The sequence below is a fragment of the Microcoleus sp. B9-D4 genome, from assembly GCF_036705105.1.
Taxonomy (GTDB): Bacteria; Cyanobacteriota; Cyanobacteriia; order Cyanobacteriales; family Microcoleaceae; genus Microcoleus.
In genome coordinates this window covers 115,343-156,168 of sequence record NZ_JAUBTS010000010.1, presented here as the reverse complement: position 1 = coordinate 156,168, position 40,826 = coordinate 115,343, and the positions used below count along the sequence as shown (strand labels likewise).

Below are 40,826 nucleotides of genomic sequence, written 5' to 3'. Positions count from 1 at the left end.
AGTACCGGGCGCTAAATCTGCCAGTGGATTAATGGTGACGTTACTACCGCTAACGGTGACATTGGGGGAAGTGACATCAATGGTTTCAACCACCGTGCCGTCGGTTTTCTTGATGACAATATTGCCAGTGCCTTTTTGGACGGCTTCACTCAAGGTGACGACTAAATCAGCAGTAACTGCAACACTGGTGGCGTTATCTGCGGGGGTGAAAGTGGCAGTAGGCGCTGTGGTGTCGGCCGTGCGCGTCAAAGCAGTGGCCGCTGTATTGTTGTTGCCGGCGGCATCCGTAGCTATATTGGCGGGGATGTTAACTGTAACTGTGCCGCTCCCTGTGGGGGTGACGGTGAAGTTGTAGGTGGTGCCGGTGCCACTAAAGCCGCTGACGGTGCCGTTGGTGACGGTGATATCACTGTCGAGAAAGTTGGTTGTGCTTTCACTGAAGGTGGCGGTGACGGGAAACGCTGCGGTGACGGTGGCGGCGGCGGCCGAAGTCAGGGCTACTGTGGGAGGAATTGTATCTGTGACCCAAGTCGCTCCGCTTTGGAGAGTCCCAGAGTTATCCGTGCCACTGATATCACTCGCTGTAACGCCGGCTCCTTCATCAAATTTCCAATATCCCAGCAACCCCGCTGTGTTGGGGTCTATGTTTTGATTCATACTGCCCTGAATCTGGGCTTGAGTGCGGGCGGTATTCCAGACGCGCACTTCATCAATTTGTCCGTTAAAATTGCGTCCTGTGACCTGGGCGTTGGCACCGATTAAGACATCGAAAGCATTGGTGGGAATGCCACCAGCATAATTGAGTGTTCCCTCAAGAACGCCGTCGATGTACAGGCTCATGGTCGAGCCGTTATAGACAGCAGCCACATGGTGCCACTGCCCGTCATTGACGTTGGTGGTGCCGACGACCACTTGTGTGCCTGCATCAGTGCCAATGGCAAATTCTAGGCTGTTGCCGGTTCCAGTTTGTCCGCCCCGCGCAATTCGCCAGGAGCTATCACCTTTACCGATAATGCTTTCCCACGCTTTGCTGAAGCCGTTTGATTTAAACGACGCTTCTACGGTGATGGCACTGGTGAGGTTAAATGTGGATGAGTTGGCAATGCTGACGGAACCCGTGCCAGTTAAATTAATGGCAGTGTTTTTAGGCGTAAGGACGCTTTGATAAGTGGCGAGCGCTTCGTCTGAAAAAGCGAGGTCAGCTTCGATCGCCCCTGTTGTTTTTTCCAGTTCCCAGTCGCCCCCTAGTGCTGCATTACCGGTCTTGTTCGTGGATGCTGCCACATCTGCCCCTGTTATTTCACTGAGGCGCTTTACGAAGTTTGCTCCAACTTCTCCCGCTGCTACATCGCATCCATAAAGTAGAATATCCCCATTTGCTGTCAGCGCACTTCCCCACTGTTTTAGCCGATCGCTGAAAGTTTCTAGGTTATTGTCATTGAGTACGTCAGCACCGAGTTTTAAACTGCCTTCGCTGCCGTGAGAAACTATATGAACTGCTTCAATATCTTTTTGATCTGCCAAGGCGTTAGTAATTTGGTCGATCGCGCTGAAATTTTCATTTAAAATCACAATTTGAGCAGGATCGATGCCTTGGATCAGGCTTTGATAATCCTGTACAGAAGAGTCTACGAAAATAATTTGCTTGTTCATAGTTGATAAGTTCATAATTGCTGAAATCCTTTAGATGTATCGTTTACATCCAAGTCTGGCCGGGGTTGAAACCCCCGCCTCAAAGCTTAAGTCCTCTTGCATAGGACTGAATAATTTATTAGTCTTATTGCTCAAATCGATTGATCGGTACAATTGTTAGCCCGTTCGCCTTTTTCACGGGAAATAAACGTGGAAAACTGATTGTCTTCGCTCACGGCTGACAACATTCGATCGGCTGGCCCCCCCAACAGGGGAAGTCATAGCAGCGTGAAACCGGGGATTTTGTCGTAGTAGTGCAGCCAGTAAAGTAGAGCCCGATCGGGCTAGTCCTGATACGAAGTGGGCTTTCACTTGCCTCGTGGCGCAATGGGTTTCTATAACATTAGATGCAACCTAAATGTATCATACCACAGACATATCTTTTATAACATATTTTTATTTAACACTTCCCAACACAACACTTCTGGTTTACGATATCTTTACAATCTAGACATCGTGGGTTCACTTTCCCTGTCTCTATCATTGCTTCGCGCCCCTGCCTCTGTAAAGTCGGAAAAGTCGGATCTTAAAGTCGGAAAAGTCGGATCTTTGCCATGAGGACATAATAAGGTTTACGCTATCTTTACAATCTAGATATCGCCCTTGTTAATTACTTAGGTATTTTAACTGCATATCTAAGGGAATCTACGCGGATATACGCAGATGAAGAGATGTTATTTGATGAGTTCTTCGAGGGATGGAAAAAGCAATTTTTCTGCGCTCACTTTTTCGCAATCACAAGGCTGTTGACTGGCGGATATTGCTGATACTTTTCCCAGCAGCAATTGGATGCTTTCTATTAGCAGCGGTAGAGTTAATAAAATAATTGATGCAGAGACTAGCAAGCTAATCAAGCCGTCAGCCCAATTCCAGTGCAGCCACGCGACGGCGATCGCAGCTAAAATTACTCCAACCGACGAAAAAATGTCGGCGACTGCGTGCAGAAAGGCGCTTTTGAGATTTAAGTCGCCGTGACAGCAGGAATGCAAGCAACAAGCATTAATCGAGTTGATGCTTAAACCGACTATGGCGGTAATTAACATCGGCAGCCCTTCTACTTCGGGTGTTGGGGACTGCAAACGGGCGATCGACTCTGCGGCAATCCAAAGGGCGATCGCTACTAAACTGATACTATTAATTAAAGCAGCAATGATTTCTCCTCGTTCAGGGATTGACGATTGTGCGATCGTACAATCTACGGATTTACTTTGGCGTTTGACTGAGGAGTACCAAGTCGCTGTCAAAGTTATTGCTAAAGCTGCTACATCTGAAAAGACGTGACCCGCATCTGCTAATAGGGACAAACTATGAGAATTAAGTGCGGCGATTAACTCTGCTACAAAAAAGCTGCTAAGCAGTACCAATGCTGTTTGTAAAAGTCGCACTTTGCCAATTCTGGGATTTGTATTCTCGCATTGTGCGATATCCTTGGCGTTTTCCGAGTCAAAATTGTCCCTAACTAGAAATGTCATGCAGCAGTCCTTAAGGTTAAACTCGATTTAAAATTAAACATTAAATTAACTATCAATGACCGATTATATACCAAATCCCCACCAAGATCCGGAAAATTCGATCGCAAATTCCCCAAATTGTCAAATAAACGATCTCCCAATTAGCGACAATCACGCAAATACTTTGACAGGCGAATCTTTAGTTGATTTGCGGAAGTACGATCAATCAAAGTTCGATCGAGGAAAGCCTAGTTGGCTAATTTTGCTTTGGTGGTTCGTCCAGGCGATCGCATTTCCTCTCACTCCACACCCTTTTAACGGCATCAGAAGCGGCTTGCTGCGGTTATTTGGAGCGAAAATAGGTCGGGGTGCGATCATTCGCCCCACGGCTCGTTTTACCTATCCTTGGAAAATTGCAATCGGAGACTACAGTTGGATCGGAGATGATGTTGTATTGTACAGTCTCGATCGAATTGCGATCGGCAAACACTGCGTCATTTCTCAAAAAAGCTACCTCTGCACCGGCACTCATGACCCTCAAGACCCCGCCTTTGGCTTAATCACAGCAGCTGTGATCATTAATAACGGCGTTTGGATTGCCGCCGACTGCTTCATTGGCCCTGGTGTAGAAATCGGTGCTAACGCTTTAATCGGAGCTCGCAGCAGCGTCTTTAAAAATATGCCAGCTAGCTTTATTTGCACAGGAACACCTTGTCGTCCCCGCTGTCAGCGAGAAATTAACCAAAGTTCGTAAGCTGTTGCGGCCTTTAAATTGTATGTCAAAAAAAATCAAAGTCTTGTGGGGAGTAGGGGTTGGGCGTCTCGCCCGCCCTGAATATACAATTTAAATGCGCGACAGCTTAAGAGACATTCTACCAGGAAACTAAGCAGCTTTACAAGCTTGCTGCCGAATAGGAATTTCAATGACGAATTCTATTCCCTTTCCTAATCCAGGCTGGCAGTATAATCTGCCCCCATGCTTTTCAACGATAATTTGGTAACTGATAGATAACCCCAACCCAGTTCCTTTACCGATAGGTTTGGTGGTAAAAAAAGGGTCAAATAGTTTCGGTTGTAAAGTTTCGCAAACTCCCCGACCGTTGTCACTAATATGAATAGCAACCCAATTCTCGTCAATTACTTTTGTAGAAATTTGAATGCGGTTCTTGTGTTGTTTAATTTCTGCAAAGGAACGCTGCTGATTCGATTCCTCTAAAGCATCAATGGCATTGGAAATAATATTCATGAACACTTGATTTAATTGTCCGGCATGGCATTCTACTGGTGGAAGCTGACCGTACTTTTTTATTAGTTCAATCTCAGGATGCTCTGGTCTTGCTTTTAAACGATGATGCAGAATGGTGAGTGTACTATCAATCCCTTCATGAATATTTACAGCTTTCACCTCTGCCTCATCTAGGCGAGAAAAGATTCGCATAGACTTGACAATCTCCTGGATGCGCTGCGTTCCTAAGTTGATTGAGTTAAGAACTTTGATAAAATCTTCCTCCACGAATTCGAGTTCTATTTCATCCATTGCTGCTTGAATCCGAGGGGTGGGATTTACATAATCTTCTTGATAGAGATGTATAATTTTTAGTAAGTTATGAGCGTACTCTTGGGCATAACCCAAATTGCCAGAGATAAAATTTATAGGGTTGTTTATTTCATGAGCAATCCCAGCCGCCATTTGCCCTAATCCGGACATCTTTTCGCTTTGAATTAACTTAAGTTGCAGTTGTTTTAAATCTTCATAGGCTTGGCTAACTTCTAAAATTTTTTGCTCCAATAATGTATTTTTTTCTTCTAATTTCTCAGCTAGAACATGAAGCTTTAAATGCAGCTTGACGCGAGCTAATACTTCCTCCTGTTGGAAGGGTTTGGTAATATAATCTACAGCCCCAAGCTTAAACCCCTCAACTTTATTAGCCGTATCCGAGAGCGCAGTCATAAATATAATGGGAATCTGTTTAGTTTCTGGATTAGCCTGTAATCGACGACAGGTTTCAAATCCATCAATCTCTGGCATCATGACATCTAGCAAGATTAGATCTGGGAGAGCATATTTGACTCGCTCTAGTGCCATCTTTCCAGATTTCGCGACCCGAACTTCAAATCCTTCCTGACTTAAGGCATCAGATAAGACACCCAAGTTGGCTGAATTGTCATCAACTATAAGGATTGTACCATTTGCTTGAATTTCTGAATTCATAAACCTTACTTGTAGGACTGAATAAACGTTAAAATCTCTTCGTCTTGAAAGTCCTTTGCCATCTGATGCAATCTTTTAGCAAAGGGAATGTATTTGGGATCTATTTCTTCAAGTAATACCGCCTGCTTAACTATTTCTAGGAAATTTCCTTTCATAGCCAGCTCGTATAGCATTTCCATTTCTTTAGCTGGCGGGGCAATTAGCTCATCGCTGTCTGAGGATCTCGCCAGTGGCTCTTCATTAGCTTCATAAACCCATTCCAAATCCAGATACTGTTGTATTTTTTGCAGGAGCTCTGTTGCCTGAATCGGTTTGGGAATAAAGGTGTTGCCTCCGGCTTCTAAACTTCTGTATTGATCGGTTTCAAATACGCTGGCAGAAGACACAATAATGATGATGTCTTTGAAATTTTCCGATTCTCGAACCCGCTTAATTACCTCGAAGCCATCTAGTTCGGGCATTAATAAATCGGTAACAATTAAATCTGGCTGCACCTCTAGAATTTTTTCCCAGCCTTCCAGCCCATCGTTCGCTTCAAACACCTCAAAGCCGATCGGACTGAGTAAATTGCTAATTACCGAACGGTTAGCCCATTTGTCATCAATAACCACAATCTTAGGTTGACGGTCTTTGATGCCGATAATCTGCCCGCGATGGTCGATTTGAGATGTTTTCACCCATTCATCGGCTTGAGGCAGATTGACATCAAACCAAAAAATACTGCCCACATTAATCTCACTTTGAACCTGAATGGTACTGCCCATTAGTTCTACAATTCTTTGGCTAATTGCCAATCCCAGCCCGGTGCCCTCCGTCTGCCGTCTGCGATCTCCAACCTGCTCGAAGGGCTGAAAGATAGCTTCGAGTTGCTCTTGGGCAATGCCGGTACCTGTATCGCGTACTTCAAAGCGAATTTTTCCTTCTGTTGCAAAACTGACTATAAAAGTAACACTGCCCTCATCCGTAAATTTAATAGCGTTGCTCAAAAGATTAAATAACACTTGTCGCAAGCGTTTTTCATCCGCACGAATACCGATCGGCAGTTCGGGGCTTGAAGGAAAATGAAAGTGAATTCCCTTAATTTCAGCTCGGATGCGACACATTTCTGCTACACCTTGTAGGAACGCCGGGAAATGAAAATCTGTGGGCATTAGTTCCACTTTCTGTGCTTCAATCTTCGACAAATCGAGAATATCATTGATTAAGGTTAGTAAATGCGAACCACACTGATAAATAACATCAATGCGCGATCGCTCTTCTTCATTCAAGACTTTGGAACGCTGAAGAATCTGCGCGTATCCCATGATGCCATTAAGCGGAGTCCGCAATTCATGGCTCATGTTAGCAAGGAATTCACTTTTAGCCCGACTAGCTGCTTCTGCGGCTTCCCTGGCTTTTGCCTGTACGATTTCTGTTTGTTTGCGATCCTGGATATCGATGCAAGTGCCAACCCACTCCCGGATGCTGCCATCTTCATTTAGAATTGGCACCCCTCTAGCTTGGAAATAACGATAGTTTCCATCCGTTCCGCGCATTCGATATTCCATCTCAAACAGGCTTCTCGTTTGCACTGCTTCCATCCACACCTGAACTGTTCGTTCGCGATCGTCCGGGTGGATTGTATCTAACCAGCCAAAACCAACCCCCTCAGCTTCCGTTTGTCCGGTGTAAGCTCTCATACTCGGTGAATCCTGGCATCTTCCTTCAGGATCGGTTGTCCAGACAATTTGGGAGATGGCAAGGGTTAGCGATCGATAGCGTTCTTCGCTTTGTTTTATAGCATCTTCCGCTTGTTTGCGATCGTGGATATCGGTACAAGTGCCAATCCACTCCCGGAGGCTGCCATCTTCATTCAGAATTGGCACCGCCCTACCTTGAAAATAACGATAGTTTCCATCCGCTCCGCGGATTTGATATTCTATGTCATACATGGTTTTCGTTTGCACTGCTTCCATCCAGACCTGATTCGTTCGTTCCCGATCGTCCGGGTGCATGGCATTTAACCAGCCAAAACCAACCACCTCCTCTACGGTTTGTCCGGTGTAAGCTCTCAGAGTCGGCATATCCGGGCATCGCCCCTCAGAATCGCCTGTCCAGACAATTTGGGACGTAGCAAGGATTAGCGATCGATAGCGTTCTTCGCTTTGTTTTAAAGCATCTTCGGCTTGTTTGCGATCGCTAATATCTCGTGATATGGCGATAATGCCGAGGATATTGCCCTTAGCATCCCGCCAAGGAGTCTTGGTAGTGAAAAAGGTCGCGGTGGTCTCACCCTGAGAGACCTCTTCCTCGTAAGTCTCAGCGATTCCTGTTGTCATCACTTGGCGATCTTTTGCCATAATTGCACGGACACTCTCACTCTGATGCGGTAGGAATTCCAAATCATCTTTGCCGATGATTTCCTCAATTGGCTGGCCCATGAAGTTTGCCACATTGGAGTTAACGGCAACATAACGCCCTTCCCGATCTTTAACGACAATGAAGTCTGGTGTACTTTCCAAAATTGACTTTAGCAGTGCATTACGATCGCGCAACTCTGCTTCCATTTGTTTGCGATCGTTAATGTTTCGTGCTATGGCGATCAGGCCGATAATATTGCCCTGAGCGTCCCGCCAAGGGGCTTTTGTGGTTAAAAAAGAAGTGATGCACTTACCATTAGAAACATCTTCTTCGTAGGTTTCAGTAATGCCTGCTTCCATGAGCTCGCGGTCTTTTGCCATTATTGCAACGGCGGCCTCCGGGGGAAGGAGTTCCGAATCATCTTTACCGATAATTTCCTCAATGGATCTACCGTAAAAGGATTTTGCCACCTCGGAATTAAGGGCAACATATCGGCCTTCCCGGTCTTTAACCACAATTATGTCTGGCGTACTTTCCAAAATAGAGCTCAGCAAGGCGTTGCGATCGCGCAGCACAGCTTGCTGTTCGCGGAGAGCTTCTTCAGCTTGGAAGCGATCGGTAATATCTGTATTAGCTCCAATCCATTCCCGAATTGAACCATCCGCGTTCAGAATTGGTACACCACGACAACTCATGTACCGATATACCCCGTCATGACGGCGCATACGAAATTCAACTTCATAGAGCGATCGATTAGCAATAGCAGTTGACCAGGCAGTAACCATAGACGAGCGATCGTCTGGATGGATAGCCTTGATCCCACCCCCTCCTTTGTAATCATCAAATGTCTGTCCTGTAAATGCACTCCAAGTAGGTTGCTCGATCGCCATTTCGCCGTCGGCATTGCAGTTCCAAATAATCTGAGCGCTGGCTTCCATCAAAGAACGAAATCTTTCTTCACTTTGTTTCAGGACATCTTCTGCGGTTTTGCGATCGCGAATATCCCGCGTAATAGTGGCAATTCCTACCGGTTCATTAGTCTCTGGATGTTTAATCAGAAATAGGGTGTAATCTACCAGGATGGGTTGACCTGTCTGGAAATGTCTGAAGCGGAAATCACTCCGCCAACTTCCCTCTTTCATCATTGCAGGCATAATAGACTGCTGTACAAAGTCCAAATCTTCTGCCATGAAAAAGTCGTTCATGTGTTTGGTTCTGGCTTCCTCCAAACTACTGAGTCCCACCAAATCCAGACCAGCCTGATTCACGAGTATAGGGCGACCATCCATTGAGGCCACGCCAATAAAGTCACGGCTGTTCTCGATCGTGGTAACAAGCAATTGCCGTTCTTCCTCTGCTTTTTTGCGATCGCGAATATCCCGCACAATAGTGGAAATAAATTCCACTTCACCCGCTTCGGTTTTGTGGACGATCAAAACCTGGGAGACTGGAATTTCTTCCCCATAGCGTGACAAAAATAGGATTTCACCAGCCCACCTACCATCTCGCAAGGCGGTGGGAATTATATCGTTGTGGAATTTTGCTTTTGCCGAGGGAGCTAATACAGAATCTATAGTAAACGGCGATCGTGCTTCCTCTGGGGACATCCCCAGCATTTCCTGTCCGGCTTTGTTGAGATAGACGCTATGCCCAGTCGTATCAGAAACTCCTACTAAGTCGGAAGTTGCTTCCAAAATGGCCGTCAGTCTTGCCTGCTTTTGTTCTGCCCGCTTGCGATCGGTAATTTCAATCACAAGGGCACCAACACCAAAAACCAGGTCATTTTCATCCCGCAAAGGATAGTAAGATGCTTGCCAGTAGCGCAGGATGCCCGGTTCTCTCGGAGTTTCACCCACTACTTCATAGTCGAGAATTGGCTTGCCCGTATCCAGAATTTCTTGCAAAATTGGTCCCAGAGTCGCAGCCAATTCTGGCAGCACTTCACACAGCGACCTACCAATATGATCTGCCACACAAATGCCATTGAGCTCTGCCATAGCTTCGTTAATTTGGACGTACCGGAGTTGGCGGTCTAAAATCATCAGTCCGGCATTCGCAGCAGCAAAAAAAGCCTCGAAGTGAGCCTGTCGCAATACCTGTGCTGTTGTGCTCTCTTGCTGTGGCGGTTGGTTTTTATGTGGTGGGAATTTGGTCATGTTGGCTCGTGCATTTCAGCTTTTATTCTAGAACTTCTGTCCCATTGCGCGATCGCAAGGTTTTCCTTGCCTCCTATTTTGGTACTGAAGAAAACGTTCAGTAGGGCGACCATTCGGTTTTCAATCGGCGATATATGTATCCCTTGCGACACTATTTCCCTTAATTATTCGGATGTATCCCCAAGCATTTCTATTTCTCATCAATTCTATTGCTAATCAATCCTATCGGTAGAACATTGCTGACAACTTAACCTAGGGAAGCATTTGTCTATCAGCAATTATGCTCAGCATTTACTTAGATTTTGCGTGGCAAACTTAGATGTGGGCGATCGAGGAATAATGGCGATCGCCATATTTATGCCCACCCACCCCCAAATCGCCAATTTTCTACTCCTAAACAAGCAGTCTTTTAAGTAATATTACGGATTGACAAATGCGATTAAGTTATATTTCGTCCCCCATATCGGTAGAATGCCAAGTATTCTGGGAACGTTATCAATTTTAGCTAGATCGGTTAAATTTTCACTTAGAAATACACAATACGGACGCAACTGGCAGAGTAATAGCAATATCTCTCCCACCAGTTAAACTCATTGTAATACTTGGATATTTGACTTGTCCACTTAAATAGTCATTGAATAATCCCCGCTTAAGTTGATAACGGGAATTCCAAAAAAAATAGGAAAGAGTATGATAAACTCGAATCGAGTTAATGTTGACTAAAGTTACTAGAGCGATCGCTTTAATAATAGATGAGTCGGCTCTCGGATCGCGAAAAAATGGCACACTAACCGCAGGTCTGTGAAGACAAGGTATCCTAAAAATTGGCCAGAGGGATAACTGCGTATTATGAGCAACCCCATATCTATGTAAAAAATTCATTTTTTTTACCCTAAAAACAGGTTAAAATTTATGATAACGAGTTCAGTATTTGATTTTTAAATTGGGTACTGAGGACTTTCTTTTTTACTACCTTCCTTAAAAGATGACTACACAAAAAACCTTATTCCCGGAATTTAAATTAAATACAATACCAGAAGAAGTATTGACACAGATATCGCAAATATTTACAGCTACCCTATTTAAAATAGGTGACAATCCAGTATCCTTGCAGTCACTGGTAGAACTAATATTCTTGTTTATGGCTATCCTCGTCATAGCACGCTCTTTTACAAACTTCCTGAAGGAACGCTTGCTAGTTAGACTGGGAATTGACGAGGGAAACCGGGAAGCCATCGCAGTAATTATTGGGTATTTAATAGTAGCATTAGGAGTAATAGTCGCCATCCAAAGCATCGGCTTCAACCTCGCTTCTTTTGCAGTAGTTGCGGGTGGATTGGGAGTCGGAATTGGCTTCGGAATCCAGGATTTAACAACTAATTTTGTCAGTGGCTTAACGCTGCTTTTAGACAGACCTGTGAAAGTCGGAGACTTTGTGGAATTAGAAGGATTAATGGGAATCGTCAAAAAAATCTCGATTCGATCGACCATCATCCAAACCACTGAGGACTCTAGCGTCATAGTTCCCAACAGCAAAATGATTAGCAACAAAATTGTTAACTGGAGTTATGAAAACTCCCTACTCTGTCTGCGAGTTCCCGTAGAAGTAGCCGAGAATAGTAACCCGCTGTTAGTGACAGAAACTCTGTTAAATATTGCTTACGCGGAAGCAGGAGTTTTGTACGAACCGACTCCGAAAGTATTGTTTGTCGAGTTTGGTGATGATAGTTTTAAATTTGAACTTTTAGTTTGGACGGACAAGCCGACTGAAAGAGAATTAATTAAAAGTTCTTTGAATTTTGCAATTGAATACAATTTCCGCCAGCAGGAAATCGAATTTCCGTTCAATGACCGAGAAATTTATTTGCAAAACCCCGAAGTTCTGTTGTCAATGTTCAACAAAAAAGAAACTGCAATTGACCTCCCGAACAGTTACTCAGAAAATGAGCAAAAACCGCCTATTTTTGCAGAAAAAATGAAAAAGCCATCGTCGCTTAGCTGTTTGCTGCGAGAGGTGGAATACTTTGAAAACCTGACTGATCTTGAATTGCGGCAATTGATTGAAGTTGGATACCGCAAACGGCTGCGATCGCAAGAATTTTTATTTCACGAAAACGACCCCGGAGATGCTTTTTACATGATTCTTTCAGGTTCAGTCGAAGTTTTTGTAGAAGCTATTGACAAACATCTGAATAACCTCGGTACAGGTAAGTTTTTCGGGGAACTTTCTTTGATGTTGGGAATTCCCAGAACTGCTTCGGTAAGAGCTTTGGAAGAAACAATTTTATTTGCCATCAATAAAGAAGGGTTCCAGAAAGTTTTAACTGAACGACCGGATTTATCTGAACAGATTATTAAAGAAATAGTCAAACACAAAGAAGAACTCCGCGAGAGACAGCAATTATTGCGAGAAATGGAATTGGTAGATGCAGCAGAAGAGGATGAAAATCCTGTAGAATGGGTGAGAAAACGGCTAAAAAATCTATTTAGCGTTTGAAATAATTTCTATGACGCGATTTATTCACGATCTCTTTGCCAAAGAATACCTGGAGGAATTGCTCTCACCGCTCGGAACGGTTAATATCGGCCGCGATGTGACTTCGGAAGTGCGAGAAATCGATGTTTACTTCACTCCCAGCACCGCCGCAATTCCCGAATACTCAGAAACCTTGGGATTGTTGGGAAAAATGGCAAGCACAACTGCAATTTTTGAACCGTTTCGCAATCCGGCAAACGTCAGCGAAATTTGTAGCTGTCTGGGCAAGTTATTGGACGTGCGAGGTGAATTGGAGCGAAAATTTAGGAGAGAAAATACTCGCTATGATGACGCTCAGTTACCCAAACTGTGGATTTTGATGCCCACAGCATCGAAAGCATTGGTAGATAGCTTTAATGCGATACCAGACACAGAGAATTGGATGCAGGGAATTTATTTTTTGGGGGAATCTTTGCGAACTGCAATTGTGGCAATTCACCAGTTGCCAGAAACTCCAGAAACCCTGTGGTTGAGGATTTTGGGCAAAGGGGGAGTGCAGCAAAGGGCTATTTCCCAATTAAGCGCTTTAGCAGCAGACGATCCGTTGCGGATTATCGCGCTAGAATTGCTGTATCGGTTACAATCAAATTTAGTAACCGATGCGCCACAACAATTAGAGCCAGAAGAGCGGGAGTTAATTATGGCCATTGCACCACTTTTTCAACAACAAATACAAGCCGCACAGCAACAAGCTAGAGAAGAAGGACTAGAACAGGGACTAGAAGAAGGACTAGAACGAGGACTAGAACGAGGGCTAGAACAAGGACTAGAACAAGGGCTAGAACGAGGCCGACAAGAACAACAGCGCTTAATCTTAGAAAACTTTCTGCGAGTTAGATTTGGAGAATTAAGCCCGAAAATGACTGCTTTTCTATCTCCAATATCCACGTTGGCGGCGGCGGAATTTACAGTGCTGTTGCTGGCAATATCGATGCTGACAGTGGATGAATCAGGGCGGGAAGCAGCGGTTAAATTGTTAGCTGAAAGTGCGTTGCAAATACGATCGCCTGAATTGGGCGATCTTCTGCCTACAGGCGTTACTAATTTATTGGCATTGCCTGTGGCAGAATTGACATTGTTTGTAGAACAACTGCCACAGTTATCGGCTGAGGAATTGAGGGAAAGGTTAGGAAAAACACCTGAATAGAACCTGCGATCGCAGCCATAAAGGGATCTCGCTCTTTATGGCATTTAAATGATTCTCAAATAAAATTCCTAGATTTTGTCGATCGCACTTTAGGAATTAGACTGCGGGCCTAAAATCAAGTGCAGCAGACCGTCGATCAGTCGATCGCGCTCCATTGGGATAATATCTTTACCGTGCATCATATGCTGCATTAACTGAAAATATACCAAAGCTCCGATAAAAATCCGCGCCGTTGCCTCCGGATCAGGCAATTTTAACTCTGGATGCGATGCCAAATAATCCGCTAGCCGCTCGATACCCGGTTTAGCTAAGTTTTTCACAAAAGTCTGCGCTAGCTGGGGAAAACGCCCTGATTCCGCAATCACTAACCTCACAAAATTGAGATATTCTGGTTCCTGGGTCGCCTGATCCAATATAGTTGTGGCAGCGAATCGCAGCGCTACGGCGGGTTCTTCATCCAGAATTGTAAAATGGACTTTTTCTCGCGCCAGCCGCTGTACCAAAGCCGCGAATAATCCTTCTTTATCTTGAAAATAGCTGTAAACCGTGGCTTTGGAAACTCCCCCCGTCTTCGCTACCTTGTCCATACTCGTCCCCGCGTAGCCGTGGGCTAAAAATTCTTGCATTGCACCTTGCAGGATTTGCTCGGTTTTGTCACCTCCTGCTGCGTCTGGTTCGATCGGTTTTGTCCTTGCCATACCTTGCTTCTGTAATTTTTATTTGGGCTCTTGACATTATTATACTGAACGGTTTAGTATAGAGAAACATCGGAACTAAACCGTTTAGTTTTATTTTCTCACAAAGAGGTATGTCATGGTACACCAACCAACAGCGGACGGCTTATCCTCAAATCCATCCCTAGTTAAACAACTCCTAGTTGTGGCCGCAGTAGCAACCCTGGGGGCAGCGGGAACCACAGGCTACACGATCTGGCGATCGCGCATACCCGATCCCAACGCAGTAGCCGCAGCAGCAGCCGTCACAGCATCGCAATTAACGACAGTTACAGCCTTGGGGCGACTGGAACCCAGAGGAGAAGTAATTAAAGTCTCAGCCTCCGGTGCCGCGGAAGGAAACCGGATCGATCGACTCCTGGTAAAAGAAGGAGACATGGTGAAAACAGGTCAGGTGATCGCAATTTTGGACAGTCGCGATCGCCTGCAAGCCGCCCTCGACCAAGCTCAAGAACAGGTGCGCGTCGCCGAGGCAAACCTAGCAAAAGTCAAAGCAGGAGCCAAAAATGGCGAAATTCAAGCCCAAAAAGCGACTATTAGCCGTTTATCCGCCGATCGCAGCAACGAGATCGCAGCGCAACAGGCGATCGTCAGCCGCCTAGAAGTCGATCGCAGCACCGAAATCGCAGCGCAACAAGCCACAATTGCCCGCATCAGGGCCGAACAGCAAGGGGAAATTCAAACCCAAAAAGCCGCAATTGCCCGCCTACAAGCCGAACTCCGCAACGCCCAAAGCGAGGATCAGCGCTACTCCCAACTGTATAAACAGGGAGCAATTTCCGCCTCAACTAGCGACAGCAAAAGCCTCGCCGCCGAAACAACTCAACAGCAACTCAACGAAGGAAAGGCAAAACTAAATCAAATTCAGGAATCCCGCCAACAGCAAATTAACGAAGCCCAAGCCAAATTAAATCAAATTCAACAATCCCGCCAACAACAAATTAACGAAGCGCAAGCCAAACTCAGCCAAATTCAGGAATCTCGACAACAGCAGATTAATGAAGCAGCGGCAAATCTCGATCGCATCGCCGAAGTGCGTCCCGTTGACATAGCAGCCGCAGCAGCCGAAATCAGTTCCGCCGCTTCAGCCGCCAAACAAGCCAAAGCCAATCTGGATCTAGCTTACATCCGTGCTCCCAGAGACGCCCAAGTCCTGAAAATTCACACGCATCCAGGGGAAAGGGTAGGAAACGACGGCATTGTCGAACTCGGACAAACTCGCGAGATGCTAGCTGTTGCTGAAATCTACGAAAGCGATGTGGACAAAGTACGCCTCGGACAAACCGCCAAAATTACTAGCGATGCTTTGACAGGCGAATTGCGGGGAACTGTCGAACATATTGGTTTGCAAGTGCAGCGACAAAACATTGTTAACACCGATCCTTCGGCGAATATTGATAGTCGAATTGTCGAAGTAAAAGTGCGCTTAGATGAAGCTTCCAGCCAGAAAGTAGCGGGATTCACCAATTTGCAAGTCAAAGTGGCGATCGGCGAAATTAAAGATTAAGAAGACTTAAACCGCCTGGTCACTTTCTTCAATCCAAAATCACCAATCTAAAATCTAAAATCCTATGCTTGGACTCATCCAACCCTTACAACAATTAAGACGCAGAACTTCCCTCGGATGGCTGCAACTGAGTCACGACAAAGGGCGAATGCTCGTTGCAGTAGCAGGAATTGCCTTTGCTGACGTTTTGATGTTCATGCAGTTAGGCTTTCAAAATGCGCTTTACACCAGCAATACGCGGCTGCATCAAAGCTTGCAAACAGACTTAGTTTTGATTCACCCCCAAGCGCGAAATTTGATTAATTTGTCTTCCTTCCCCCGGCGCAGATTGTATCAAGCAATGAACGTACCGGGCGTGAAATCAGCCGAACCGCTTTACGTGAAAATTGGTAACTGGAAAAATCCCGAAACTCGGCGCGAAACGTCGCTGATGGTGGTGGGTTTCAATCCGAATCGCCCTGCGTTTGCGCTTCCAGAAGTCAACCAAAATTTGAGCGCGATTAAATTGCCAGATACTGTGTTGTTCGATCGCGCTTCTAGGGGAGACTACCAAGGGACGATCGCGCAAATCGCTGAAGGCAAAGTCGTTAAAGCTGAGGTAGAGCGACGCACGATTAACGTCAGCGGTTTATTCACAGTTGGAGCATCTTTTGCCGCCGACGGTATTTTGATGACTAGCGATCAAAATTACCTGCGCCTGTTTGCGAGACAAAAGGCCGCGAGTGTTAATGCCGGATTAATTCAACTGCAACCGGGTGCTGACCCCGTGGAAGTTCAACAAGTTTTGAAAGCATATTTACCGCCGGATGTCAAGGTATTAACCAAACAAGAATTTATCGATTTTGAGAAAAACTATTGGGCTAAGAATACTGCGATCGGCTTTGTGTTTAATTTAGGCGTCGCGATGGGTTTTGTCGTTGGGGTGATTATTGTTTATCAAGTTCTCTCAACCGATGTCAGCGACCACATGGGAGAATACGCTACTTTCAAAGCGATGGGCTACCGCAATGTTTATTTACTCGGCATCGTTTTTGAAGAAGCTCTAATTCTTTCCCTCCTTGGTTTTTTGCCGGGAGTAGGAGTCTCTTTCGGACTTTACTCTTTAACCCGCCAAGCTACAAATTTACCGCTTTATATGACGCTGCTGAGAGCATTTATAGTATTACTTTTGAACGTGATTATGTGCACTATTTCTGGAGCAATTGCTACTCGCAAGCTGCAAGCAGCCGATCCAGCAGATATGTTTTAAGGGAAAATGAATAAGATAATACTAATTCTCAAAAGTCATGCAACAGTAGCTGTAGGGTGCGTCGCCACCCTTAAATCCTAAAAAAGAGCGACAATCTCAAAGCGACGCACCTTACCTGATAGTAGAAGATTCGGCGGTTGAAACCGCTCCTTGTCAAACGAAGTCCACTCCAAGCGGACTAAAGAATCAAGGGGGTATTAAAGCCAGATTTTGTATAAAGTCCTGACTACACACATATTTTTTGTAATCCTTCTCTTGTTTTTCCTCTGCCTTTTCGGCGAAGAAAGCTGTTTATTCTTAAACCTCAAACCTCAAACCAATAAGTTATGAATTCTACTACTCTCTCTCCAAAAACCAACCCATTACAGATTCCTGCACCTATAATTTACGCGCACCAACTCGACCACTACTTCGGTCAAGGTCAACTGCGAAAACAGGTACTTTTTGACATTAATCTCGACATTAATGCAGGTGAAATTGTGCTGATGACGGGGCCTTCCGGTTCGGGAAAAACTACGCTTTTAACTTTGATTGGCGGGCTGAGATCCGGTCAATCGGGAAGTCTCAAAATTATCGGTCAAGAAATGTGCAAAGCGAGTGCAGACCAATTGGTAAAGGCGCGACGCAAAATTGGCTATATTTTTCAGGCGCACAACTTGCACCGCAGTTTGACGGCGCTGCAAAACGTGCAGATGGGTTTGGAAGTTCACGGGAATTTGTCGCGTTCTCAAATGCGCGATCGCTCTGCAAAAATGCTAGAGTTAGTAGGACTGGAACAGCGGCTTAACTATTATCCCGATGACTTGTCGGGAGGACAGAAACAAAGAGTTGCGATCGCCCGCGCTTTGGTCAGTCAACCGCAAATTGTTTTAGCTGACGAACCAACAGCCGCCCTGGACAGCAAATCCGGTCGCGAAGTGGTGAATTTGATGCAGCAACTAGCCAAAGAACAGGGTTGTACTATTTTGTTAGTAACCCACGATAACCGAATTTTGGATATTGCCGATCGCATCGTTCACATGGAAGATGGAAAATTAGCCTAATTTTTAAATTTCCGAAGAATAGACATCACCCATAACTACCCCATTTTCAATTTTGGATGTCAAAATTTAATCCAAAATTGCCAAACTCGAATCTAAACTCGTCGTTGAACTTTTGACTAATTGCTAACCACCAATCCTTGCCGGTAAATCCCCAAATTTTGCAGGTACATTGCTTCGAGTTTGGGCATCGACGATTCTACAGAACCGCCATAACGGCGAAAAGAAGGCCAGATGTAAGCGAGTTTTCTGACTGCTGACTCCAATCTCCCCGCTTCTATATCTTCTAATGCACCTTTTTCTCGGATTAACTCTATAGCCATCAAATCTTGATTTCCTGGGCTGAAATCGCGGACGCCAAATTTTTTGGCAAATCTGTCCCAAGTGGTGCTGAGAAACTGATATCGCCCCGCTGCGTCGGAACAGAGTTTTTTGCCGTAGCGACGGCCGCATTTCATTTCCCTGGGATGATCTTGAAAGCTGACAAATTTCGTGCCGGTGTACTGGATGCGGTAGCCGTCGGGGCTAGCGGTTCCTTCGGCGGCGGCTATGGTGTCGAGAAAGGCTTTGACTCGAAGTTCGGGCGCGATGCTATCGAGTCTGCTATCCTGTATGGGCTCTGGTGAATTCAGGGTTGGAGTTTCGGGCGATCGATCGCGCTCTATGTTATCCTCTCCTTTGTCTGGTGAGTCGAGGGCCGCAACTTCCTGCAGGCGTTTCGGGGCGGGTGAGCTTTCTGCCGAGACCGATTGCCCCCACAGTCTCGGCGTCATTCGACCTAAGAAAAAGCACAAACAGATTAATAAAGTGCACGAAAGTTTAAAACGGAGGCGTTTGGACAGTTGCCTGCGCTGCCGCACCGGCCACCCGTGCAGAGGGAGGGCTGCGGGCAAGATTCCCGTTTGCTGGCCGAAGGCGAACAGCGATTTCAGCGCTAGCAAGGTTTGCTTGTAGAAACCGGGTGCAAGTTTCCGAGCTCTCATTGCTGCTGCGAAAGTCTCGACATCAGTCAGAGTCACTTCTGCCAGCGGTTTTTCTACAAACAGCCGAAAATGGTTGGCCGCCTGCCAGCTAAAGCGCTTGCTGCGGGGGGATTTGCGCTCCACCCAGAGGCGAATTAGCTCGATGTCTGAAATGGGTTGCAGATGGCTTCCCAGATGTTCTGGCGCGTACAAGAGTACCTCCTGATATCACTTCTAGTTGAAGGTTGCCAGTTAGAAAGGATGAGTGAAACAGGGATCAAGGGAAACTGGCTTCAACCATACTAAGTGATACTACTAAGCGCTCACCGGGTCAAGCTCAAGGGCCGATTGTTCGAGCAGTTGAGTGTAAAGTTGACTGAGTTGGGAGGCGATACCGTCCCAACTGAAATAGGTTTCGACGCGCTTGCGGGCTGTGTGTCCGAGTTGCTGGCGCCATACTGAGTCAGCTAACAAGCGATCGATCGCATGGGCAAAGACTGCTTCATTTTTCGGCGACGCGAGCAAACCTGTTTCTTGTGGCAATACAGTATATTTGAGCCCTCCCACGTCGGAGGCAACTACGGGTGTGCCACTGGCCATCGCTTCAATGGCGACTAAACCGAAGGGTTCGTAGTGGCTGGGAACGACGCAGACATCGGCGGCGGCGTAGTAAGCGGGGAGAATGTTGCTGCTCAAGGCGCCAGGAAAACTGGTAATCTCGCTCAGCCCGAGTTCTTCAACGATGCTGCCGATACGATCGCGCTCTTTGCCGTCGCTTTCCCCCGCACGCCATCCGCCGCCAATTATGAGTTTTAAATCGGCTTTGGGCACCGCCGACAGACTGACTGCGCGGACTAAGGTTTCGATGCCCTTGCGGGGGTCGAAACGGCCGACGTACAACACGACTTTGGTTTCGGGGGCTATGCCCAAGTAGCGACGGGCGGTCGATCGGGCGATCGAGCCGAACCTTTCAAGGTCGGTACCGCAGGGAATGATGTCAATATTGCCTTTTGAGGAAACCAGAGACCTCATGTGTTCTTTTTCTTGAGGGCTGGTAGCCACCACGCGATCGGCTGTTTCCAAAACTGTTTTTTCTACTTGCAGCCTGGTTTTGGCAATCATCGGAATTGTCGAAACCGACTTGTATTTAACAGCAGCCAAAGAATGGTAAGTGTGAACTTGCTGCAGAGGTTGCGATTTTTTCAACTCCATTCCCACCCAAGAAGACAGCCAGTAATTTGTGTGAACTAAGGGATATTGACAGCCTGACTCTAACTGAAACTTCTGAAATTCTTGAACAAAGATTGGTAAATATCCGTAGAGTTCGTCGCGGGGAATAAATTCTTGCGGCCCTGCTACTAGCCGAATTGTCCGGCAATTCGGACTGTGCTGTACAATTCTTGCTTGTTGGCGATCGGATGAGCGGGTGAACATATCAACTTGCCAGCCCTGTTTAGCCAGAGCTTCTCCTACTTGACGCACGTAAACATTTTCCCCGCCCGCTTCTTCTTTGCCAATTTCCACATAGGGATCACTGTGTACGGAGATAAGAGCGATGCTTTTTTTAGTTAATGAAATCATAATTGTTTACCAAAATTTAAAAATAATTCCGAAGAAAATTTAAAATGCAATTTTTGCTGATGCGCCGGGACGGGAATCTTCTAGCTAATTTGTATTAAAGTGAAAATGGGGGATCGATCAATCATCCTTCAGGGATAAGTTCCAGGAAAAAATTCACAGACGACTTCCTTCTGCTGACAGAGACGTGCAGCAGCTCAAACTTTAGATAATCAAAATATAAATGAACGAGGATGAAGGGAATTTTCCGTATTCTGGCCGCTGTCAAACTCGCACCTCCTAGCCATCTATAACTCGAGCCTGCTTTCAGCTTGCTGCTAGAGATGCGAGGTCAGCAGAAGGTAGAATATTACCCCTCTGAATAAATAAGTAGGGCTTTCTAGAAAGCAGAAGTCGGTCGTCCCGAAGACAGAATGTTACAGGGTCAGAGAAAAAAAAGCAAAATTATTGCATTCAAAATTTTTCTTTCTTTCCGCCTTCCGCCTTCTGCCTTTTTCCCTCTTCCTTCTGCCTTCTGCTTCTTGCTTCTTATCTCAAACTAGGGATTCTGGTTTAACCTCAAATTTCCCGTTTGTGTAATGTTAAGAGTTCTTCCGAGGTTTGCGTGCGGAGGATTCCCCGTTTTCACTGTTTAGGATATTGTTTCGCGAACCGGGCATTCTGGAACCGTATCGGTTAGTCCAAACTTGGGTAAACTCGGCACCTAAGAAGAGAATTTGAGCGGAATAATTAATCCAAAGCAGGATAATCACGAACGAGCCCGCAGCACCGTAGGTAGAGGCGATACCGCTACCTCCGAGGTAAACTCCAATTATGGATTTGCCGATCGTAAACAGGACTGAGGTGATGGCGGCGCCGATCCAAACATCATTCCAGGCAAGATGGACATCGGGCAAAAGTTTGTAAATTAAGGCAAAAAGCAGCGTAACTACGCCAAAGGAGAGAGCAAAGTCCACAATCTGCCAAATGCCGACTGGTAATTGCAGCAAGCCGTTCAACCAATAGCTGACGGCGGCTAAAATGGCACTAATTACTAAAGATACTAGCAGTAGAAAGCCTATGCCTAAAATCATGGCAAAAGACAATACGCGGTCTTGCAGAAATCCCCAGATTCCTCTTCCGGGGGGCGGTGAAACATTCCAAATAGTATTGAGGGCTTCTTTGAGATTAGTAAACACGTTGGAAGCGCCCCACAAAAGTGTAGCGATGCCGACTATAGTAGCAATCATTCCCGACTTTGGTTCGGAGGCTTTGAGGATGAGCTCTTGGACGGTTTGGGCGCCATCTTTGCCGATTAAACTTTGGAGTTGGGCGACGATTTGACCTTCGGCTGCCTCTGCACCAAAGACTACACCGACGATCGCAATTACGATAATTAGCAGCGGGGCGAGGGAGAAGACTGTGTAATAGGCTAGGGCCGCGGCTAAGGTGGGCGCTTTATCTTCTTGCCATTCAGTAAAAGTTTGTTTGAGCAGCGATATGACTGTTTTTAATTTCACGGCTTTTGGTTTCCTTATACTTAGCGTTCACCAAGGGATTTTAATAGGTTAGGGTTTTTTTAGCGTCGGCCACAAGATAGATTTATCGATTAGCAAACTCGGAAAATTACTTTTATGTTAGATTCCAACAGAACTGTTAACAGCACCCATGTAAAATCGTCCAAAAAAACAATTTCTTGGGCTAAATTGAGCGCCTTAGTAGCGCTGGTTAATTTCTTGCTGGTGCTTTTCCATTTCAGTTACCTTCAGTTGCGCCCTGTTTATCAGAGCTTTTTTCCGGGTTTAGTTAAAATTTATGACCCGATTAAAGGCATTGATTCGAGTTTAGCAAATCCCGAATATTTGAAAAGCGCTGACAAGTTTTGGCGAATTGATACGTTTTTTATCGGTTTTTTTGGGGCGGAATTTTTGATTAAAAGTCTGTTCCACACCCGCCGTAAACCGGGGGTAACTTGGTTTGATTTTGTGCTCAGGCGCTGGTACGAGGTGTTTCTGGTGATCCCGATTTGGCAGGGGTGGCGGATTCTGCCGGTATTGGTGCGGCTGCACAAGTCGGGTTTGGTGAATCTCGATCGCGTAGTTGCTCAAGTTACCTACGAACCGGTGGCTTATTTAGCCAATACGATGTCGGAATACATGATGGTGCGGTTTATCAATCAAGCTAAAAGTTCGATCAAACAGGGCGACGCCGCGCAGATGTTGCTGGCGCAGCAGCCGTACCTTCACGTCAATCAGGAAAATACGATCGAACAAATTACTAAGCGGATTTTGGATCTGACAATTTACAAAGTTTTGCCGCAGGTGCAACCGGATTTGGAAGAATTGCTGCACCACAATTTGGAAACAACAATCAAACAGTCGGATTTCTATCAAATCCTGCAAACTTTCTCTCCGATTAATATTTTGCCCACGGAGATGACGGAACAGCTAGCAAATTATTTGGCTCAAACTGCTGTGGATGTGGTATCTACTACTTATGAAGACGATAAAGGTCGAAAAATTCTAGATAATTTTAGCCAAGAATTTAATCAAAGTTTGCGGCGGGAATTGCAAGATGAGAAAACTCTTGGGGAATTGCAGTCGCTGCTGTCGGATTTGTTAGAAGAAGTGAAGTTGAATTACATTCAAGGCGGGTTGAAGTCCGATCCGGTGCAGACTTTTACGGAAATTAACTCGCTCCGGGAAATAAGGGAGAGTTGATACAGCAATGAGTTGGGGTTTGGTGAATTAGAGTCTTTTTTTTAACTCACATCTTGCACCATTGTCAAGAACAGGCTTTCCGGCCTGTTCCACAAGAAAATTCATCTCTTGTGGAACAGGCCGGAAAGCCTGTTCCTAAACAAGTAATTGAGAATAGTGCAATATCTGAGTTAAAACGAACCGCGAAGACGCCAAGGGCGCGAAGGAAGAGAGGAGAAAGAGTTTACAAGTTCTACGGGTAAGGTGTGCAATGCACACCTAGGAATAGGGGTAGTGGGGATATCCGAAATTTCAGGGGATAAACCTATCTGAATCCCAAGCTAAAATAAAAGCATGAACATAAAACATCTATCATATTAGATATCTATCTTGAACAACCTTACTTGCCTGGAAATAGAAGTCGCTCAAACAATGCTGAGGCTAGCAATGTTGGTGGGCTTAACACTTTTAATCGCCTTTTTTGTGGCCTCAGAACTAGCATTAGTATCAGCCGATCGCCATCAAATCCGCCAACTTGCCCACTCGGACGATCGCCCAACCGCTAAAACTGCCGAACTCGTCCACCAAGCTCAGAACAACATACCGCATTACCTGTCTGTGACTCAAACTGGCACAACAGCAGGGAGTTTGCTGTTGGGTTGGTTGGGTGAGGGAGCAACTGTACACTGGATCGAACCGTGGATCGACAAATTGCCGATCGGTCATTTGTCGGCCGTGCTGACTGCTCATTCGATCGCAGTTCCCGCAGCTTTTATCTTAGTAACTTACGTAGAAATAGTCTTAGGAGAACTAATCCCCAAAGTATTAGCAACCCACGCCCCAGAACGCACCGCTTTGCTGCTGATGCCAGCCCTCGAACTTTGCTCAAAATTACTGTGGCCGCTGCTAGCAATTCTCAACGGTACCGTGCGGCTGCTGACCGGTTGGATTACCAGTAAAGAGTCTCAACCGCTGATGTCACCTTCCCAGGCAACTTTCGTTCAAAAAGATGCTCATTCAGCACTAATTTCTGGTCTATGGGAAGTGACAGCAGTTAACGAAAAACTCGGCTTAAACCTGCCAACTAACCAAGCTTACGAAACCATCGCCGGATTCGTGATCCACAATTTAGGTAAAATGCCCACTCAAGGCGATCGGCTATTGTGGGGCGAGTTGGAAATAGAAGCAGAAAATGTAGTAGAAGGCAGTTTAGAAACAGTCCTACTGCGTCAGGTAACTCGCCCCTTATTTGAGCCGCAACATCCAGAACTCGTATTGAATTAATCCTAAATCAGGCTTAAATACTTCCTCGATCTATCTGTGTTAGGTTGTAATTAGTCGCTCAGTGCGACAACCTACCAGAAATCGGCAAATTGCATAAAGCACAGTTTATGAGGTGGATATGCTAAAAACACTTTGGGCTACTGTTAGACAAGGGAAAATTGAACTGCTGGAGTTATCAGAGTTACCCGAAGGGGCAAAAGTATTAGTAACACTCTTACCTGATGAAGAAGCTGAGTTTTGGCTTCAAGCCAGTCAAACATCACTAGATACAGTTTGGGATAATACTGAGGATGATGTCTATGCCCAGCTACTCTAAAAATGACCTAATTTTGGTTAGATATCCCTTTTCAGACTTGTCTAGTTCTAAGGTAAGACCAGCAATTGTTGTGAGTGCGCCGCACGTATCTCAAGACATTATGATTGTGCCATTGACAAGCAAAACTGCATCCTTACAGGAGGGTGAGTTCGTACTTGCTGAATGGTCAACAGCAGGGTTAAATGTGGCTACAGCAGTCAAGCGAGGTTTGTATACAGTGCAGGAAAGCTTGGTTGTAACGACAATTGGCAAATTAGCGGATTCTGATGCTGAGCGACTTGAGCAATCTCTTCGAGGTTGGTTAGGGTTGTAGTGCAGCTATACAGTATAATATTTCCTGTTTGTCGGGTTTCGCATAAGGAGGGCGATAGCTTATTATTTGATACTCTCAACCTCTATTGTGTTACTTGCGTAAGCCCTAAAGTAATCCATGTCGCACAAAAAGTTTGCGAAAAAAATCTTCTACAACTTGCTTTCCGGGATCTCCTTGTAGCTCGTAACCACCAAAACGATACACTTCATATCCGCTCAACTTTAATTCACGATCGGCTGCAACCATCTCAGCATAAAGCCGAGGACTTGCTGTGTCCTTATTTGCATAATGCTGCTTACCATCAACTTCAATAACCACGCGCTGTGAGTTAGGTAATAGTAAGAGAAAATCCATACGCTGTCGGGGTAGCACTTTCTGCCCATTGCGCTCACTAACTGTATAGGGGTCATAGTGCAAATAAATTTGAGGGATTAAAGCTGGTGGTTCCTGCATCAATGGATGGATTCTTTGAAAATAGCTATTAAACAATAAACGTTCAGGCTCAGACTCAAGTGAGTCAGATAATCGCTCACGTAAAGATTTCTCCGTTTCACTACTAATAGGATCTGTGTTAGTGAGTGCTGCCCACCATTGGACTAAATTAGACCAGGATAAACCTGATGATGGTACTGATTCTTCATAAACTAAGCAGTTTTTTTCATTTCGAGTAATCCGAATATCATTATTCACAGCATCAACCAAGACAATCTCTGGCTTATGCCCGTTTGAAGCAAATATCAAATTCTTAACTCGACTAGGTACACCTCCTTGTAGCCTAGTAGCTTTATAAACTGGACAACCAGACATCTGCTCTGTTGCATTTAGTCGATATCCATCATGGACTAAGTATGAATTGATGAGCTCAGCGTACTCCGCTTGAGTCTCAGAAGCTCGAACAATAGGGTGTATTACCTGCTCTAGGAAATGTAAAAAACGCTGATCTGGTAATTGAAGAATATCAAGACACCTGAAGAATAAATAGTCTTCCTCCCAATCATTGTTATTTACCATGTGTTGCCAGATATCACCAGCAGCATTTTCAAATCGACTATCTGTAGAGGGCATTTCTGACAAGTTCCAAGTCAGGTTTAAAAAATCAAAAAGTTCAAGCCTACCATAGATGTTCTTTCGTAAGAGAGCTTCAATAATATTTCGTCTAGTTAGTTCAGTAATCCGCATAATTCTAGCGAGTGAATTTACAAAATATTTTATTATAACAAGTATAAAAATCAGCTCTCTATTAAAAAAAATTATACAATACTTGGAAAAGTCGGTTTTACGATTAGCATCCTTACTGTTTGAGCGCTGAGGAGTGCCGTTAATCCCGCCATCAACTATTGCATTTGGGGTGGCCAGTGGAGCCCACTGACGATACCCCAGAGGACTAGAATTACCAGCATTGCCTTGAGCAGGCGATCGCCATAAATACGGACATCATTACTTGATCGATAAGTGCTGGTTCGCACTGTATTCGCTACACCCTTGCCACCGTTAATCATTAATTAGAGATATTTTACCAATAAACCCGATACAAACAGCGGCGCGATCGCACTTTTTCAAGCAACAGCAAGCTCGATCGCCCTTGAATCCCATTTCGATATCTTGTCGGGCGAGCCGCTGCCCGCCCTACGCGAGATCCCTTTACTTCACAGCAAGCTCGATCGCACCCCCAACCAACTGCTCGTAATCCGCCAACAACCACGGAGGCAAACAAGTATTCGCATCTTGAACCCGCAACTGTCCAGGGCGACAATACAGCATCGCCGCCAACAAATTATTTACAGCTTTAGGCGCTCCAAACCCTTTACTCAACTCAACAACCAACGAGTTAAAAAACTCGCGCTCGCTCTCATGCAGCGGCTCGTTAATAAACCCACTGCCCAACATTGCTTTGTAACCCTTACCAAAATCGCTCCGGTACAAAACTTCTACTTGTTCGCCGGAAACGCTCAGCCACAAATCGGCAATTTGCTTGCGAATATGCCGCAGATCTGCTATTACCAATTCAGCCGTCGGGTCGATTTCATAGAGATTGACGGCAGCAATTAATTGATTGAGAAACTGTGGCAGATAATTTTGTTTGACAAGTGGTTGTTCTGTTGTCGTAAATGCGCTTTCAAACACCTTTTCGTAATCTTCAACCAACCACTGCGGCAAGCGGGTGCGAGCATCGGGAACCCGCATTTTTCCGGGTACAAAATACAGCATCGCCCCCAGCAGAGCATTGATAGCTTGAGGCTGCACCAACCCTTTGCTAATTTCGGTCAATTTATGCAAAAACTGCTGTTCGGCTTCCGTCATCGATTCTGCTTGCAAGCCGCAGCTAAGTATTGCTTGATATCCCTTGCGAACCTCTCCTCGGTATAAAGTTTCGAGTTTCTCTGAAGGAACAGTCAGCCAAAAATCAGCCATTTGTTTTCTGATTTGGCGAAGTTCCAAAACAACAGATTCGTCTGACGGATCGATGCGGTAAAGATTGACGCATCCTAACAGTTGATTGGCAAATTGTGGCGATTGAATGTATTGAGCTAGCAAGTCAGAAGTTGACTCAGAATTGACGGTGGCTTCCGTCTCAAAAACTTGTTCGTAATCCACAATTAACCAGTGTGGCAAACGGTTGCGAGCGTCGGGAATTCGCATGGTTTCCGGCGGGAAATACAGCATCGCCGCCAGCAAGGCGTTGACAGCTTTGGGATGCACTAATCCTTTGCTAATCTGGGTTAATTGCTGCAAAAACATTTGTTCGCTTTCCATCATCGCTTGACGTTGAAAGCCGCTCTTGAGCAGGATTTTATAGCTGTTACCTGAAGCGCTTTTGTAGGCGGTTTCGAGGTTTTCGGCGGGAACGTTCAGCCAAAAATCAGCGATTTGTTTGCGGATTTGACGCAGTTCGGATATTGCTGAGATGTTTGATGAGTTTCTCTGATAAAGGTTAACGGTGTTCGAGAGAATCTCGTCAAAATCTGGCTGCTTGGGAATGCTATCCTGTAAGTTGCGCGATGCTTCCAGGTGGCTGGTTTGCCAGTTGCCAAAGAGTTCTTGGAATAATTTGCCGATCGCCCCAGAGTATGCCACACTGTCAAAACAGCGCGGATTGCCTTGCATTTTCTGCTGAATTTCCTGGCGTTTTTGCTGCCGCAATTGCGGGTTAGTGCCGAGGGTAACGGCTAGCTGAATGTAAGATGCTTCGTCATACGCAATTAAATCAGACATTTGCAGTTCCCGCAGCATCGCCGAACCTTGGCGGAACCGCAAAGCATTTCCTTCCACAACCACCGCCGGCAATCCTACTTGCAAAGGATCAATTAACGATGTTGCCCCAGCATAAGGATAGGAATCGAGATAAACATCTGCTAGCTGCAAAAATTCTTTCACATCCGCGCGACTAGGCAGTTGTTTTACGAACCGCAAGCGGTTGTTATTGACGCCGTATTTAGCGCAGACAGCGTTCAGATTGTTAACAAAAGGTGTGGCCGGATAAGTGCGAGTCCAAGCCGGCCCGAAGGGATATAAAATCAAGATTGAATCGGGTACAGCAGCTAGAATCTTTACCCAACTCTCCCTCAACTCCGGCAGAATTTTGTAGAAGTTGGCGCCGGAGATAAAAACTGTTGTATTGTCGGAAATCCCCAGACTTTGGCGGGTAGGTTTAACTGTAGCAACTTCCGATTCTGTTGCGTATGTGAAACAAAAACCGCTGCCTTCGAGAACAGCCAACTGTTCGCGATATTGTTCTTGATAACTAGCATCCGGCGCGGTAAATTGACCTGCGATGTAGTAATCCATGTGCCGGATTCCCGTGGTAGTCGGGGAACAGAAAGATGTAGTTTGTACCCGCGCTAAACGGTGGATTGCTAGTGAAGTCAGCGGTTTGTTAATAGCTGTTAAATTCGTACCGAAAAACAGGATATCTAAGTCGTCGGCGCGGATTGTTTGGACTTGCGATGCAAAGTCTTTCGGGAGTGAAACCAGTTTGTCGGCGCGACTTTGGCAGTATTGTTCTAATCGGTGGCCGCTGGTGTTGAGCGCGTACAGGTAAATCTCGAACTCGTTGCGGTTTAAATGCTCGAAAACCGGGATGGTAGCGAAGGTTTCGGTTTGCGGCGCGAAATGGTCGTTGATGATGCCGACGCGGATTTTTGTCCGATTTGGCGATCGCGACGGGAAGATACAATCAATTGAACAGCCGCGATTTTTGAGCGAAAACTCAATAATTTCCGCCCGTTTGGTGTAAATATCGCGTAGGTTTGCCGTGGTAAAGTACAGCGGGATAAAGTTCGCAACTTGCGCGAACAACAAAGCAATATTCTGCCACAGTGGCGACTCGGCATTTTTGAACAAATTAGTATGTAAGTAATCAATCCAGCCTTGGATGAATTGATAGTAAGTGTCTGCTTCTCCTCTGGTTTGAAATACGTTCGGACAAGTAAACATGAATTTGAGATATTCGTTGGCGAACCAATTAGGCACTGTAGCGCGATCGTACTTGAGCGGCAATTGGTCTGCCCGTCGGTACAGCATGGCTGCGAGCAGGTAATTGATGGCTTTTGGCTCGTTAAATCCTTTCGCCACATTTGCGACTAATTCGCTCACAAAAGTCTCTTCTGTATCCGTTAGCGGTTCATATCTAATGTCGCTGGCCAGCAGCGCTTGGTGCTGTTTGCCGACATCGCCTGCAAAGGCACTTGCAACTTGTTCGGCTGGTAAATTAAGCCAGATATCAGCAATTTGTTTGCGGGTAGGTTGACTGTTGACCGAAGCTGATTCGTTACTTGAGTCTTTTTGTTGCTGATTGACTGAGCTTGAAAATCCGGTAGAAGGTTGATGAGATTCACCAAGCAATAGTAGTGAAACTAATGCCTCTTTTAGTTGGGCAGATTGACTGCACTTTAGTCCCTCTCGAATTTGAGCGATCGCACCCTCCGAGTCTCCGTCTGTCAGGAGTTTCTTGGCTGTATTTAAGGCATACAAAGCATAATGTTCTCTGGCTTGATTCGATAACTTATCTGCGATCGCGCTTGGCAAGTAGGATTGAGAAATCTCGATCGATCTTCGCACGTCAGCTATTAGTCCGCCTGATTTGAGCAAGCGAGTATTGTCTGACGAAGAATGTTGGCGATACCAAGCTAGCGGTTCAGGTTCGTACCAAATCGGATAATGCACTGCAATTCGCTTCCACATCTCCCAATCAGAAGCAGCACCAGCTTGAGGGCAGAAACCGCCCAGATTTTCGTAAACGCTGCGTTTAACTGCAATAGGAGAAGCTTGCAGCCGACACATAACAATAATCTGTTCTAACCAATCACTAAGTATCCCTGGAGTTTCTCTTTCTAACCAAGATACCCAACGCTGATTTCCTGCTTCGTCTGTATAAATGTGGCGGCAAAAAGCTGCACCAACGCTCGGTTCTTTTTCTATACCTTCTCGCAAGCGGCTGTAAAAACCAGGTAATACAACATCGTCGTCGTGCAAAATATGAACCCACTGACCCTGCGATCGTTGAATGCAGAGATTAAAGATAGCAGTTTGGCCGATATCTTGCTCTGGATGTCGATAAAAATTAACTCGTCCACCACCTACAGCTTTAACAATTGCCTCCATTTCATCTTGGATAGATTGGTTCGAGCAATCGTTAACAACTTCAATCTGCATTTCCTCAGAACTTGGAGCCTGTTGCAAGACGCTTTTTAACGCTTGCTCTAAATATTTTACCCGGTTGTATGTCGGAATCATTACAGACCAAAAAGGTCGGCAAATATTGGTAGGGACAGGGTTAATTTCGGGAAACCCTGTGGATAGAGTCTGAACTGCACCAGGGATGGTACTCTTTTCGGGCGATCGCTTTGAACTGAGTGCAGTAGCAGTTTGCATCAAGGCTGCTTCCATAGTATTAGCCATTTTTGACCAAGAAAATTGTTTGGAGCGTTCTAAACCGGCCGCAATCAGGGCTGAGCGAATTTCAGGCTTTTGGACTTCGCCCAGAGCCTTCACGAGCCCGCCAACGTCATTGTAATTGACATATAGCGCTGCCGATCCTGCTACTTCGGGAATAGACGCATTTGGGCAAGTAATAGTTGGACACCCGCAGGCCATTGCCTCAAGTACGGGGAGTCCAAAGCCTTCATAGGCGGAAGGATAAACAAATGCTACAGCGCCCGAATAAGCACACCTCAACTGCTCGTCGCTCAGCCTCAAGAGGTGAACCTTAGTTTCTTTGCTGTACGCTTTCAACTCCTCTTCTAAAGTAGGAACACCCCCAGTACAAACTATCTCAAATTCACTGCTGCTGTGAAATTGGGAAAATGCTTTAAAAAACAATAGTCCGTTTTTATAGCCCTTCCAGCCAATTCGCTCCCCAACTAAGAGAAAGTAGGGCTTTGCTATACCAAACTCATACTTAAAGACCTCAATTTCTGCGGGACTAGCAGGCGAAAAATTATTTTTAATTCCACAGTGAGCGACCGTTATGGAAGCGGGAGCAATGTGCGGAAAAAACCTTACTAAATCGCGTGATGTATTTTCGGAAATCGTGATGTATGCCGATGCGTGGCGGATGGCAGTATGCTTTTCTATCCACAGGTGATTATCTAAATCCTGTCCCACTACCTCTGGAATCATGTCATATCCCATGAAAATAGAGGGCGTTGATACGGGCGTAGTGTAATAGGTGGAGATAAACAAATCTGCCCTTTCTTCATCGCAGATTTGCTGTAGCATTTGGCGTTCTGCATCGCTTTTCGCGTAGTTGTATGGCGGCACAGTTCGATACTGAATGCCTGGAATTTTAGGAGCAGTTCCAGCGCGATCGAGAACTATGATATGTTTAGCAAAACCATTAGCAGCCCATTCTCCCAGCACCGATTTCCAGACGCTAGCTATTCCTGTATTATTTAACTGGAAAAATACGCCGTCTACAATAAAAATTGGTTTGACAACCGATGGGAGGCGCTGAGCAGTTTCAATCATCTGTTTCAGGCGTTCCACTAACACCTGTCTCGAAAAATTTTTAGCAATAGTCTCCCGCGCCGCCTGTCCCAATTGGCGGCAGAGCTGCGGATTGCGAAATAGTTGAATTGTATACTCAGCAAATTCTGCCGCATTGTTAGCAATCAAGCCATTGACGCCGTGTTCAATGGGAGAGCTGTGCGCCACATTTCGCAAGACAATAACTGGTAAGCCGTGCGCCATTGCTTCTACAATTTTCACCTGCTGTCCTGTACCGCCAATCAGCGGACACAAGGCGAATCGGCTTTCTGTATACAATGGCTTGAGATCGGGAACGAAGCCTAGTAACTGAACTCCTTCCAGTGCAACCAAACGCTTGCAACCAGTGCCTACCACTTGTAGGCTAAATTCTGGAAGTTGCGATCGCACCAGAGGCAACACCTTGGCGGCAAAATACAAGTACCCTTGCACGTTAAAAGGGTTGTCTCCAATTGCAAACAGCGGAACACCTGTATAACTATTGTTCAGTGACTCCGCAGCAAACGTCATCGGAATGTACTCAACTTGAGTTCGATGCGCGTGTTTTCGCATAGCCTGTGCTTCGCGGGGAGCAATGGCGATCGCGCAATCATATTCGTCAAAAATCGCATACTCGTCAGCATCAGCATCAAGCTGTAGCTGAGAATAAAAATCCTCTTCTAATACTTTCGGATTTATTTGGTGTGGAGCGATCGGACTATTGCCAATATAGCGCCCTACAGCTTGCCGCATTTTAAAATTGAGAGTAAACAAATCGATCGTATCTATAATCGTGACTGCTGACTTAAACTCATCACCAATTGCCAGTTTTCCCCAAAGCGAGTAATTGGTTACAACAACCTGTGGCAACAAAGCGGCAAAAACCTGGCGAAAACTGTCGCGCAATCCCGGCGGAGTATAAATTTCCCAGTTGAAAGCACCTCGACTGCGAGCGTTGATTTGCGCCATATATTGTCGATCGGCTTGGCTGCAGGGAGCAACCACAACTTTCACGCCAAATTTATTTTGCAAGTCATTAATGCTGCTAGCTTCCCAAGGATTATCTGCAAACGCGGGATAACTGAACAGGGTAATGTCGTACCCCAATTCTTTGAGCGCCTCCAGCATTTCCATACATCTTTTGTGAGCGCCTGTTTGGGGAGGATAAGGATTGTGCGGGAAAAAGACCAGAGCTTTTTTATCTTTGCTTTCCTCAGCAGCGTTGCCCGCACTTACTTCTTGCAATAGAGATAAATTCCTCTCTCTGGGAGCGCTCTTGGGCTTGGTGAGCATTGCTACAAACCGAACATAACAAGATTCATCGACTTGTTGAGCATTTTTAATTCTGTAAATTTTGAGGCTAATACCATTTAAGTTATTAGCAATTCTCGCAATCAAATGTTCGGGATCGTAGAATCGACCGTGACGATTTTGCCAGCCTGATGCACAGTAAATTACAGCATCGTCTTCAAATTTAACTCCTTGCGACACTGAAATCACAGGATCGGTCTGAATCGCGTACTCTTCAGCAAGATAAAGAGGCAAAATACAAACAGCACCTCCTGGCTTTAGGATGCGAGCTGCTTCCTGCACAAAGCCAATGTCTGAATCGCCTTCAAAATGCTCAAACGAGCAGTGGAGGGCCATTTTTGTAGCAAATTCATTCGGTACCGGCATATTGGCCGCATCCCCCCCAATTGTTTCTCCATTCAATCCAGGTGGGTAATCAAGGTATTGTCGATATACCTTTGTTCCAAAAAGTCGATTATATATTGCTGGGACTGGGCTGCGCTGGCTAGCAATATCAATGTATATGTCATCGCTATTCAATTGCAATAGCTGCGCTGCTATGTAGTGTTCTAAAGATTTTTCATGGATATTTGAAAGATAGTAGTGCGGGAAATCTTCTCGATAACGTGCAGCTTGAAAATATCGCTGATATTCTGCTACATCAATCTCGTAATCTTCTAACTGAATTCCTAACTGGCGGAGCCGTTGAGAAATATTCTCTTCTGTGCCGACATCATAGGATATAGCTGTTCTTTTCTTCGGTTCTCGAATCCGAGCATAATAGGCATCAAACTCTGAAGTTAGCAGAGAAACTTGTGTAGGTATCATAGTTATTTCATGGTAAATTTTAGGCTCTATTTCTTTGCGGAGTTCCAGCGCGAACACGCCTTCGATGAACTCGCGCAGTTGTTGAGGCGAGGCCGGGATTTCAGGTGGTGACTGATGTTCTTTAAAAATGCGCGATCGCCAGTCCAAGTTTTGAAAACATAAAGTCTCAATAAATTCCTTCCGAATCCTACACTTGGTTACTTCCTCCAGCTTTGAATCAAGTACAACTTTTAGTAGCTCCCGTGCTAAAAAGGTATAAGGCTGTTCTGGTTCTCGATCGCATTGAAGCGGATCGATATCCTTCATGTATTCCTGAGCTTCCTTGGGCTTTTCTGGGATGCGGTAATAAAATAACCTTTCGGGAACTTTAACAAATTCGCCCAACAGCAATAATTCCAATAATAAAATTACATCAGTACCATATTTTTCAAGGAATAAGTTTGTTTTTTTTAAACTCTCTGAGCGAATGACACCGTAAATTGCGAACCAACCAACACGCGAGATGAGCTGATGCACTCGCTCTGAAAGAGTCATCCCTAAAGTTTCTAAATTCCGAAACGATAGAGTCCAATCATATCTGACGCTACCCTCTTCATTAAGGAACGTAATTTCGCTGCAACAAAGGACTGCGGAATGATTATCCTCTAGCTGGGCTACGCACCTGCTGATATAGGTTTTCTCCCACAAATCATCGTGGGCTGCCCACATAAAGTATTTGCCCAATGACTGTTGAAAGGTGCGGTTAAAGTTCTTTGCTGAACCTAAGTTAGTAGCATTTCTGTAATAGTGAATATTTTGATATATAGCTGCATACTCCTGACAAATCTGAGGGGTTCTATCGGTAGAGGCATTATCTGATATAATAATCTTAAAATTTTCATAATCCTGTGCTAAAAGGGAATCTAGGGCAAGCCTTATGTAACGCTCGCCATTGTAAACTGGCATCCCAATGCTCACTAGGGGTTTGTTGTCAACCATGCTTAGTTACTCTACTGTGTGGTTCAAGGAGTTATTGGAAAAAATGGGATATCGCCCTTGGACTTCAGGCGAGGAATGAGCTTACTCGATTTATACGTCGGAGCTAGCCGCCAAACAGAAATATTTGGAGCTGAATTTACTCCTAAGCTAGTTTTTTTCAGCAAATAGCACAATTAATATCATATTGCTGATACTTTTAATCCAGACCATCTCCGACAACCTGAGAGAATCCAAATATAGCACACTCATCAGACACGTCTGAGAGTATGGTGGTATCCCACAAAGCTTTAAGGAAAATCCCTAAAGCGCCATTAAAATCACGGGGTATTTCACGAACACAATTGGGGCATTTAAAAGTTTTAGAGCCACCCAACTTTTTATGAATATGACCACATTTTGTACAAGTTTTGGAGGTATATTCCTCAGTTACTCTAACCAATCTCGAACCGTAACGATTACAGAGATGCTCTAAGGTTTGTGAGAACTGATAGAAAGCCCAAGTCATCATTGCTCTTGCCGACTTAGAATTAAGTTGGCGACTTCCTCTTGCCACCATCTCAGAAGTCTCAAAGTGTGGCAAGTAAATGACATCGTAATTACGCGCCAAGTAACTTCCTACTTGTTTGTGAGCTTCTGAGCGCAAGTTTTTGATTTTAGTTCTTATTTTCTCCATTGCTTGCTTTAGTCGGTAACGCAATCGGGAAAATACCGAACCTTTCAATTTGTCACGCTTGGATTGAATTTTATCTAAATGCTGACACAATCTAGCAATTCGTCCCAAGTCATGTTTCCCAAATTCAGTGAAATAATTGCCATCAAACCCGGTCAAAAAACAGCGCAGTCCTGGATCGAGTGCGATGGTCTTGCCACCATTTCTCGATGCTGGAACGTCCATCTCTACAGGCATATTCACAAACCAACGTCCTTTATTGTAAGTGACTTCTACAGCTTTGTCGTAATTGATTAAGCAAAAATCTTGCCCAGTCCAAAGAGGTTTTTCTAAACCCTTGCTAGCGTTAGCCATGAGATGACCGTTCTTATAATCACCCGGGTCAAACTGAATGGTCTGTTTTTGGGATCGAATCGACCTGAATTTGGCTAGTCTTAGTCCAGCTAAAGGATTGATTTTCGCCTTTTTCCCTTTACCTATGTGAGTTGGTTGTTTGTCAGTTTTCTTCCAAGCTGTATAAGCCTCGAAGAGGGCGTTATCTAAGCCATGAGCTATTCCTAGCTCTTTGCACCATTCAGGGATTATCTCGTAACCCAAAGTTTTACAGAAACTCCGAAATGCTTGCTTCCCAGAAGTTTTCAAAACTGGCTGATTAGTCTTTTTGTCAACAGTGTAATAGGTAAACTTTCCTTGATGTTGGTTGAGGTAAGAAATTGCGTTATTGTAAACTTTGCGATTGGCATGAATTCTCAACATCCAGATTTTCTTGGTTTCCCCCTTTGGGTACACTCGGTAGGTCAGAGTCTTCAATGATTTGCTTTTTGTACTTTCTGAGTCCGTACAATCGACAACTGAAGACATGGATGATTGCGAGTATGTCTTGAACCCTTTCTCTTTCTGGACTAAGTGTGCAATTGTTGAGAACCAGAATTTTACATCCGCCCCGCCCCGCAAACCATGAGATAAGATCGAACCCGAATCGACACAATTTATCTTTTGAGGCAATGACAACCATTCCGATGTCGCCTGTGTAAATGTGTTCCAGTAGGGCGATAAGACCTTTCCGTTTGAAATTGAGGCCGCTCCCGATGTCTTGGATAATTTCACATCCGGGGTAGCGAGACAGAAGAAAGTCAGTCTGTCGTAGAAGGTCGGCTTTTTGACTTCGACTGCTAACTCTGGCGTAGAGGATGGTTGGTTTAGTAGATGGAATATTGACAACTGAGTCACAGTCGTATCGTCGCTGTCCTGATGGTGTTCTGTACGCTTTGATTTTCCCTTCTTTTTCCCACCGCTCAAGGGTTTTTGAACATACTCCAAGTCGTTGAATAGCAATTCTTGGTGGTACATATTTGGCCATATTAGGTTTATTTTACGTGAACCACTCTCTCCTACACCGATTATCTGACTTATTAGGGAAATGTCTAAGAAAATATCGTCCTAGGGATTACTCTACTCTATCTCAGTCATCGGCATATTCGGAGAGCGAGGATTTGGATATATTTGCAACCCTCTGGGATCGACAATCAAATCGAGCGTCTCCATCACAATAGCACCGAGTAAAGCATACTTTTTCCCAGGTTGGACGAGATCCCTTCAAACCAACCTTTCCTACCGCACACTTCCACTTCCACCCCACCAACAATATCTCTTTGGGCCGTCTCCTCGTTAGCATACTTAACTATCTGCTTCCTAATCTTAGGGAAGTTAAACTGTGCAGCAGTTGATTCTGGCAAAACCAACATCGTCGCTCCTGTATCTACTTTTGCCTCCAGTTCCACTATCTCGCTGTCAGTCAAAAAATTTCTAATTTTTAAGGTAGTGTAGGTAATTCCCATCGCTGCTCACTGCTTGGTTTCTACTAGATTAACTGAAAATTGCCCGCCGATCGCCGAAAACCTTGTGGGCTAGGGGGCGCCAAGTCTTGACAAAAATCATTTAATATTGTATCGATAACAGCAAATTCACAGACCGATGAGAAGTTCTGTTCCCGCGACCTCAGACCGCCACAGCATGGCCGGGATTCCTCACCACACAAAAACAAGTTACAATTACGTTAAGATTGATGAACATAAATAAAAATTCCCAAATCACAGGGACTAAAAATTAGGAGGATCGACCTCGGTGAATAAACGGTGGAGAAACGCTGGCCTGTACGCACTGCTGGCTATTGTAGTCATTGCCTTAGCAACGGCTTTTTTTGACAAACAGCCCCCAAGCCGCGAAGTTTGGAAGTACAGTCAATTCATTCAGGAAGTCGAAGGCAAGAGAGTAGACAAAATAAATATCAGTTCCGATCGCAGCAAAGCCCTGGTCACAGCCCAGGACGGCAACAAGGTACTCGTTAACCTGCCCAACGACCCCGAACTGATCAACATCCTGACCAAGAATAACGTAGATATTTCAGTTCTGCCCCAAAGCGACGAAGGCTTCTGGGTAAAAGCCCTCAGCAGCCTGTTCTTCCCAATTCTGCTTTTGGTCGGACTGTTTTTCCTGGTGCGGCGCGCGCAAAACGGGCCCGGCAACCAAGCCATGAACTTCGGCAAATCCAAAGCTAGAGTCCAAATGGAGCCACAAACTCAGGTGACTTTCGGCGACGTGGCCGGCATCGAACAAGCCAAGCTAGAGCTCGCAGAAGTCGTGGACTTCCTGAAAAATGCAGACCGCTTCACCGCAGTCGGAGCAAAAATCCCCAAAGGCGTGCTGCTGGTGGGCCCTCCCGGAACAGGCAAAACCCTGCTGGCAAAAGCAGTGGCTGGAGAAGCCGGCGTTCCCTTCTTCTCGATTTCCGGTTCAGAATTTGTGGAAATGTTCGTGGGTGTCGGTGCTTCCCGCGTCCGCGACTTGTTTGAACAAGCTAAATCGAACGCTCCGTGTATCGTATTTATCGATGAAATTGACGCAGTAGGCCGCCAGCGGGGCGCTGGTTTGGGCGGTGGTAACGACGAACGGGAACAAACCCTGAACCAGTTGCTGACGGAAATGGACGGCTTTGAGGGCAATACTGGCATCATTTTAATTGCTGCCACGAACCGCCCCGACGTGCTCGATGCCGCGCTGCTGCGTCCGGGTCGCTTCGATCGCCAAGTTGTAGTCGATCGCCCCGACTTCGGAGGCCGCCTAGAAATTCTCAACGTTCACGCCCGCGGCAAAACTTTGTCAAAAGACGTGGACTTGGAAAAAATCGCCCGCCGGACACCCGGTTTCACCGGTGCGGATTTGTCCAACCTACTCAACGAAGCAGCAATTTTAGCCGCCCGCCGCAACTTGACCGAAGTCTCGATGGATGAAGTCAACGATGCGATCGACCGCGTGCTCGCAGGCCCGGAAAAGAAAGACCGCGTGATGAGCGAAAAGCGCAAAACCTTAGTAGCTTACCACGAAGCAGGTCACGCTTTAGTCGGCGCGCTGATGCCCGATTATGACCCCGTGCAGAAAATTAGCATTATCCCCCGCGGCCGCGCTGGCGGTTTGACTTGGTTCACACCCAGCGAAGATCGGATGGATTCTGGCTTGTATTCTCGGTCTTACTTGCAAAATCAAATGGCGGTAGCTTTGGGCGGCCGCATTGCTGAAGAAATTGTCTTCGGCGAGGAAGAAGTAACGACTGGGGCGTCGAACGACTTGCAGCAAGTGGCAAGAGTAGCGCGGCAAATGGTGACTCGCTTCGGAATGAGCGATCGGCTAGGCCCTGTAGCTCTCGGTCGCCAACAAGGCAATATGTTCATGGGTCGCGATATCATGGCTGAACGGGATTTCTCTGAAGAAACCGCAGCGACGATCGACGATGAAGTGCGTTTGTTGGTAGAACAAGCTTACCGTCGCGCTAAAGATGTACTCGTCGGCAACCGCCACGTCCTTAATGCTTTGGCAGATATGCTAGTTGAAAAGGAAACTGTGGATGCTGATGAATTGCAAAATTTGTTAGCTAATAGCGATGTGAAAATGGCGACGATCGCCTAATCAATTTTGGATTGGGGATTTTGGATTTTAGATTAAATCTAAAGTTTGAAATCAATAATTGGGGTGATTCTGGGATTGTCTGGAATCGCCCCGATTTTTTTATGGGTTAAGTGCGAGCGATTTTAGATTTTAAATTTGGGATTTTAGATTTAATCTAAAGAATGATATTATTTCCGGTCGCTTCGCCCGAAATCAGGTAGGGGCGGGTTCACCAATAATATCGGCCAATAATTGACAATCTCAAAAACCCGCCCGGCCGGGATATTATGGTCAATCGATCGGACATGATATCAGACATTCAGCATACCTTTTTCCAGCAGCTAGCGCTTAACTTCTTCCCAGGGAACTCTTGGTTCATCTTTTCTAGATTCAATAATCAGACAGTCGTAAACATCCTCCCAGATAAGCTGTCACGCATTTAAATTGCATATTCAGGGCGGGCTAGACGGCCCACCCCACAAAGCTTAGATTATTTTTTGACATTCAATTAAAATGCACAACAGCTTATCGTCTGGGTACTGGAAGTCAAGCAGCACCACGACTTTTTAGCCTTGAGACTCAACTAATATCAAATCCGTTGGCATCGTCCTGTATTCATCTCTCTCTTCCCTTTCTCTGTATCCTCTGTGTCAAGAGCGGTTTCATCATTCCGATACAACAGGAATTGATATAAAAACAGAAAGTCTGTCGGTTCGCCGCATTCAGCCAGCACGTCAGCTCAAAAATCTCTGTGGTTTTTGAGGTCAACAATTGCAGCGGTTTTGTTGCCTAGGTTGTCCGTTAAAAATTGAACGCCGCACATATTGTAATTTGCCATATATCGAAGTTAGCAACCTGTATTAAAATTATAGGCGAGTCAGAATGATATGAGTTTCAAATTTGGGATCTGCCCAATTTAAAATCCTTCGACTGAGCACGCCGAATTCTAAAATCTAAAAT

General features: G+C 45.5%; 26 protein-coding genes. 12 read left to right on the top strand and 14 right to left on the bottom strand.

The window, feature by feature from the left end; all coding sequences use genetic code 11:
* Together QUB24_RS09060 and QUB24_RS09055 are read right to left on the bottom strand one after the other, a co-directional pair.
* A partial coding sequence (locus tag QUB24_RS09060; RefSeq protein WP_333152616.1) for a DUF4347 domain-containing protein occupies positions 1-1,668 on the bottom strand: 1,668 nt, incomplete at its 3' end.
* Between the two features lie 698 nt (positions 1,669-2,366).
* Positions 2,367-3,164: a cation diffusion facilitator family transporter gene (locus QUB24_RS09055; protein ID WP_333152614.1), complete on the bottom strand. Its 798-nt coding sequence runs from the start codon at positions 3,162-3,164 to the stop codon at positions 2,367-2,369.
* Positions 3,165-3,219: 55 nt separating this feature from the next.
* Here QUB24_RS09055 and hpsU point away from each other — a divergent pair, with 55 nt between their 5' ends.
* On the top strand, positions 3,220-3,897 hold the full coding sequence (gene hpsU, locus QUB24_RS09050; RefSeq protein WP_333152612.1) for a hormogonium polysaccharide biosynthesis acetyltransferase HpsU: 678 nt from the start codon (positions 3,220-3,222) through the stop codon (positions 3,895-3,897).
* A 129-nt stretch (positions 3,898-4,026) separates the two neighbouring features.
* Here hpsU and QUB24_RS09045 read toward each other — a convergent pair whose 3' ends face one another.
* Positions 4,027-5,355 carry a response regulator gene (locus QUB24_RS09045; protein WP_333152610.1) on the bottom strand — a complete coding sequence of 443 codons (1,329 nt, stop codon included), beginning with the start codon at positions 5,353-5,355 and terminating at the stop codon, positions 4,027-4,029.
* A gap of 5 nt (positions 5,356-5,360) precedes the next feature.
* Positions 5,361-9,851 carry a PAS domain S-box protein gene (locus tag QUB24_RS09040; protein WP_333152608.1) on the bottom strand — a complete coding sequence of 1,497 codons (4,491 nt, stop codon included), beginning with the start codon at positions 9,849-9,851 and terminating at the stop codon, positions 5,361-5,363.
* Between the two features lie 264 nt (positions 9,852-10,115).
* On the opposite strand from QUB24_RS09040, the gene QUB24_RS09035 reads away from it, so the two are divergent.
* The 3 genes from QUB24_RS09035 (at position 10,116) to QUB24_RS09025 (ending at position 13,534) form a co-directional block, all read left to right on the top strand.
* Positions 10,116-10,268, top strand: a complete 153-nt coding sequence (locus tag QUB24_RS09035) for a hypothetical protein (RefSeq protein ID WP_333152606.1) — start codon at positions 10,116-10,118, stop codon at positions 10,266-10,268.
* A gap of 568 nt (positions 10,269-10,836) precedes the next feature.
* Positions 10,837-12,348, top strand: a complete 1,512-nt coding sequence (locus tag QUB24_RS09030) for a mechanosensitive ion channel domain-containing protein (RefSeq protein WP_333152604.1) — start codon at positions 10,837-10,839, stop codon at positions 12,346-12,348.
* Between the two features lie 10 nt (positions 12,349-12,358).
* Entirely contained in the window at positions 12,359-13,534 is a 1,176-nt protein-coding gene (locus tag QUB24_RS09025) for a flagellar assembly protein H (RefSeq protein ID WP_333152602.1), read from the top strand.
* Positions 13,535-13,623: 89 nt separating this feature from the next.
* On the opposite strand, the gene QUB24_RS09020 is transcribed toward QUB24_RS09025, so the two are convergent.
* Complete coding sequence (locus QUB24_RS09020; RefSeq protein ID WP_333152599.1) at positions 13,624-14,232, bottom strand: TetR/AcrR family transcriptional regulator; 609 nt, start codon at positions 14,230-14,232, stop codon at positions 13,624-13,626.
* Between the two features lie 115 nt (positions 14,233-14,347).
* On the opposite strand from QUB24_RS09020, the gene QUB24_RS09015 reads away from it, so the two are divergent.
* The 3 genes from QUB24_RS09015 to QUB24_RS09005 all read left to right on the top strand — a co-directional run bounded on the left by QUB24_RS09015 (position 14,348) and on the right by QUB24_RS09005 (position 18,067).
* The gene (locus QUB24_RS09015) at positions 14,348-15,775 is read left to right on the top strand and encodes an HlyD family efflux transporter periplasmic adaptor subunit (protein WP_333152597.1); all 1,428 of its coding nucleotides are present in this window, start codon (positions 14,348-14,350) and stop codon (positions 15,773-15,775) included.
* 64 nt (positions 15,776-15,839) lie between these two features.
* Complete coding sequence (gene devC, locus QUB24_RS09010) at positions 15,840-17,024, top strand: ABC transporter permease DevC (RefSeq protein ID WP_333152595.1); 1,185 nt, start codon at positions 15,840-15,842, stop codon at positions 17,022-17,024.
* A 326-nt stretch (positions 17,025-17,350) separates the two neighbouring features.
* Positions 17,351-18,067, top strand: a complete 717-nt coding sequence (locus QUB24_RS09005; protein WP_333152593.1) for a DevA family ABC transporter ATP-binding protein — start codon at positions 17,351-17,353, stop codon at positions 18,065-18,067.
* Positions 18,068-18,183: 116 nt separating this feature from the next.
* Here QUB24_RS09005 and QUB24_RS09000 read toward each other — a convergent pair whose 3' ends face one another.
* The 3 genes from QUB24_RS09000 to QUB24_RS08990 all read right to left on the bottom strand — a co-directional run bounded on the left by QUB24_RS09000 (position 18,184) and on the right by QUB24_RS08990 (position 22,103).
* Positions 18,184-19,239 carry a glycoside hydrolase family 104 protein gene (locus QUB24_RS09000; protein ID WP_333152591.1) on the bottom strand — a complete coding sequence of 352 codons (1,056 nt, stop codon included), beginning with the start codon at positions 19,237-19,239 and terminating at the stop codon, positions 18,184-18,186.
* 102 nt (positions 19,240-19,341) lie between these two features.
* The gene (locus QUB24_RS08995; RefSeq protein ID WP_333152589.1) at positions 19,342-20,607 is read right to left on the bottom strand and encodes a glycosyltransferase family 1 protein; all 1,266 of its coding nucleotides are present in this window, start codon (positions 20,605-20,607) and stop codon (positions 19,342-19,344) included.
* Positions 20,608-21,185: 578 nt separating this feature from the next.
* Positions 21,186-22,103, bottom strand: a complete 918-nt coding sequence (locus QUB24_RS08990) for a YihY/virulence factor BrkB family protein (protein WP_333152587.1) — start codon at positions 22,101-22,103, stop codon at positions 21,186-21,188.
* Between the two features lie 114 nt (positions 22,104-22,217).
* On the opposite strand from QUB24_RS08990, the gene QUB24_RS08985 reads away from it, so the two are divergent.
* From QUB24_RS08985 to QUB24_RS08970, 4 genes are all read left to right on the top strand, one after another.
* Positions 22,218-23,303: a hypothetical protein gene (locus tag QUB24_RS08985; protein ID WP_333152585.1), complete on the top strand. Its 1,086-nt coding sequence runs from the start codon at positions 22,218-22,220 to the stop codon at positions 23,301-23,303.
* A gap of 369 nt (positions 23,304-23,672) precedes the next feature.
* Positions 23,673-24,566: a CNNM domain-containing protein gene (locus QUB24_RS08980; protein ID WP_333152583.1), complete on the top strand. Its 894-nt coding sequence runs from the start codon at positions 23,673-23,675 to the stop codon at positions 24,564-24,566.
* A 118-nt stretch (positions 24,567-24,684) separates the two neighbouring features.
* The gene (locus QUB24_RS08975; RefSeq protein WP_293178791.1) at positions 24,685-24,882 is read left to right on the top strand and encodes a hypothetical protein; all 198 of its coding nucleotides are present in this window, start codon (positions 24,685-24,687) and stop codon (positions 24,880-24,882) included.
* The gene (locus QUB24_RS08970; protein ID WP_333152581.1) at positions 24,866-25,195 is read left to right on the top strand and encodes a type II toxin-antitoxin system PemK/MazF family toxin; all 330 of its coding nucleotides are present in this window, start codon (positions 24,866-24,868) and stop codon (positions 25,193-25,195) included. The genes QUB24_RS08975 and QUB24_RS08970 overlap by 17 nt, the downstream gene beginning before the upstream one ends.
* 105 nt (positions 25,196-25,300) lie before the next feature.
* Here the strand turns inward: QUB24_RS08970 and QUB24_RS08965 are convergent, their stop codons facing one another.
* The 6 genes from QUB24_RS08965 to QUB24_RS08940 all read right to left on the bottom strand — a co-directional run bounded on the left by QUB24_RS08965 (position 25,301) and on the right by QUB24_RS08940 (position 37,762).
* Positions 25,301-26,374 carry an AbiJ-related protein gene (locus QUB24_RS08965; RefSeq protein WP_333152579.1) on the bottom strand — a complete coding sequence of 358 codons (1,074 nt, stop codon included), beginning with the start codon at positions 26,372-26,374 and terminating at the stop codon, positions 25,301-25,303.
* A 155-nt stretch (positions 26,375-26,529) separates the two neighbouring features.
* Positions 26,530-26,694 (bottom strand): hypothetical protein, encoded by a 165-nt coding sequence (locus tag QUB24_RS08960; RefSeq protein WP_333152577.1) that lies wholly within the window; start codon positions 26,692-26,694, stop codon positions 26,530-26,532.
* A 142-nt stretch (positions 26,695-26,836) separates the two neighbouring features.
* Positions 26,837-35,254, bottom strand: a complete 8,418-nt coding sequence (locus QUB24_RS08955) for a glycosyltransferase (RefSeq protein ID WP_333152575.1) — start codon at positions 35,252-35,254, stop codon at positions 26,837-26,839.
* 196 nt (positions 35,255-35,450) lie between these two features.
* A complete protein-coding gene (locus QUB24_RS08950; RefSeq protein ID WP_333152574.1) occupies positions 35,451-36,680 on the bottom strand; it encodes a transposase in 1,230 nt (409 codons plus the stop codon).
* Positions 36,643-37,284 (bottom strand): IS607 family transposase, encoded by a 642-nt coding sequence (locus QUB24_RS08945; protein WP_333152572.1) that lies wholly within the window; start codon positions 37,282-37,284, stop codon positions 36,643-36,645. Before QUB24_RS08945 ends, QUB24_RS08950 begins: the two co-directional genes overlap by 38 nt.
* 184 nt (positions 37,285-37,468) lie before the next feature.
* Positions 37,469-37,762 (bottom strand): hypothetical protein, encoded by a 294-nt coding sequence (locus QUB24_RS08940; RefSeq protein ID WP_333152570.1) that lies wholly within the window; start codon positions 37,760-37,762, stop codon positions 37,469-37,471.
* Positions 37,763-38,048: 286 nt separating this feature from the next.
* On the opposite strand from QUB24_RS08940, the gene ftsH3 reads away from it, so the two are divergent.
* The gene (ftsH3, locus tag QUB24_RS08935) at positions 38,049-39,887 is read left to right on the top strand and encodes an ATP-dependent zinc metalloprotease FtsH3 (protein WP_006633639.1); all 1,839 of its coding nucleotides are present in this window, start codon (positions 38,049-38,051) and stop codon (positions 39,885-39,887) included.
* Positions 39,888-40,826 lie beyond the last annotated feature (939 nt).

What these genes read in the sequence shown, in the direction of transcription:
- QUB24_RS09055 (WP_333152614.1), bottom strand. Translation starts at nt 3,164, where the DNA reads ATGACATTTCTAGTTAGGGACAATTTTGACTCGGAAAACGCCAAGGAT.
- hpsU (WP_333152612.1), top strand. Translation starts at nt 3,220, where the DNA reads ATGACCGATTATATACCAAATCCCCACCAAGATCCGGAAAATTCGATC.
- QUB24_RS09045 (WP_333152610.1), bottom strand. Translation starts at nt 5,355, where the DNA reads ATGAATTCAGAAATTCAAGCAAATGGTACAATCCTTATAGTTGATGAC.
- QUB24_RS09040 (WP_333152608.1), bottom strand. Translation starts at nt 9,851, where the DNA reads ATGACCAAATTCCCACCACATAAAAACCAACCGCCACAGCAAGAGAGC.
- QUB24_RS09030 (WP_333152604.1), top strand. Translation starts at nt 10,837, where the DNA reads ATGACTACACAAAAAACCTTATTCCCGGAATTTAAATTAAATACAATA.
- QUB24_RS09025 (WP_333152602.1), top strand. Translation starts at nt 12,359, where the DNA reads ATGACGCGATTTATTCACGATCTCTTTGCCAAAGAATACCTGGAGGAA.
- QUB24_RS09020 (WP_333152599.1), bottom strand. Translation starts at nt 14,232, where the DNA reads ATGGCAAGGACAAAACCGATCGAACCAGACGCAGCAGGAGGTGACAAA.
- QUB24_RS09015 (WP_333152597.1), top strand. Translation starts at nt 14,348, where the DNA reads ATGGTACACCAACCAACAGCGGACGGCTTATCCTCAAATCCATCCCTA.
- devC (WP_333152595.1), top strand. Translation starts at nt 15,840, where the DNA reads ATGCTTGGACTCATCCAACCCTTACAACAATTAAGACGCAGAACTTCC.
- QUB24_RS09005 (WP_333152593.1), top strand. Translation starts at nt 17,351, where the DNA reads ATGAATTCTACTACTCTCTCTCCAAAAACCAACCCATTACAGATTCCT.
- QUB24_RS08995 (WP_333152589.1), bottom strand. Translation starts at nt 20,607, where the DNA reads ATGATTTCATTAACTAAAAAAAGCATCGCTCTTATCTCCGTACACAGT.
- QUB24_RS08985 (WP_333152585.1), top strand. Translation starts at nt 22,218, where the DNA reads ATGTTAGATTCCAACAGAACTGTTAACAGCACCCATGTAAAATCGTCC.
- QUB24_RS08975 (WP_293178791.1), top strand. Translation starts at nt 24,685, where the DNA reads ATGCTAAAAACACTTTGGGCTACTGTTAGACAAGGGAAAATTGAACTG.
- QUB24_RS08970 (WP_333152581.1), top strand. Translation starts at nt 24,866, where the DNA reads ATGCCCAGCTACTCTAAAAATGACCTAATTTTGGTTAGATATCCCTTT.
- QUB24_RS08965 (WP_333152579.1), bottom strand. Translation starts at nt 26,374, where the DNA reads ATGCGGATTACTGAACTAACTAGACGAAATATTATTGAAGCTCTCTTA.
- QUB24_RS08960 (WP_333152577.1), bottom strand. Translation starts at nt 26,694, where the DNA reads ATGATTAACGGTGGCAAGGGTGTAGCGAATACAGTGCGAACCAGCACT.
- QUB24_RS08955 (WP_333152575.1), bottom strand. Translation starts at nt 35,254, where the DNA reads ATGGTTGACAACAAACCCCTAGTGAGCATTGGGATGCCAGTTTACAAT.
- QUB24_RS08950 (WP_333152574.1), bottom strand. Translation starts at nt 36,680, where the DNA reads ATGTTGAGAATTCATGCCAATCGCAAAGTTTACAATAACGCAATTTCT.
- QUB24_RS08945 (WP_333152572.1), bottom strand. Translation starts at nt 37,284, where the DNA reads ATGGCCAAATATGTACCACCAAGAATTGCTATTCAACGACTTGGAGTA.
- QUB24_RS08940 (WP_333152570.1), bottom strand. Translation starts at nt 37,762, where the DNA reads ATGGGAATTACCTACACTACCTTAAAAATTAGAAATTTTTTGACTGAC.